Annotated in this window: 51 protein-coding genes and 1 pseudogene; 23 read left to right on the top strand and 29 right to left on the bottom strand. The window is 57.9% G+C overall.

The features are described from left to right. Positions 1-52: 52 nt before the first annotated feature. On the bottom strand, positions 53-688 hold the full coding sequence (leuE, locus tag V6936_RS16780) for a leucine efflux protein LeuE (protein ID WP_003802307.1): 636 nt from the start codon (positions 686-688) through the stop codon (positions 53-55). 146 nt (positions 689-834) lie between these two features. Beyond that, positions 835-2,358, bottom strand: a complete 1,524-nt coding sequence (locus tag V6936_RS16775) for an acetyl-CoA hydrolase/transferase family protein (RefSeq protein ID WP_003802309.1) — start codon at positions 2,356-2,358, stop codon at positions 835-837. Between the two features lie 262 nt (positions 2,359-2,620). Here V6936_RS16775 and V6936_RS16770 point away from each other — a divergent pair, with 262 nt between their 5' ends. Next, positions 2,621-3,526 (top strand): LysR substrate-binding domain-containing protein, encoded by a 906-nt coding sequence (locus V6936_RS16770; protein ID WP_059318312.1) that lies wholly within the window; start codon positions 2,621-2,623, stop codon positions 3,524-3,526. Between the two features lie 254 nt (positions 3,527-3,780). Here V6936_RS16770 and V6936_RS16765 read toward each other — a convergent pair whose 3' ends face one another. The 4 genes from V6936_RS16765 to V6936_RS16750 form a co-directional block, all read right to left on the bottom strand. After that, the gene (locus tag V6936_RS16765; protein ID WP_059318311.1) at positions 3,781-4,017 is read right to left on the bottom strand and encodes a hypothetical protein; all 237 of its coding nucleotides are present in this window, start codon (positions 4,015-4,017) and stop codon (positions 3,781-3,783) included. A gap of 554 nt (positions 4,018-4,571) precedes the next feature. After that, the gene (ahpF, locus tag V6936_RS16760) at positions 4,572-6,164 is read right to left on the bottom strand and encodes an alkyl hydroperoxide reductase subunit F (RefSeq protein ID WP_003802315.1); all 1,593 of its coding nucleotides are present in this window, start codon (positions 6,162-6,164) and stop codon (positions 4,572-4,574) included. A 116-nt stretch (positions 6,165-6,280) separates the two neighbouring features. Then, the gene (ahpC, locus tag V6936_RS16755; protein WP_003802317.1) at positions 6,281-6,844 is read right to left on the bottom strand and encodes an alkyl hydroperoxide reductase subunit C; all 564 of its coding nucleotides are present in this window, start codon (positions 6,842-6,844) and stop codon (positions 6,281-6,283) included. Between the two features lie 191 nt (positions 6,845-7,035). Further along, positions 7,036-8,463: an aminotransferase-like domain-containing protein gene (locus tag V6936_RS16750; RefSeq protein WP_442892627.1), complete on the bottom strand. Its 1,428-nt coding sequence runs from the start codon at positions 8,461-8,463 to the stop codon at positions 7,036-7,038. A gap of 159 nt (positions 8,464-8,622) precedes the next feature. Here V6936_RS16750 and V6936_RS16745 point away from each other — a divergent pair, with 159 nt between their 5' ends. The 4 genes from V6936_RS16745 to V6936_RS16730 all read left to right on the top strand — a co-directional run bounded on the left by V6936_RS16745 (position 8,623) and on the right by V6936_RS16730 (position 12,659). Further along, a complete protein-coding gene (locus V6936_RS16745; protein ID WP_003802320.1) occupies positions 8,623-9,513 on the top strand; it encodes a DMT family transporter in 891 nt (296 codons plus the stop codon). Between the two features lie 186 nt (positions 9,514-9,699). Continuing rightward, positions 9,700-10,437 carry a phosphoadenylyl-sulfate reductase gene (locus V6936_RS16740; protein WP_336580144.1) on the top strand — a complete coding sequence of 246 codons (738 nt, stop codon included), beginning with the start codon at positions 9,700-9,702 and terminating at the stop codon, positions 10,435-10,437. A gap of 9 nt (positions 10,438-10,446) precedes the next feature. Next, the gene (cysD, locus tag V6936_RS16735) at positions 10,447-11,358 is read left to right on the top strand and encodes a sulfate adenylyltransferase subunit CysD (protein WP_059318309.1); all 912 of its coding nucleotides are present in this window, start codon (positions 10,447-10,449) and stop codon (positions 11,356-11,358) included. Beyond that, on the top strand, positions 11,358-12,659 hold the full coding sequence (locus tag V6936_RS16730) for a sulfate adenylyltransferase subunit 1 (RefSeq protein WP_336580143.1): 1,302 nt from the start codon (positions 11,358-11,360) through the stop codon (positions 12,657-12,659). The genes cysD and V6936_RS16730 overlap by 1 nt, the downstream gene beginning before the upstream one ends. 48 nt (positions 12,660-12,707) lie before the next feature. On the opposite strand, the gene V6936_RS16725 is transcribed toward V6936_RS16730, so the two are convergent. The 4 genes from V6936_RS16725 to hglS form a co-directional block, all read right to left on the bottom strand. After that, on the bottom strand, positions 12,708-14,111 hold the full coding sequence (locus V6936_RS16725) for an amino acid permease (RefSeq protein ID WP_336580142.1): 1,404 nt from the start codon (positions 14,109-14,111) through the stop codon (positions 12,708-12,710). A gap of 173 nt (positions 14,112-14,284) precedes the next feature. Further along, positions 14,285-15,814, bottom strand: a complete 1,530-nt coding sequence (gene amaB / locus V6936_RS16720; protein WP_131070852.1) for an L-piperidine-6-carboxylate dehydrogenase — start codon at positions 15,812-15,814, stop codon at positions 14,285-14,287. Positions 15,815-15,970: 156 nt separating this feature from the next. After that, positions 15,971-17,275, bottom strand: coding sequence for an NAD(P)/FAD-dependent oxidoreductase (locus V6936_RS16715; RefSeq protein ID WP_336580141.1), 1,305 nt, complete (start codon positions 17,273-17,275; stop codon positions 15,971-15,973). Beyond that, positions 17,272-18,660, bottom strand: a complete 1,389-nt coding sequence (gene hglS, locus V6936_RS16710; RefSeq protein WP_059318305.1) for a 2-oxoadipate dioxygenase/decarboxylase HglS — start codon at positions 18,658-18,660, stop codon at positions 17,272-17,274. Before hglS ends, V6936_RS16715 begins: the two co-directional genes overlap by 4 nt. Positions 18,661-18,904: 244 nt before the next feature. On the opposite strand from hglS, the gene V6936_RS16705 reads away from it, so the two are divergent. Next, positions 18,905-19,810, top strand: coding sequence for a LysR substrate-binding domain-containing protein (locus V6936_RS16705; RefSeq protein WP_003802334.1), 906 nt, complete (start codon positions 18,905-18,907; stop codon positions 19,808-19,810). Positions 19,811-19,839: 29 nt separating this feature from the next. Here V6936_RS16705 and V6936_RS16700 read toward each other — a convergent pair whose 3' ends face one another. The 4 genes from V6936_RS16700 to V6936_RS16685 all read right to left on the bottom strand — a co-directional run bounded on the left by V6936_RS16700 (position 19,840) and on the right by V6936_RS16685 (position 23,712). After that, positions 19,840-21,027: an acetate/propionate family kinase gene (locus tag V6936_RS16700; protein WP_131070855.1), complete on the bottom strand. Its 1,188-nt coding sequence runs from the start codon at positions 21,025-21,027 to the stop codon at positions 19,840-19,842. Further along, the gene (locus V6936_RS16695; RefSeq protein WP_240209509.1) at positions 21,024-22,019 is read right to left on the bottom strand and encodes a phosphate acetyltransferase; all 996 of its coding nucleotides are present in this window, start codon (positions 22,017-22,019) and stop codon (positions 21,024-21,026) included. The genes V6936_RS16700 and V6936_RS16695 overlap by 4 nt, the downstream gene beginning before the upstream one ends. A 246-nt stretch (positions 22,020-22,265) precedes the next feature. Further along, positions 22,266-22,733, bottom strand: a complete 468-nt coding sequence (locus V6936_RS16690) for a nuclear transport factor 2 family protein (RefSeq protein WP_003802342.1) — start codon at positions 22,731-22,733, stop codon at positions 22,266-22,268. A gap of 61 nt (positions 22,734-22,794) precedes the next feature. After that, positions 22,795-23,712 (bottom strand): LysR family transcriptional regulator, encoded by a 918-nt coding sequence (locus V6936_RS16685; protein WP_131070857.1) that lies wholly within the window; start codon positions 23,710-23,712, stop codon positions 22,795-22,797. A gap of 97 nt (positions 23,713-23,809) precedes the next feature. On the opposite strand from V6936_RS16685, the gene V6936_RS16680 reads away from it, so the two are divergent. From V6936_RS16680 to pyrF, 7 genes are all read left to right on the top strand, one after another. Then, complete coding sequence (locus V6936_RS16680; RefSeq protein WP_336580140.1) at positions 23,810-24,511, top strand: pirin family protein; 702 nt, start codon at positions 23,810-23,812, stop codon at positions 24,509-24,511. A gap of 311 nt (positions 24,512-24,822) precedes the next feature. Further along, positions 24,823-25,968 carry a GGDEF domain-containing protein gene (locus V6936_RS16675; protein WP_240209511.1) on the top strand — a complete coding sequence of 382 codons (1,146 nt, stop codon included), beginning with the start codon at positions 24,823-24,825 and terminating at the stop codon, positions 25,966-25,968. A gap of 120 nt (positions 25,969-26,088) precedes the next feature. Continuing rightward, entirely contained in the window at positions 26,089-27,516 is a 1,428-nt protein-coding gene (gene iaaH, locus V6936_RS16670; protein ID WP_003802350.1) for an indoleacetamide hydrolase, read from the top strand. Positions 27,517-27,837: 321 nt separating this feature from the next. Beyond that, positions 27,838-28,125, top strand: a complete 288-nt coding sequence (locus V6936_RS16665) for a co-chaperone GroES (RefSeq protein WP_003802352.1) — start codon at positions 27,838-27,840, stop codon at positions 28,123-28,125. Between the two features lie 34 nt (positions 28,126-28,159). Further along, a complete protein-coding gene (groL, locus tag V6936_RS16660; protein ID WP_003802354.1) occupies positions 28,160-29,806 on the top strand; it encodes a chaperonin GroEL in 1,647 nt (548 codons plus the stop codon). 154 nt (positions 29,807-29,960) lie between these two features. Further along, complete coding sequence (locus V6936_RS16655) at positions 29,961-30,344, top strand: diacylglycerol kinase (protein WP_003802355.1); 384 nt, start codon at positions 29,961-29,963, stop codon at positions 30,342-30,344. A 5-nt stretch (positions 30,345-30,349) separates the two neighbouring features. Further along, positions 30,350-31,177, top strand: a complete 828-nt coding sequence (pyrF, locus tag V6936_RS16650; protein WP_003802357.1) for an orotidine-5'-phosphate decarboxylase — start codon at positions 30,350-30,352, stop codon at positions 31,175-31,177. A 220-nt stretch (positions 31,178-31,397) separates the two neighbouring features. Here the strand turns inward: pyrF and V6936_RS16645 are convergent, their stop codons facing one another. After that, positions 31,398-32,675 carry a CaiB/BaiF CoA transferase family protein gene (locus V6936_RS16645; RefSeq protein WP_131070860.1) on the bottom strand — a complete coding sequence of 426 codons (1,278 nt, stop codon included), beginning with the start codon at positions 32,673-32,675 and terminating at the stop codon, positions 31,398-31,400. Between the two features lie 10 nt (positions 32,676-32,685). Then, positions 32,686-33,672 carry a Bug family tripartite tricarboxylate transporter substrate binding protein gene (locus V6936_RS16640; RefSeq protein WP_301605959.1) on the bottom strand — a complete coding sequence of 329 codons (987 nt, stop codon included), beginning with the start codon at positions 33,670-33,672 and terminating at the stop codon, positions 32,686-32,688. Between the two features lie 149 nt (positions 33,673-33,821). Here V6936_RS16640 and V6936_RS16635 point away from each other — a divergent pair, with 149 nt between their 5' ends. Next, positions 33,822-34,622, top strand: a complete 801-nt coding sequence (locus V6936_RS16635) for an IclR family transcriptional regulator domain-containing protein (RefSeq protein ID WP_003802362.1) — start codon at positions 33,822-33,824, stop codon at positions 34,620-34,622. An 8-nt stretch (positions 34,623-34,630) separates the two neighbouring features. On the opposite strand, the gene V6936_RS16630 is transcribed toward V6936_RS16635, so the two are convergent. From V6936_RS16630 to ribBA, 6 genes are read right to left on the bottom strand one after another with little or no spacing between them, the layout of a single operon-like run. Beyond that, a complete protein-coding gene (locus tag V6936_RS16630; protein ID WP_003802364.1) occupies positions 34,631-35,137 on the bottom strand; it encodes a CinA family protein in 507 nt (168 codons plus the stop codon). Beyond that, on the bottom strand, positions 35,134-35,655 hold the full coding sequence (locus V6936_RS16625; protein ID WP_003802366.1) for a phosphatidylglycerophosphatase A family protein: 522 nt from the start codon (positions 35,653-35,655) through the stop codon (positions 35,134-35,136). The genes V6936_RS16630 and V6936_RS16625 overlap by 4 nt, the downstream gene beginning before the upstream one ends. Positions 35,656-35,664: 9 nt before the next feature. Then, positions 35,665-36,627: a thiamine-phosphate kinase gene (thiL, locus tag V6936_RS16620; RefSeq protein WP_131070862.1), complete on the bottom strand. Its 963-nt coding sequence runs from the start codon at positions 36,625-36,627 to the stop codon at positions 35,665-35,667. A 13-nt stretch (positions 36,628-36,640) separates the two neighbouring features. After that, the gene (nusB, locus tag V6936_RS16615) at positions 36,641-37,156 is read right to left on the bottom strand and encodes a transcription antitermination factor NusB (RefSeq protein WP_051010438.1); all 516 of its coding nucleotides are present in this window, start codon (positions 37,154-37,156) and stop codon (positions 36,641-36,643) included. Next, positions 37,110-37,628: a 6,7-dimethyl-8-ribityllumazine synthase gene (gene ribH / locus V6936_RS16610; RefSeq protein WP_003802371.1), complete on the bottom strand. Its 519-nt coding sequence runs from the start codon at positions 37,626-37,628 to the stop codon at positions 37,110-37,112. Before ribH ends, nusB begins: the two co-directional genes overlap by 47 nt. 14 nt (positions 37,629-37,642) lie before the next feature. Beyond that, entirely contained in the window at positions 37,643-38,809 is a 1,167-nt protein-coding gene (gene ribBA, locus V6936_RS16605) for a bifunctional 3,4-dihydroxy-2-butanone-4-phosphate synthase/GTP cyclohydrolase II (protein ID WP_003802373.1), read from the bottom strand. Between the two features lie 115 nt (positions 38,810-38,924). Between ribBA and V6936_RS16600 the strand changes: the two genes are divergently transcribed. Continuing rightward, positions 38,925-39,752 carry an IclR family transcriptional regulator gene (locus tag V6936_RS16600; protein WP_003802374.1) on the top strand — a complete coding sequence of 276 codons (828 nt, stop codon included), beginning with the start codon at positions 38,925-38,927 and terminating at the stop codon, positions 39,750-39,752. 120 nt (positions 39,753-39,872) lie between these two features. After that, a complete protein-coding gene (locus V6936_RS16595; protein ID WP_240209519.1) occupies positions 39,873-41,402 on the top strand; it encodes a CYTH and CHAD domain-containing protein in 1,530 nt (509 codons plus the stop codon). Between the two features lie 135 nt (positions 41,403-41,537). Here the strand turns inward: V6936_RS16595 and ftsY are convergent, their stop codons facing one another. Continuing rightward, entirely contained in the window at positions 41,538-42,587 is a 1,050-nt protein-coding gene (ftsY, locus tag V6936_RS16590) for a signal recognition particle-docking protein FtsY (RefSeq protein ID WP_336580155.1), read from the bottom strand. A gap of 448 nt (positions 42,588-43,035) precedes the next feature. On the opposite strand from ftsY, the gene rsmD reads away from it, so the two are divergent. From rsmD to V6936_RS16575, 3 genes are all read left to right on the top strand, one after another. Continuing rightward, positions 43,036-43,665 (top strand): 16S rRNA (guanine(966)-N(2))-methyltransferase RsmD, encoded by a 630-nt coding sequence (rsmD, locus tag V6936_RS16585; RefSeq protein WP_003802377.1) that lies wholly within the window; start codon positions 43,036-43,038, stop codon positions 43,663-43,665. Positions 43,666-43,685: 20 nt separating this feature from the next. Continuing rightward, entirely contained in the window at positions 43,686-44,192 is a 507-nt protein-coding gene (coaD, locus tag V6936_RS16580; RefSeq protein ID WP_003802378.1) for a pantetheine-phosphate adenylyltransferase, read from the top strand. Between the two features lie 85 nt (positions 44,193-44,277). Further along, positions 44,278-44,535, top strand: a complete 258-nt coding sequence (locus tag V6936_RS16575) for a YfhL family 4Fe-4S dicluster ferredoxin (RefSeq protein ID WP_003802379.1) — start codon at positions 44,278-44,280, stop codon at positions 44,533-44,535. Between the two features lie 68 nt (positions 44,536-44,603). Here V6936_RS16575 and V6936_RS16570 read toward each other — a convergent pair whose 3' ends face one another. Then, positions 44,604-45,002 carry an MOSC N-terminal beta barrel domain-containing protein gene (locus tag V6936_RS16570; protein WP_059318299.1) on the bottom strand — a complete coding sequence of 133 codons (399 nt, stop codon included), beginning with the start codon at positions 45,000-45,002 and terminating at the stop codon, positions 44,604-44,606. Continuing rightward, the gene (locus tag V6936_RS16565; protein ID WP_240209520.1) at positions 44,999-47,695 is read right to left on the bottom strand and encodes an AsmA family protein; all 2,697 of its coding nucleotides are present in this window, start codon (positions 47,693-47,695) and stop codon (positions 44,999-45,001) included. The genes V6936_RS16570 and V6936_RS16565 overlap by 4 nt, the downstream gene beginning before the upstream one ends. A 273-nt stretch (positions 47,696-47,968) precedes the next feature. On the opposite strand from V6936_RS16565, the gene V6936_RS16560 reads away from it, so the two are divergent. Beyond that, positions 47,969-49,249: a bifunctional O-acetylhomoserine aminocarboxypropyltransferase/cysteine synthase gene (locus V6936_RS16560; protein WP_003802382.1), complete on the top strand. Its 1,281-nt coding sequence runs from the start codon at positions 47,969-47,971 to the stop codon at positions 49,247-49,249. A gap of 148 nt (positions 49,250-49,397) precedes the next feature. On the opposite strand, the gene V6936_RS16555 is transcribed toward V6936_RS16560, so the two are convergent. Next, positions 49,398-49,814, bottom strand: a complete 417-nt coding sequence (locus tag V6936_RS16555; protein ID WP_003802383.1) for a YidB family protein — start codon at positions 49,812-49,814, stop codon at positions 49,398-49,400. Positions 49,815-50,035: 221 nt separating this feature from the next. Between V6936_RS16555 and V6936_RS16550 the strand changes: the two genes are divergently transcribed. Together V6936_RS16550 and V6936_RS16545 are read left to right on the top strand one after the other, a co-directional pair. After that, entirely contained in the window at positions 50,036-50,956 is a 921-nt protein-coding gene (locus V6936_RS16550) for a delta(1)-pyrroline-2-carboxylate reductase family protein (RefSeq protein ID WP_219235072.1), read from the top strand. Positions 50,957-51,081: 125 nt separating this feature from the next. Further along, on the top strand, positions 51,082-51,822 hold the full coding sequence (locus tag V6936_RS16545; RefSeq protein ID WP_003802386.1) for a flagellar brake protein: 741 nt from the start codon (positions 51,082-51,084) through the stop codon (positions 51,820-51,822). On the opposite strand, the gene V6936_RS16540 is transcribed toward V6936_RS16545, so the two are convergent. Next, a complete protein-coding gene (locus V6936_RS16540; protein ID WP_336580139.1) occupies positions 51,819-52,433 on the bottom strand; it encodes a nucleotidyltransferase family protein in 615 nt (204 codons plus the stop codon). The genes V6936_RS16545 and V6936_RS16540 overlap by 4 nt on opposite strands. Positions 52,434-52,925: 492 nt before the next feature. Between V6936_RS16540 and V6936_RS16535 the strand changes: the two genes are divergently transcribed. Then, the gene (locus V6936_RS16535; RefSeq protein ID WP_336580138.1) at positions 52,926-56,264 is read left to right on the top strand and encodes an autotransporter family protein; all 3,339 of its coding nucleotides are present in this window, start codon (positions 52,926-52,928) and stop codon (positions 56,262-56,264) included. Between the two features lie 222 nt (positions 56,265-56,486). Here V6936_RS16535 and V6936_RS16530 read toward each other — a convergent pair whose 3' ends face one another. Further along, on the bottom strand, positions 56,487-57,089 hold the full coding sequence (locus V6936_RS16530; RefSeq protein WP_407927749.1) for an N-carbamoylsarcosine amidohydrolase: 603 nt from the start codon (positions 57,087-57,089) through the stop codon (positions 56,487-56,489). A gap of 7 nt (positions 57,090-57,096) precedes the next feature. Continuing rightward, positions 57,097-57,671 (bottom strand): annotated as a pseudogene (locus V6936_RS16525) (2,5-dihydroxypyridine 5,6-dioxygenase); the annotation flags it as partial.

The raw sequence follows: 57,671 nt of genomic DNA, 5'->3' as shown, positions 1-57,671 counted from the left end.
TAAATCTGATAAATAAGTGCTGTCAGAACGGCTGCGCTCTGAGACGGCCGGTTCAGTCGCCGATCATGCGGGCGGCAAAGCCCATGAACAGCAGCCCCACCGAGCCATTGCCCATGCGGGACAAACGCTGATGACGTCGAAACATTCCTGCCAGGCGGTCACCGCCAAAAATCAGCAAAGACAAATAGCAAATGCTGATGATCTCCACCACCAGGCCCAGCACCATAAAGGCCAAGCCCGTGTGACCTTTGGAGGGGTCCACAAACTGCACAAAAAAGGACAGGAAAAACAGGATGGCCTTGGGGTTTAACAAGCTCAGCAGCAAGGCTTTGCGGAAACGGGTTTCGTGACGCAGGCGCGTGTCCACGGACTGCACTGGCCCCCCTTGCCGAAAGGCCGACTGCAAGAGCCGCAAACCCAGATACAGCAAATAAGCGGCACCGAGCCACCGTATGCCCGTATACAACATCGGCAGTGTCTTGAGCAGCGAGGCAGCGCCCAAGGCGGTCAGCGTCATTAAAATACCATCGCCCACCACCACGCCCAAGGCCGCTTTATAGCCTTCGCGCACACCGTGACCGGCGCCACTGGCCAACACGTACAAAGAATTGGGGCCAGGCAAAAGCACGATGACCACCGTGCCCACAACAAACGCCCAGAAATTGACTACACCGATTTGCTCAAGCACGCCAGCCTCGCTAAACGCAGCACAATCTGCAATTTTAGCGCTAAAAAAATGCCCCTGGCACGGGTGGAATGCCAGGGGCGATCAGGTCAGCTTGTAAGGTCTGCGTCGCCGGACTGACTCGGCCACGCATTACCCGACCTGATGGACTACACGGCAAGGAGCTCCTGCGTGTGGAACTGCTCCTGTTTCATGGTGCCCTCTTGCTGAAAACGAACATGCCAGGACAACGCTTCTTCCAGGATATGGGGCGTATGGCCGCCACGCTGACTGGCGCGTTCAAGATAATCCAGCAAAGCAGGACGATAGTCTGGGTGAGCACATTTTTCGATGATGACGCGGGCCCGCTCCCGAGGCGCCAAACCGCGCAAATCCGCCAGGCCCCATTCAGACACCAGTACCGCCACGTCATGCTCGCAGTGGTCTACATGCGAGACCATGGGCACGACACTGGAGATGGCGCCGTCTTTGGCCACGGACTTGCTGACAAAAATGGACAAATGCGCATTACGGGCAAAGTCACCGGAGCCGCCAATGCCATTCATCATGTGCGTGCCGCAAACGTGGGTGGAGTTCACATTGCCGTAGATATCAAACTCCAGGGCCGTGTTGATCGCGATAATACCCAGGCGGCGAACCAGCTCTGGGTGATTGCTGATTTCCTGTGGACGCAAGACCAGCTTGTCGCGATAGTTTTCCAATCCCTCCAGAAACTGGGCCATCTTGGGAGCCGACAAGGTCAAGGAAGAGGCAGAGGCAAAGCTCAACTGGCCCGAATCCAGCATGGCAATTGCGCTGTCTTGCAGCACCTCCGAGTACATCTGCATGTCCGTGAAAGGCGAATCCAGCAAACCATAGGTCACGGCGTTGGCAATCGTCCCGATACCGACCTGCAAAGGCAGCAGGGAATGACTCATACGACCCGCATCGACCTCTGCTTTCAGAAATTCGATAATGTGACCGGCGATGGCCTGGGTTTCCTGGTCAGGGGGCAGCACGCTGGAGGGACTGTCCAAAGCGTCGGTCACTACGATACCCACAATACGGGCAGGATCAACCTCAATCGCGGTGGTGCCAATACGTTGGTCCACATCGGTCAACTCAATAGGCTGACGATGGGGGCGGGCCTGGGGTACATAAATATCGTGCAGACCTTCCATTTCCACCGGCATGCTCAGGTTCAGCTCGACAATGATCTGACTGGCCTGCTGGGCGAAACTGGCCGAGTTGCCAACCGAAGTGGTGGGCACAATCGCGCCAGTCTCGGTAATGGCAACGGCCTCAATCACCGCGATATCAATCGCAGGCAGATTGCCCGAACGCATGTGCTCGACGGTCAAGGACAAGTGCTGATCCGTAAACAGGACCTTGCCTTCATTGATGTGACGGCGCAACACTGAATCTACTTGAAACGGCGAACGACGGGCGAGCACACCTGCTTGCGCCATCAAACCATCGCTATCATTCCCCAGCGAGGCGCCGGTTACCACATTCAGTTTTAATGGCTCGGTGCGGGCGCGCTCGGCCAAAGCTCGAGGCATGACCTTACAGTCCCCGGCACGGGTAAAGCCGCTCATCCCGACATTCATCCCGTCCTTGAAGAAGGCGACGGCCTCCTGAGCGGTCATGACTTTGCCTTCCAACCCGGGGAAACGAATGCGATCCTTGAACATCGTGTGCTCCTGTCTCTGTGTCATTGATCTACCTGCTGTTGCTTTCGGAAGGGGCCGGGGCCGAAAGCGCCAGGCGAGATCTTCACGCAACAGAACGACATCACGCTTTAAAAGTGGTGGCGGTAAGAGCCGCAAATAAAAAGCCGAAATCGCCCTGACAACAGGCGTTTATGTTTTTTGAACAAAGCCAGCATAGCATCGCCATAATGAATAAAATAACTGCACAAAAGTCGTAAAATTCATAGAAAAAAGGACATTGAACATGGACATCCGGTCCTTAAGATACTTCATTGAAACCGTTAAACATCAAAGCTTTACACAGGCAGCGCAGAGCCTGAACGTGACGCAGTCAACCATCAGCAAGATGGTGAGACAACTGGAAGATGAGCTGGGGGAACCCTTGTTGATCCGCGATCACCGGCACCTGCAGCTGACCGATTGCGGCAAAGTGGTGCTGGAGCGCGGGCAGGAGGTATTGCAGAGCATGCAGGGACTGCTGCGAGAGGTGCACGAAGTGCAGGCTTTGCAGCGTGGCCGTCTGGTTCTGGGCATTCCGCCCATGATTAATGTGCTGTTTACAGAAGTGCTCAAGACGTTCAAGAATCGGCATCCACGCATCGAGCTTATTTTGCACGAAGAGACCGGCATGGGAATTGAGCGCATGGTTGCCGCGGGCACGGTCGAAATGGGGTTGAGCATTTTGCCCCTGGGACCCGAGTTAAATGTGTCGGCCACACCGGTGGCCAAGCATGCGGTCTGGGCGATTGGCCATAAAGACACGCTGCCCGCTGGACAAAAAACCATCAAATTGCGGGAGCTGGAAAAGCATCCTTTGATTTTTCTGGGCGAAGACTACGCCCTGACCCGCATGCTGCGGCGCGCCTTTGCCCACGCGGGCTTGCAAATCAATATCGCTGCGCAGAGCAATCAATGGGATTGGGTCGCGTCCATGGCGCAAGCGGGCATGGGAGTGGCCTTGTTACCCCAGCCATTCCTGTCCCGGCTGGAACCGGGCGATTGGCTTGCCAAAGAGGTGGTGGAGCCTGGACTGAACTGGGAAGTGGCTCTGCTCTGGAATGGGCGCTATCTGTCGCAGGCGGCCAGGGCTTGGCTGCAAGTTTGCAGCGATGTGCTGGGTGGAAACTGGCCGGAGCTGGAGGGTGATTAATCATTAGAAAGGGGGATCGCCCCCCTCCTCGATTGCCGAGACAGCGCTTTACCTGTCTGCTCGTCATCGACGGTGTACCCGGGTCGCAACACAAACGACGTTGAGCGTGAATGCTCCGCTCCGTACCAGACAGCCAGTCTCAGCAAGCCATGGGGCGGAGCTGGCGCTTACGCAGGGTTTGGAAAGACTCATGCCCTTAGCAGACCGGGTAAGCGCAGCCTTGCGCAGACGCTTACCGTCAGTGTCAATCGACTCTATTCCACATAGTGCTCAATGGGTGAATGATCATCCAGTCTCAACACCCGACCATCTATCAATAAGGACGGCAGCCGGGTGACACCAGCAGCAAGTGCATCCGCAACACATTCCTTCTGCTCCGAGAGATTGAACGCCTGATAGTGATGGGCAGGCGTGGAAAAGATCTGGCTCAGCAACGTATTAATATCCAAGCAAATATTACAGCCATCATGAAAGAGTGTGACCTTGATCATTGAACGTCCTTTATGTGTAAGAGTCTCGATGCATGGGAAAACTCGCCGTCGTACCGGCCTGACCCGCTAAGCCTTAAGCCGGAACACCACGTCCCAGGGATCAGGGCTCAGGCCCACTCCCCGAGTCAAGGCCTCAGAAGGGAACCAAGCAAACCTCGATTATGTCCTGTGACAGAAAAGCATCATAGCAAAAATAAACCAATGGCAAGCTGCCCGTTCGTCCCAAATCGCTATCCGAGACTCCACATCATTCGGGCCGACCCGTGCTCCCGCAGCAAACCATCTGACGAGCGTTCCCACACACGTCCCTGGGCTTGCATGCTGAGAAACCTTACCGCCTCACACAGGGCCAGCCTGGACTTTCAGGCAGGCTTTGCAAGAGGGGCACAATCGCCTCTCCTTCGACCCGCTTTGCACATGTCCACGCCAATACAAGCCATAGCGATGCAAAGCGCCTACCCAAGAGCAGGCGTTGCCAAAAGAACTGCATAAAAAAAGGGCCGCCCCAAACAGGGCGACCCTCTTGCACCAGCCAGTCCAATAATCAGAAAGACTTAAGCCGTTGCGTTTTCTACCACTGGCGCTTCAAGCTCGGCCGAACTGCGGATCAGGTAATCAAAAGCGCTCAAAGCCGCTTTGGCACCCTCACCGGCAGCAATCACGATCTGTTTGTACGGCACTGTTGTCACGTCCCCGGCGGCAAACACGCCCGCCAATGACGTGGCACCGCGTACATCGACCTCGATCTCGCCGTGGCGCGACAAGGCCACATCGCTACCTTTGAGCCATTCCGTGTTGGGCACCAGGCCAATCTGAACAAACACGCCATCCAGCTTCAGGCTCTTGGCTTGCTGAGTCGCACGATCCAGGTAGTTCAAACCGACCACCTTGGTGCCATCACCCAGCACTTCCGTAGTCTGAGCCTGCATGATGATGGTTACGTTAGGCAGGCTGCGCAACTTGTTCTGCAAGACCTGGTCAGCGCGCAAGGCATCGCCAAACTCGATCAGGGTGACATGCTTGACCAGACCGGCCAGGTCAATCGCAGCTTCAACGCCGGAATTACCGCCGCCCACCACTGCCACATCCTTGCCCTTGAACAAAGGACCATCACAGTGCGGGCAGTACGCCACGCCACGGTTACGGTAATCCTGTTCACCAGGCACGTTCAGTTCACGCCAGCGCGCACCTGTCGCCAAAATGACAGACTTGGCCTTGAGTTGAGCGCCGCCATCGACATCCACCACAATCTGCTTGCCTTCACGACGAATGCCCTGGGCACGGTGCAGATTCATGATGTCCACGTCGTACGTTTTAACGTGTTGCTCCAGCGCGGTCGCAAATGCAGGGCCATTGGTTTCGACAACCGAGATGTAGTTCTCGATCGACATGGTATCGAGCACCTGACCGCCAAAACGCTCGGCCAGCACACCCGTGCGGATTCCCTTGCGAGCGGCATACACGGCAGCGGCTGCACCGGCGGGTCCACCACCCACAATCAGCACATCAAATTCGTCCTTGGCATTCAAGGCTTCGGCACGAGCCGAGTTATCACCCGTATCCAGCTTGGCCAGCAATTCCTCGGCACTGGCACGACCCTGGTGGAACATTTCACCATTCAGGAACACGGCCGGAACCGACATGATGTTGCGCTGTTGGACTTCGTCCTGGAACAGGGCGCCATCAATTGCCACGTGCTTGATACGTGGGTTGATCACGGACATGGCGTTCAGAGCCTGAACCACGTCAGGACAGTTCTGGCACGACAGCGAGAAATAGGTTTCAAACACAAAGTCGCCGGGCAGATTACGGATCTGCTCAATCACAGCGGCATCCAGTTTGATCTCGTGACCACCGACTTGCAGCAGGGCCAGGATCAAAGAGGTAAATTCGTGTCCCATCGGAATACCCGCAAAGCTCACGCTAATATCGGTACCGGGACGGTTGATCTGGAAGGAAGGCTTGCGCTCTTGCGCATCCGCATCTTCACGATAGCTGGTCTTGTCGGACAGACCATCAATTTCTTGCAACAGTTCGCGCAGCTCGACGGACTTGGCGCCAGTATCCAGCGACGCAACGATCTCGATCGGTTGCGTGATCTTCTCGAGGTATGCCTTCAATTGAGTTTTGATGTTTGCATCTAACATGTGATACGCCCTTTATCCTGTACTGAACGAAACAACATAGGGTGCCTGAACCGGTCAGGCACCGGGGTGGCGGCGCAGCGCGCCGACCACCACTCAAGACTCGTGTTTAAACGGTCTTAGATCTTGCCAACCAGGTCCAGGGAAGGAGTCAGCGTCTTGGCGCCTTCTTCCCACTTGGCTGGGCAAACTTCACCGGGGTGAGCGGCGATGTACTGAGCAGCTTTCACTTTGCGCAGCAGCTCGGAAGCCACACGGCCGATACCGTTGTCGTGGATTTCCAGAACCTTGATTTCGCCTTCTGGGTTCACCACGAACGTGCCACGCAGAGCAATACCTTCTTCCTCAATCAGCACGCCAAAGTTGCGCGACAGTTGATGAGTGGGGTCACCAATCATGGGGTAGTTCACTTTGCCGATGGCTTCGGAGGTGTCGTGCCATGCTTTGTGAGCAAAGTGGGTGTCGGTGGACACGGAGTAGACCTCTACGCCCATTTTTTGGAATTCGGCGTAATGATCGGCCAGATCTTCCAGTTCGGTTGGGCAAACAAAGGTAAAGTCGGCTGGGTAGAAAACAAAAACAGCCCACTTACCGGCAACGGTTTCGTTGCTGACTTCGATAAATTTGCCGTTGTGAAAAGCGGTTGCTTTAAAAGGTTTGATGACGGTGTTGATCAAAGACATATTTGCTCCGGTGAGTGATTAATCATTGACAGTAAAGCCATTATAGGAAGCCCCTGTCGATTAGTAAAATTGATTAATGCAATAACGCTCATTGCTATTAGCTATCGCACGTCGCATAAAAATTTCTTTCTATGCAGCGCACAGACTTATGCTAACAGAGACAGATGACAGTGCAACTATCAGCACTCAAGCTATAAGGCTTCTGCGTTCGGCACGCTCGTCGCGATCCGCCTTGCCGTGGCCAAACAACTGGCAAAATCGCTCCAAAAAGGGGCATCGTCGCCCAAGGAGACGTTGATGCGCATATAAGTAGATGGTTGCTGCTGCGGAGAAAACAAGGCCCCGGGAACGAGCAAGTGACCGGGGCGCCCCAACGCGCGCACCAGGCTTTCCGTATCCACCCCTGTATTCACCCAGACAAACATGCCCGCCTGCGCGGGAGCATCCGGTGTCAGGCCCAACTGAGCCAATTGTTCAAGCGTGCGCTGCCGGTCAGCGTCGGCATAACGACGCAGCCGGTCCAGATGTTTACGATAGGGCCCGTCTACCAACACCCGGTGGATCACGCGCTCACTCAATTCGGGCGAGGTCAGACCCGCCAGCATCTTCAGATTCACCAGCGACCGCAGCAACTCGGGGGCGGCCGCCATATAGGCCACCCGCAACCCTGCGGCCATGACCTTGGAATACCCTCCTACCAAGGTGACCCGCTTGAGCTGATCGAGCTGAGCCAGACGGCACGCGGGGTGGGCGTGCAACTCGCTATAGGTATCGTCCTCAATGATGTGAAAATCCCAGGTCTGGGCCAAGGTCAAAATACCGTGCGCAACCGCCGGGCTCAGGCTAAAGCCGGTAGGGTTGTGCACGACGGTATTCAAAATAACCAGCCGGGGGCGATGGTCGCGCGCCAATTGTTCCAGTACAGCCAGATCAGGGCCGTCCGCCCGGCGCGGCACACTGAGCACACGCACATCCACGACTGCCAGACGGGCAAAGAGCAAATACCAGGCAGGGTCCTCGACCACCACGGCATCACCAGGTCGCAGCCAATGACGCAATAGCAGGTCCAATGCCTGCGTCACACCACTGCACAATAAAAGCTGCGTGTCGGGATCTGCCGGTATGCCACTGTCTTCGAGCTGCCCCGCGATATGCTGCCGCAAGGGCCGGTAGCCGTGAGAATGGCCATACCCCAGCAAACTGGAACCCGCACTGCGACTGACTTGCCGCAAGGCAGCCAGGATCATGTCGTTATCGAGCCACTGGCGCGGAATGCCCGCGTTGTCGCTATTGCCCATAAAGCTGTTGAGCATCCAGTTGACATCGATTTTGCACGGCTCTTTTTTCTGTACCTGCAAGGACTCCGAGCGCAAGCGCCGTGGACTGCGCACCCGTACAAAAAAGCCAGAACCGGGCCGCGACTCCACCAAACCCAAGGCCATCAACTTCTCGTAGGCCGCCACCACGGTGTGAGGACTGACCCCGGTGGACTGCGCCAGTCGGCGCACCGAGGGTAGACGGCTACCGCCCCGATATCGCAAATGCAAGGCCTGCTGCACCCACGCAACCAATTGATCGCTGAGCGTGACATCCGAACCGCGTACGGGCTCCCAATCCATCCATTCCATCGTGCCGACCTTTCGAAAGAGTGCTGACTGTAACGCCTGCCTGAGCAGTACAGTCTAGTTACCGATCGCCAAACTGTACCGCCACTGTATTGGCTATTTATTTTAAGCTCAATGTTGTGATAAACCTATTTCCTGACCGTGGTGATATTCATGAACCGCAGCACCAGCCTTCCCATGCCCACTGCCGCTCCCGCCTTGCTGACCTACCTCTACGCCTTTATCGGCGTTACCGTCTTTGCCTTTACCTTGCCCATGACGCGGCTGGCAGTGCAAAGCTTTGATCCCTGGCTGATCGGAATGGCACGAGCCAGTATCGCCGGGGTGTTTGCGGCCATCATTTTGCTGGCCACCCGCAGCCGTCGCCCCACTGCGTCGGAATGGCGCGGCATCGCCCTGTCCTGTACCGGTGTGATCGTAGGCTGGCCCGTGTTTTCCTCGATTGCCATGCAGACAGTGCCGTCTTCGCACGGAGCCGTGTTAAGCGGGCTGATTCCTTTGGCGACCGCCATTGTTGCCTCTGCCCGCAGCGGAGACCCCTTGAGCCGCCGCTTCTGGATGTTGAGCCTGCTGGGTGCCGTACTGGTTCTACTCTATGCTTTCTATATTGGTGAAGGCGCCCTGCAAACCGGCGATATCTGGCTGGCCCTGGCCGTCTTCATGTCTGGCGTGGGCTATGCCGAAGGTGGCCGTGTAGCTCGAACCCTGGGTGGCTGGCGCACTATTTGCTGGTGCCTGGCGGCCAGCCTGCCGCTCACCATTCCTGCCACCCTGTGGCTGGCCTTTCCCATGGCAGAGATGCCTTCTTCCCACTCTGTCCTGGCCCTGCTCTATCTGGCCCTGTTTTCATCCTTGCTGGGGTTTTTCCCCTGGTACAAGGCCATGGCCCTGGGTGGGGTCGCTCGTATTGGACAGGTGCAACTGGCCCAGCCTTTTCTGACTGTGCTCATCTCGGCCGTATGGTTGAGCGAACGTGTGGATCTGCTGACCTGGCTCTCGTGCATCGTCATCATCGCCATTATTGCCGCCAGCCGCCGCGCCTGAAAACACCATGACAAGGCGGCTAAATACAGCAGGGGCATATTCACCTAACTAATACTTCGTTCCCAGCGTGGGCTCGCGCAAGCACACTGGCTCATCATCCCATGAACCATGTAAGGCAATAGCGCGGCCCACGTGACTCCGTTTTGAGCCGGGCCGGCACTGGTATTGCCACAAGGACAGTCGATCATGCCCGCCCAAGCCCCTGCCGCGCTTGCCCTGAGCGCCCGGCCCCTGATGCTGTGGAAACAACTGCGCGACGATCTGCAAGTCATCGCGCACGAACATGCTGATGCCGTTTTGGCCAGTTCCCTGGCCGCGGAAGACATGGTGTTGTTTCATGCCATGTCCATCTACACCCCCGAGCTGGAAACCGTCACCCTGGATACCGGTCGTCTGCACGCAGAGACCTTGCAGTTGGGGCGCGACATCCAGCAACACTACGAGCGCCCTATCCTGTTTTTTCACCCTGACCCGGACCGGGTGCAGGAACACGTCGCCACGCATGGCACACACGCTTTTTACGAAAGCGTGGAACTGCGCAAAGAATGCTGCGCGATCCGCAAAGTGGAACCGCTGCGCCGTGCCTTGCAAGGCCGATCGGCCTGGATCACCGGCCAGCGTCGCGAACAGACCGCCAGCCGCACCGAGCTGTCCCGCAAGGAATACGACAGCGTCTTCGGGCTGCAGAAATTCAACCCCTTGATCGAATGGACGCAGGACGATGTCTGGGCCGTGATCCGCGGACTGAGCATCCCTTACAACCCACTGCACGACCAGGGCTACCCCTCCATAGGCTGCGAGCCCTGTACGCGCGCCATTCGTCCCGGTGAAGACGTGCGCGCCGGGCGCTGGTGGTGGGAACAGCGCGACAGCCTGGAATGCGGCCTGCACGCCAGCAATCTGAATACCCGTGTCAACACCTGAAGGAACCCCATGGGCGAACCACTCTCTACCCGTACTCACCTGGACTGGCTGGAAGCCGAAGCCATTTTCATTCTGCGCGAAATCGCAGCTGAAGCTGAAAAACCCGTGCTGCTGTTCTCCGGCGGCAAGGACTCGGCCGTGCTGCTGCAACTGGCCCAGAAAGCCTTTGCGCCCGGCCCACTGCCGTTTCCCTTGTTGCACGTGGACACCGGCCACAACTATCCGGAAGTCATCGAATTTCGAGATCGCCGCGCCGCTGAACTGAACGCCGAACTGATTGTGCGCAGCGTGGAAGAGTCCATCGCGCGTGGCACCGTGGTGCTGCGCAACGAAACCGCCAGCCGCAACGGTGCCCAAGCCGTCACCTTGCTGGAAGCCATTGCCGAATTTGGCTTTGATGCCTGTTTCGGTGGTGCCCGCCGTGACGAAGAAAAAGCGCGCGCCAAAGAGCGCATCGTGTCCTTTCGCGACGAATTCGGCCAATGGGACCCCAAAGCGCAACGCCCCGAGCTGTGGCACCTGTTCAACACCCGCATCCACAAAGGCGAGAACCTGCGCGTTTTCCCGATTTCCAACTGGACCGAGCTGGATGTGTGGCAATACATCCAGCGTGAGGCGATTGATCTGCCATCCATCTACTACACCCACTCCCGTGAGGTGGTGGAGCGCCAGGGCCTGATCGTTCCCATCACCCCGCTGACTCCCTTGCTGGAGGGTGAGACCTCCGCATGGCGCGACGTGCGTTTTCGCACCGTAGGCGATATTTCCTGCACCTGCCCCGTACTCTCTACCGCCGCGTCCGTGCAGGACATTATTGCTGAAACCGCCTTGGCCACCATTACCGAGCGCGGTGCCACCCGCATGGATGACCAGACTTCCGAAGCCTCCATGGAACACCGCAAGAAACAAGGATATTTCTAATGAACACCGTCAATGACGCCTGGCTGCAGGCTGCCGATCAGGGCGTGCTGCGCCTGATTACCGCTGGCTCCGTGGACGACGGCAAATCCACCCTGATTGGCCGTCTGCTGGTTGACAGCCAGGGCGTATTTGCCGACCAGATTGCGGCTATTCAGCGCTCCAAGTACAAGCGTGGCGAGGACGCCGAACCCGATCTGGCCTTGCTGACTGACGGCCTGGAGGCCGAGCGCGAACAAGGTATTACCATTGATGTGGCCTATCGCTACTTTGCCACGCCCAAACGCAAGTTCATCGTGGCCGACACGCCGGGACACGAGCAATACACCCGTAACATGATTACGGGTGCCTCCACCGCCCAGGCGGCCATCATCCTGATTGATGCGCACCGCGCCAAAGACGGAGAGTTACTGACCCAGACCAAGCGCCACAGCACCGTTGCTAAACTGCTGGGCCTGCGTCATATCGTGGTGGCGGTGAACAAGATGGACCTGGTCGATTGGGACCAGGCCGTGTTCGAGCGCATCCATCAAGCCTACCGCCAGTTGGCCACGCAGCTGGGTATCGAACACTTCCATATCATTCCGCTCTCGGCCCTGAAAGGCGAGAACATCACCCAGGCATCGCCGCACACACCTTGGTATCAAGGCTTGCCCCTGCTGCCTTTGCTCGAATCGCTGGATCTGCGCGAGAACATTCAGCGCCCTGCCCGTTTGTTTGTGCAATGGGTGGCGCGTCATGGTGGCAGCAGCGCCGATGGCTTTCGGGGCTATGCTGGTCAGCTCAGCGGTGGCCGCCTGCAGGTGGGTGATAGCGTTCAGGTATGGCCCAGCGCCAAAACCGCACTTATCACCCAGCTCTTTCGCGCGGGCCAGGAGCAGATCCAGGTCAGCGACGGAGACGCCGTCACTGTGGTGCTGGATCGAGAACTGGATATTTCGCGCGGCGATTTATTCACATTGGCCCACGATCCCGTTAGCACCAGCAAACGATTTGATGCACAGCTATGTTGGCTGGACGAGCAGGCTCTCAACACCTCCCGTTCCTACTGGCTCAAACAGGGAACACGGCTGACGCAGGCCAAGGTGCAGGCGGTACATGCCTTGCGCGACGTACACAGCCTGCAAGAGCAGCAGGCAGCCGACACCCTGTCCTTGAATGATATTGGCCGCGTCAGTCTGGTCAGTCGGGACCCGCTGGTGCTGGACGACTATCAGGATCATTCCAGCACGGGCTCTTTCATCTTGATCGACCCCAGCACCAACCAGACCGTCGCTGCCGGACTCGTTCAAAAGGCTGCATGACATCCGCTGTGCGGCAGGACCTGTGCCTGCCGCATTGCGTGCCTGAGGTTACAAGGACCATCCCTGCCGCATCTGCCCAGCCTGGCGGGCACCACGTCGAAGCCTGATAAACGCCGCCAGCACAATGCAGGCGCTGACCCCTAAAGTCATGGCCAACTGGTAACGGTAGGCCTCCACCATCGCCATATACACCAGCACCGCCAGGATCAGGATGATGGACAAATAGGTCAGCCAGGGAAAAAGCCACATCTTGAAGGGCAGGTCTATGCCTTTTTTTTCCGCTTCGCGCCGCGACAATAGCTGGGACACTGCAATCACCAGATAGACCAGCAAGGCGATGGCCCCGGTGGTCGAGAGCAAGAAGGAAAATACCTGGCCGGGCAAGAGGTAGTTCACCAAACACCCTGCAAAGCCGGCCAAGGTCGAGACAAGCACCGCGTTATAAGGGACACCTTTGGGCGAAACCCGGGCAATACAAGCCGGAGCGTCGCCACGGACGGACAGGGAATAGATCATTCGAGAGGCCGTATACAGGCCGGAATTCATGCAGGAGGTCACGGCGATCAAGACCACCACATCCACCAGCAATTTGGCCTGGGGCAGTTGCAACACTTCCAAGGTACGCTGAAATGAACCCACCTGCGTGAGCCTGGGATCGTCATACCCCACAATCAAGACAATCAAGGAAATCGACAGCACATAAAACAAGGAGATTCGGTAGACCACCAGGTTAGTCGCCTTACGTATTTTTTCCTGAGGCTTATCCGTTTCGGCTGCGGCAATCGTCACAATTTCCGCCCCAAAAAATGAAAACATCGTAATCAAAATACCTGCCAGCACCGCCCCCATGCCCTGCGGCGCGAAGTTGCTGAACACGGGAACCATGGGTACCTTGCCCCCCTCGACCCACGGCCAAAAACCGGTCAGGGCGCACAGGCAAGCCACAATAAACACAATGATTACCAACACCTCGATCAAGGCGAACCAGAATTCAAACTCGCCAAAATTCTTGACGCTAAACAGATTGGTCGCCGACAAGGCAACCATAATGACAATCGAAAACACCCACGAGGGTATATCCGGCATCCATTGATGCAGGATGTCGGCACCGGCAATGGCCTCGACCGGAATAATCAACCCCCAGAACCACCAGTACAACCAGCCAATGGAAAAGCCCGCCCACGGCCCGATCGCCCGCGCGGCATAGGTGGAGAATGAACCGCTGTCCGGGTTGGCCACGGCCATCTCGCCCAGCATGCGCATCACTAGCAGCACCAGGGCTCCCGTCAATATGTAAGACAATACCGCCGCGGGTCCGGTTTTCGCGATGGCATTGGCGGAGCCAATAAAAAGTCCAGCGCCGATAATCCCCGCAATCGAAATCATGGACATCTGTCTTGAGTTCAGACCGTGCGCGAGCGCGCCCCGACCTGCCTGATCAGGCATAGTCATTCTTGTCTCCTCGCTTTTTTATTTCATGGCGGCACCAGCCGAGCCCGCCTGAGATGCCCTTGCGATAGGCTTGGCCGATCAGGGGCACCTCTTATCCATGAGCACCACCCTGTGCGGGTCGCAGGCCCTGCCGATCAGCGGTCAGGGCCGTCTTTCTGAGCACTCGAACAGCGTCAGAGGTCGAACTTCACGCCTTGCGCCAACGGCAGTTCCCGTGAATAGTTGATGGTGTTGGTCGCCCGGCGCATGTAAGCGCGCCAGGCATCGGAGCCGGACTCACGGCCCCCGCCGGTTTCCTTGTCACCGCCAAAGGCACCACCAATCTCGGCTCCCGAAGTCCCGATATTGACGTTGGCAATACCACAGTCAGAACCACTGGCCGAGAGAAACGCCTCGGTTTCACGCAAGTCATTACTGAAAATCGCGGACGACAAACCTTGTGGCACATCGTTTTGCAGGGCCAGCGCCTCGGACAGCTCCTCATAGCGCAGCACATACAAAATGGGCGCAAAGGTTTCCTGCCGGACCGTGTCGGTCTGCCTATCCATTTCCACGATGGCAGGCCTGACGTAATACGCTGAGGGAAACTCGTCCTGCAACACTCGCTCCCCACCCGTAACCCGCCCGCCCTGTGCGCGGGCTGCCTCCAAGGCCGCCTGCATCGCCTCAAAAGCGGCCTGATCGACCAGCGGTCCCAGCAGCGTTCCCTCCTGCAAGGGATTACCGATCCGGAGCCGGCCATAGACCTGTTTGAGGCGTTCGACCAGTTGATCACTGATACTGCGATGCACAATCAAACGTCGTGTACTGGTACAGCGTTGCCCTGCCGTACCCACAGCCGCAAAAACAATGCCTCGCACCGCCAGATCCAGATCCGCATTAGGCGTGACGATAACCGCGTTATTGCCACCCAGCTCCAGCAGAACGCGACCGAAACGACGCGCCACACGAGGGCCCACCTCCCGTCCCATGCGTGTGCTACCGGTGGCCGACACCAGCGCCACCCGAGCATCATCCACCAGGATCTCACCCGGCTCGCGCCCACCGATCAGTACCTGGCTCAGGTGCGCGGGCCCGTCTTGAAAACGCGCCATGGCTCGCTCAAAGACTGCCTGACAAGCCAAAGCGGACAACGGTGTTTTCTCCGAGGGTTTCCAAACGACGGCATCCCCACACACCAGTGCCAAAGCGGTATTCCAGGCCCACACCGCCATCGGAAAATTGAAGGCCGTAATCACACCGACCACGCCCAGAGGATGCCAGGTTTCCATCATGCGGTGACCGGGCCGTTCAGAAGCAATGGTCAAACCATAGAGCTGTCGGGACAGTCCCACGGCAAAATCGCAGATATCAATCATTTCCTGGACTTCACCCAGACCCTCACTCGTGATTTTTCCGGCCTCCAGAGAAATCAACTGTCCCAAGGCGTGTTTTTCGGCCCGCAGCTCCTGACCCAGCAGGCGGACCAGTTCCCCTCGTACTGGAGCCGGGACAGTACGCCAGGTCTGCCAGGCCTGATGGGCACGGGCAATGGCCTCTTTGACCTCCTCGCTGCCGTGAGGTCGCAGTTGGGCCAATTGGCTGCCATCAATAGGCGAGCGTACCGACATGCCCTGCTGGAAATCGAGAGCGGTCGTCACGCCCAGTCGGGCCAAAATGGAATGCGCGAGTTCGCTGGTATGCGCCGTGGCTGTGTAAGTCATGCTTGTACCCCCTAAAAAAGTGCGGAAGATCGGCCTGCAAAAGCCCTCCCCTTCCTGAACATAAAGCGTCAGCCTTCGGGACAGGCAGGTCTGCCGCTATCGCCAGCAGGCCACTGCGTAACCCAAGGTTTGTCATCGGCTGAACGATCGACAATCTCAAGATCGGCGCTGTCCCGACAGGCTGCGGGCACCGACAAAATGCGCCAACTGCGCCCCGTATTCATAGCCCGCCTCCTTCAAGGGTTTGCATGAAACCGGTTTGAGCGCAGACACAGGCAGGGGCAAGTCCTGCACCTTGCTCCGCCCCACGATCAAATTCGCCAGTTCGCGCCCAAAGACCGTGCCGGGGGCAATGCCTCGCCCGTTATAGCCGCTAAAGGACCAGACCTGCCGCCCCAGCTGGTGCAGACGCGGCACGGCATCCGACGTCATGCCTATCCACCCATACCACTCATAATCAAACTGCACCTGCTTCAGGGCCGGAAACAGCTGCCGCAAGGCACGTTGTGCCCAGGCCTTGTGCACTGAGCGCCCACGGTCGCGCAATGCCCCCACACTGCCAAAAACCAGGCGTCCGGCCTGATCGAAACGGTAGGAAGACAGAACCGAACGCGTATCCCAGACCCCCTGCTTTCCCGGCAGAATCTGGGCGCGCAGCGCGGCATCCAGGGGTTGCGTGGCCACATTGAAATACGGCAGACGCACCAATTCTGCAGGCAAGGCGGGCCAGACATCACTGGTGTAAGCATTGGTCGCCACAATCACCCACGGCGCCAGCACCCGGCCATCCTCGGTCTGCAGCACCCAGTGCGTGCGGCCGTCCTCAACCCGTCTGACCGCAGTTTGCTCATAGATGCGGGCCCCTGCTTGCATCGCGGCCCGCGCCAGACCCCGAACATAGGCCAAAGGTTGAATCGTGCCAGCACGCCGATCCAGCAAGGCCCCCGCATAGGCGGTGGTTCCCGTTGCCTCAGCCACCTGTATTTGATCGAGCAACTCGACTGGCGCCCCAAGCTGCTGCCATTGGCGCCAACGCTCACGGATATTGCGTAGACCACCCGCCCCTACCGCACAATGCAAGGTACCGGCCTGCACGGCCTGACAATCCATCCGGTGCTGGGCCACCAGCTCATACACCGCCGCCGGTGCCCCACTTAACAAATGCAGCAGGCGATCTCCGTAAGGCGAGCCCACTGTCTTGAGCAGCGTTTCCGGTTCAAGCCACAGGCCCGCATTGACCAGACCCACGTTTCGTCCCGATCCCCCAAAACCGATCTGCGCCCCTTCCAGCACGACGACCCGAACCCCGGCCTGCGCCAGATGCAAGGCAGCAGACAAACCGGTAAAGCCCGCACCCATAATGGCGACATCGGCCTTAACGGAGCCTTGTAAGCGCTCACACGCCGGCGCGGGCGGCGCGGAAGCCTGCCACAGGCCGTGACTGCGCTCGTGCGCATTCATGCTTTTGACTCCGCAAGAAAACGTTGCTGCAACGCCTGCTCGGAGCGCGTCTGAGCAGCCTGGTACAGATCAATCTCATCAAGCACAGGACTGCCCAGGTTGCGTTCAAATTCCGCGCGAGCCGCCTGCGAGACATAGTTTTTTTGCTCCGCATCACCCAGGTTGGACTGAAAAATCCCCGCTGCGCTGACCGGCAGAAAATCTTCGTACGTAATCGGGCTTAGTGCGACCACCCCGCGCTTGACCAGATCAGGCAGGTCCCAGGGCCGGCCAGCGGCCACTTCTTGCTGCCAGACAACCGGGTCCCGTGGCTCAAATCGGAAAAAAGCCAGTCCACGTTCGTACAGTTCATGCTTGTCATCCGGGAACTGAGCAAAGACATGCTGGAGACGCTCGGTGTACGTCTGCGTAGACCTTGCTTGCGACCCGAGTTCTCTGGCCTGCATCAGCAAAGAGTCGTAAAGTGCGCGGCCTGCCCGCGTCAAGGCCACACCACGTTGCTCGATCTCGCCAAAGCGCGCGGTATGGGAACCGGCCCGCGTCTGGCCGACAAACTCAATCTCCTCTTCCAAGGCCTTGAAGCTGGTCTGACGCAGCAGGATGGGGTTGCGCCGTCGCGGCGGGCCTTCGATCAACTCTTTGGCGGGAATGCCCCGTTGAGGCATCGCCTCTTGTACGGCGTCAATGTCCAGAGTTCTGGGCGTAAGGTGATTGATGTGCGGCCCCTTGAAGCACACAATATCGGCCAGCAGACGGTGCGCTGCATGGAACTTGCGATAGGTGTCCTGATCAACAGTGGCTTGGCGATGCCAGCGAAAAACCTCCGTGGCCGCCGTTACAAACTCCTTGGCCTGCGGCTCGGTCAGTCCCCCTGCCGCCTGGGCTTGCGCGGCCAGCTCCAACAGCCCGGGTGGAAAAATCGATCGCTGCGACAAGATGGCGGCCGCCTGTTGGCGCAGGCTCACATCTTCGATCAGTTCCAGCCTGAGCAAAGAGGTAAATACCCGAAAAGGGTTGATCTGCAGTGCGTGCTCATCCACAGGGCGAAACGCGGTGGAATGAACCGGCACCCCCGCCACGGACAGATCGTAATAAGCCACGGGATACATGCCCATGACCGCAAAAATCTGGGCAATCCCTTTGAGCTCCGCTGCTGTTCCGACCCGAATCGCACCATGACGCTCCACCTCCAGGCGGGTCAGCTCCGAGTGCTGCCGCAAGTCGCGCTCCAGCGTCGGCTCCCGCTCGAGCACGGCGGCGTTGATCTCACGCACCAAGCTCAACAAGGCACCGTACTGCGGCACCTCTTGCTGATACATGGCCGACATGGCACGCGAGAACCGGGAACGGATTTCGTCCTTGGATATAAAAACAGAGGTGTCCATAAAACCACCAGCAAGTTGCCTGACCTGACGACACAGCAAGGTCAGTCCATGAGTGAATCACTCCCGCTTACCGGCATGCGCTATTTCACATCGCAGTCCGCGGCAGCCCATAATCCTATAAGCCTGAAATAGTCGGCTATCTTGCACATCATTCTGTGAGCGGGGACAAGAGGGGGCAAACGATAATTCCAACTCAAGTCATTCCTGAATAGAATGACTCAACGTTTTCCCTTAGCTAGCCGGTATGTCCATTCCCAAGCGCTTTCTTCCCCCCATGCACGTCCTGGTGGCCTTTGAGGCTGCTGCACGCCTGGGCAGTTTCACAGCCGCGGCAGGCGAGCTGAGTCTGACCCAAAGCGCGGTCAGCCGGCAGATCCGGCTACTGGAGGAAATACTGGGCGCGGACCTTTTCATCAGAGAACGCCAAACCGTTCGTCTGACCCAGGCTGGCAGTACCTACGCCCAGGAACTAAGCGATGCACTGCGGCGTATTGCCAATGCCACCTTGGGATTCAAAGCCAATCCCCACGGCGGAACACTGAATCTGGCGATTTTGCCAACGTTCGGCACACGCTGGCTTGCCCCCCGATTGCCAGCGTTTCTTGCCACGCACCCGGGCATCACCATCAATCTGCTCACGCGCCTGCAGCCCTTTGACTTTCAAATGGAACATGTGGATGCCGCCATCCATTACGGCCTGCCCGACTGGCCGGGAGCCCATCTGGATTTTCTGATGTCAGAAACGGTGGTGCCGGCCTGTAGCGTCGGCATGCGCGAGCACTATCGGTTTGAGACGGCCGCGGATTTGCTCAAGGCCCCCTTGCTGCATCTGGTTTCGCGGCCAGATGCGTGGGAGCGCTGGTTCGGCGCCAACGGCGTGGAAAACGTGCGTATTCACGGCATGTTGCTTGACCAGTTTGCACTGATTACGCAAGCCGCCATTTCCGGCCTTGGGATTGCGCTGCTGCCCACCTTCCTGTTCAAGCAGGAGCTGGAGCGGGGTGATCTGGTTCTGGCGCTGGACTCGCCCTGCACGAATACGGAAGCCTATTACCTGGCATGTCCAGCGGGACGCGGTGACTATCCCCCCCTGCTCGCGTTTCGGCAGTGGCTGCAGGAAGAAATCGGTCGTGAACGCGCCCCGGCCTGACGCCGGGGCCTCAGGCGGCCCCTGCGATGTTAGGGGCTTGCCCGCACCAGAGCGAGAGACTGCTCGGCAATAACCCGTTCCTCATTGGTAGGAATGACCAGAACCCTGACCGGGCTGTCGTCTGTGGAAATGACGGTTTGCCCCTTCTGGTTACGTATCGGATCAATTTCCACTCCCAGCCATTCCAGGTGCTGCGCAATGCCTGCACGTATGGACGGGCTGTGCTCGCCAATACCTGCTGTAAACACCAAGGTATCGAGCCCCTTCAGGGCCACGCATAAGCCAGCCAGGTTCTCGGCCGTATGGTAACAAAAGTATTGCACGGCCAGTTTGGCTCGCGGATCATCGGACGCCTCCAGTGCCCGCATATCAGCCTGTTCGCCCGACAGGCCTTTCAGACCGGATTGGGTGTAGAGCACGGACTGAATCTCGTCGTGATCCATGCCCTGCTCCAGCATCCACAAGACCACGCCGGCGTCCAGACGTCCCGGCCGTGTGCCCATCGGCAAACCATCGAGTGCGGTAAACCCCATGGTGGTATGCACGCTGCGCCCTTCTTTCAGGGCACAGGCCGAAGCGCCCGAGCCCAGATGAGCCACGACCACCCGCCCATCGGCCAGCTCGGGAAACTCCTGTCGCAGGTGCTGTGAAATATAGTGGTAGGACAGGCCGTGAAACCCGTAGCGGCGCACACCCTGCTCAAAGAAACGTTCCGGCAAGGCGAAATGCTGCAAATAAGGTACATGCCCCTGATGGAACGCCGTGTCCAGACAGGCCACCTGAAAAATTTCCGGATAGTGCTCGAAAATCACTCGCACTGGAGCCAGATTGTTCTGCTGATGCAAGGGAGCCAAGGGTGAAAGACTGTCCAGATAGGCCAGAACCTGCGGCGTCAGGGGCACGCTTTTGTCGTAACGCGCACCGCCATGCACGATACGGTGACCCACCGCAATGGGCCGACCCTCCACATGCTCCAGTAACCAGCGTGCCACCAGCGCTTGGGCTGTGTGCAAATCTCTGGCCTGCTCAGCGGCCAGATCCTGCTTGATCAGGGACTGCCCTTGCGCATTCTTGACCTTGAAAGCGGGCTGGGTACTGCCAATGCCCGAGACCTGGCCGCCAAACTCAAAGTCAAGCTGGTCGCCCGGCTGAACCTGGTACATATGAAACTTCAGGCTGGAGCTGCCCGCATTAACAACCAGAATCTGCTCGCTCATGAATGCTTGGCCTCCAAGGCAACTTTACGCTCCAGATAGCCGGCATAAATACTGGCCACCGCGCACGAGGCCAAACGGGTCTGTGCACTGTCGGCGCGACTGGTCAGAATAATGGGCACACGCGCGCCCATCACAATACCGGCTGCCTGCGCACCGGATAGAAAAGTCAGATTCTTGGCCAGCATATTGCCCGCTTCCAGATCGGGGGCCACCAGAATCTGCGCCTTGCCCGCCACTGGCGACACAATACATTTGATGCGTGCCGCCTCGGGGCTGATGGCATTGTCCAGCGCCAAGGGGCCGTCCAACACTGCCCCGGTAATCTGGCCGCGGTCGGCCATCTTGCACAAGGCGGCGGCTTCCAGCGTGGTCGGGATTTTTTCCGTCACCTGCTCGACGGCAGACAGGATGGCCACCAGCGGTGTACCCAGCCCCAGTCCATGGTGCAGATCAATGGCGTTTTGCACAATGTCCGCCTTGGTACTCAAGTCCGGAAAAATATTGATGGCGCCATCGGTCACGAACAAAGGCTCGGGGTAACGGGGCACGTCCATAATAAAAACATGGCTCAGACGGCGTCCCGTGCGCAAACCCTTGCCCCCGGTACACAGCACGGCCTGAATCAGCTCATCGGTATGCAGGCTGCCCTTCATCAGCAGTTGCGCCCGTCCGGCCAGCACCTCTTGCACCGCCCGCTCGGCCGAGGCATGGCTGTGAGGCGTATCAATCAAGGTGATTCCTTCCAGACTCAAACCATGTTGCGCCGCCACGGCATGCAAACGAGCCTGCGGTCCCACCAATACGATATCGAACAGACCTTGTGCCCGAGCCTGCAAGGCTGCCCCCAAAGACACGTCGTCGCAGGGATGAGCCACCACACAAATCCGCTTGGGCTCTTTGCGAGCTTGCTCGATCAATCGGGAATAGTGACTGGACTGCGCGGTGCAATCCGCCGCCTCTGCGGTCGCACTCAAGCCAGCAGGGTGATTCATGATAGAGGACTCCTTGAAGTTAAAGGAAGGCTAACCCAACACTAAACCATTTATTCGCCCGTCTGTCTTTGACGGCGAACAGGGAAACTTCAATATTTTTACCTCTATTCATTTCAGGCCAGTACGGCTGAGACATCGAGATTACAGATTTAAAAAATCCGGTTTGGCGTTGACCAGACCGGATTTGTATTGCGTGGGGAGGTATCCACGGACCTTGTCCCGTTTCCAAGGACTCAGGACTTGAAATTACAGACCTAATTCACTCAAACCGGGATGATCGTCGGGGCGACGCCCCAAAGGCCAATGGAACTTGCGCTCGGACTGGGCAATAGCCACATCGTTAATACTGGCATGCCGTACCGCCATGTAGCCATGCTCATCAAATTCCCAATTTTCATTTCCATAACTGCGCCACCATTGCCCGTATTCATCCTGCCATTCATACGCAAAGCGCACCGCGATTCTGTTTTCATGCCAGGCCCATATTTCTTTGATCAAACGATATTCACGCTCTTTTTGCCATTTACGTTCTAAAAAAGATTGGACCTGATCGCGTCCCTGCGGAAATTCGCTGCGATTGCGCCAGCGCGTATCCACGGTATAAGCCTGCGAAACCTTGACCGGGTCACGGCTATTCCAGGCATCCTCTGCTGCGCGTACTTTCTGACGGGCGCTGTCCAGATCGAAGGGGGGCAAGGGAGGACGTTTATCCATGGTGATCTCCTAGAAAACAGGGGTGTAGCGGACAGTCTAACGGCAAAACGTAAGCGGTCTTTTACGGACTATCCTCTGCCCAGGGCGCACGCTCAAAACTGGCCACCAGAAAATCGATAAAGGCCTGCACCCGAGCCGGGCGCGAGCGGCCAGGCGGAGTGAGCAAATGCAAAGTCAGGCTGGGCAGATCCCATTGCGGCAAGACCACTTCCAGCAAACCTTGCTCGACCAGGTCACCGAGCAGAAACTGCGGCAGCACGGCCAAGCCCAGCCCCTGCAGCAACGGCGCCATCAAGGCCTGGGCATTATTGACCTGCAAGCGGCAAGGCACCGTTTGCGAGTAGTGCTCGGCCCCTTGCTGAAAGCGCCAGACACTGCCTCGTCGCTCGTAGGCATAGCGCAGACTGCTGTGCCGGGCCAAATCGCTGGGATGCGCCGGCCTGCCATAGTTGGCCAGATAGGCAGGGGCCGCGACCAAACGCAAACGCAGATTGCACAACCGACGCACTAAAAGACTGGAATCGTCCATCGTGGAGATGCGCAAGGCCATGTCAAAGCCCTGCTCGACAATATTGACCTGGGCATCATTAAAGTGCAGATCCAGCAACACCGCGGGGTGCTGCTTCATAAAGGCTGGCAGCAAAGGTGCCAGATGCTCGAGCCCAAAAGACATGGGCGCCGCAATCTTTATCCGCCCTTGCAGGCTTTCCCGCTGATCGCGCGCCAGCGCTTCAGCACCTTGCCCAGCGGCCAACACAGTTTGCGCCTGCTCCAGGCTGGCCAGACCGGTCTCTGTCAGAGATAGACGCCGAGACGTGCGGTGAAACAAAGAAATATTCAGCTGCTTTTCCAGCCGGGCGATGGCCTTGGAGACAGTGGGCTGCGACAGGCCCAACACCTCGGCTGCCTGGGCAAATGAGCCGGTTTCAGCGACAGTGGCAAAAATCGCCCAGGCCTGAAGATCGGGGAGCGTTTTCATGTAATTTTTGGAATAAATACTATGCTATTGATTCTATTTTATTACACCAACAAGCGGCCTAGAATGTTTTTCAATACGCAAAATCAAGGAGCGCATCATGATTGAACATCGGCCTTTTAATGAACTGGGCGGCGCCAACCACGGCTGGCTGGACGCCAAGCACCATTTTTCCTTTGCTAATTATTACGATCCCGCCCGGATGGGCTGGGGGGCGCTGCGTGTCTGGAACGATGACACCATCGCCTCCAATACCGGTTTTCCCCCTCACGATCATGCTGACATGGAAATCATCACATATGTGCGTGAAGGGGCCATCAGCCACCAGGATAGCCTGGGCAACAAAGGGCGCACCGAAGCAGGCGATGTGCAGGTCATGAGTGCCGGCACCGGTATCCGGCATGCCGAGTACAACCTGGAAAGTGTCACAACCCAGATTTTCCAGATCTGGATTCAGCCAGCGCGCCGTGGCCTGCCTCCCGCATGGGGTGCCAAACCTTTTCCCAAAGCGGAGCGCTCGGGTCAGTTTGTGGCCTTGGCCAGCGGTTTTGACAGTGACACGGAAGCCTTGCCCATTCGTGCCCAAGCCCGGGTACTGGGAGCGACCCTGCAAAAAGGTCAGCGCACCAGCGTATCGCTGCCAGCCGGCCATCTGGCCTATCTGGTGCCTGCCAAAGGACGGGTTGTGGTCAACGGACTGGAATTAAATGCCCGTGACGGGGCCGCGATCCGCCAGGAAACGTCCCTGGATATTCAGGCGCTGGACGATGCAGAGCTGGTATTGGTTGAAACAGCACCATAAAAAAAGTGGTCGCAGCCTGCCAAGGGGGGGGTCACGACGGCTCTCCCCTTCTTTGTTGACACGAAGGGCCCCGTTAGCGGCAGGACTGGTTCTGTTTTGGGGTTTAAAGCGGGCTGATTTCCCCGCAGTCTGTTCCTGCAAGCGCCTAATTACCTGCTCAGTCTCGAAAAAGATGCATAAAGCAGATCAAAACGTCCTCTTTTGCACGATTAAAGTGTTTGTTCTCAAGCATCAAACGTTTGTCACACGGCAATATCGTTACAATTGTTGTAACGCCGGTTTTTAACCTTTTTTATTGCACGTCACTTACCGTGTCCTCACCCAATCAGTATTTCGTTCTGATCGTCCCTGCCTGTGCGGCTTTGCTGGGCATCGCCATGATCTACTGCTGGAGCCGCCTGCGCGATCACCGTTATCTGCTTTGGATTGCCAGCGGTTATATCGCCACCGCCATTCCCATGGGCATTCACAGCCTGATGCCCACCGAGCTGCTGGCCCGCTGGACCCTGCCCTTATCTTCCATGTATCTGCTGGGGGTATGGGCAATGGCCCAAGGGGTGGCCTTACGCTTTGGAGGGCGCAGTCATGCCGGCGGGGCCTGCCTGATCATGGCCACGACCTTGGGCCTGCTCTTTTATTTTTCCCGCGTCGATGATCAGCTGTGGCTGCGTTTGCTGATCCTGAATTCGGGCCTGGCCTTGCTGGTTGCCTTGCCGGCCAAAACCATCCTGTATGGACACGCACCCACTCTGCCCCTTCGTACCTTGCTGCGGGCCTCCTACCTGATCGTACTGATCTATGCCTTTATCCGCGTTGCCATTTTGGCGACCGTCATTCCCCATGATGGGCAATTGGAACTGACTCGCTCGGGCTTTTGGCTGCTCATGCTGGCAACCAATATGTTCATCAGCATCTGGCTGGCGCTAGCCATCCTGACCAGCACGGCCATGTCCATTGTTCAGACGCTGGACCATGAACGCAGCCGGGACCCGCTGACGCGTCTGCTCAACCGCCGTGCTTTTTTTGAACAGGTCAAAAAACGCCTGGAACTGTATGGTCACAACGGCTGGGCCGTGCTGACCTGCGATCTGGACCATTTCAAGTCACTCAATGACACCTGGGGACATGCCGCTGGTGACCGGGCCCTGAGGGAATTCGGAGCCTTGCTGGCTCGGACGGTCCGACAAGACGATCTGGCAGCCCGCTTCGGCGGCGAAGAGTTTGTCATGCTGATACGCAGCACCAGCCTGCATACGGCCGTCCTGGTGGCCGAGCGCCTGCGCAGCAGTGTGATGAATCTGCCCATTGCCGCTACCGCCCATACGCTGACAGCCAGCTTCGGAGTCGTGCAGCTCAACAGCAATGGCGACATCAACCAGGCGATTGAACAGGCAGACCGGCTTTTATACGAGGCCAAACATGCTGGCCGCAACAAGGTCATTTGGCGAGCAAGCTAAGCCCAGTCCTGTGCTTGCTGATACCCTTAACGTCTCTTTTTACTCAAGACAGCCCTTATAGAGGCTGATTGATTTCACGATCACAGGCAGGGGCCCGTACCGGCCCCAAGGAGAGACTCCATGGCATTGACCGAACTTAGCGCCAGCGAACTGCTGGCAGGGCTGGAAAAGCAGCAATTTAGCGCCCGCGAAATTGCAGAAGAGCTGCTGCAGCAATCCCAGAAAATGGCCCATCTGGGCGGTCTGGCGCACCTGGACCCGGCGCTGTTTTATCAGCAGGCCGATCAATCCGACGCACGCCGCGCCCGTGGCCAGGCTCTCGCCCTGGACGGCGTACCACTGGTGTTGAAAGACAACCTGAACACCACCGACATGCCCACCACCTCCAGCACGGGCGCGCTACAAGGCCGTTTTCCTCTCCAGGATGCGCAGATTGTCAGCCAATTGCGTCAGGCTGGTGCCGTCCTGCCGGCCAAAGCCGTGATGCATGAGCTGGCCTTTGGCATTACCACCAACAATGCCACCACAGGTCCGAGCCGCAACCCGTATGATCCCAACCGCATTCCCGGTGGTTCGTCTGGCGGTACGGCTACCGCCGTTGCTGCCCGTCAGTTTCCCGCTGGCCTGGGCACCGATACCGGCGCTTCGGTCCGTTTGCCTGCCTCCCTGTGTGGCTTGTACGGCTTTCGTCCCACGGTAGGCCGATACTCGGGCCAGGGCATTGTGCCCCTGTCTCCCACCCGCGATACGGCAGGCCCCATGACGCGCAGCCTGGCGGACATCAGTTTGCTGGACTCCGTTCTGTGCCAGAAAGCCCCCTCCCTCATTGCAACGCCGTCCTTGAAAGAACTGCGTCTGGGCGTGCCGCGTGATAGTTTCTGGAAAAATCTGGATGCGGGCGTGGCTAAGGTCACCCTGGCATTCCTGGATGATCTGCAAAAAGCCGGGGTGACCTTGGTAGAGGTCGACCTGTCGCCACTATTGGCCCGGAATGCCCGTGTAGGCATGCCGATTGTGCTGTACGAGACCTTGCAGACCTTGCCTTTATACCTGGCTGAAAACAAGTACGGCATTGGGCTTGACGAGCTGATTGCGGGCATCAACAGCCCCGACGTGAAGGAAATCTTTGATGCCATAACGGGCGACTACACCATCAGCCAAGAGGCTTATGAAGAAGCTCTGAACCTTGACCGCCCCCTGATGCAGCAAGCTTACACCGACCTTCTGCGCAGCTCCGACATCAGCGGCCTGATCTTCCCGACGACTCCTCTGACAGCCTGCCCGATCGGCGACGATGAAACCACCCTGCTCAACGGCAAGGCGGTGCCTACCTTCAATACCTATATTTCCCGCACGGATCTGGGCTCCAACCTGGGCGCACCGGGCATCTCTTTGCCTGTCGGCCTGTCGGCAGGTTTGCCGGTAGGCATATTGGTCGAGGCCGATATTGGCGCGGACGATCACTTGCTGGCCCTGTGCCGGGCTATCGATCCGTTGTTGCCAGCGACACCCGCGCCAGATTTGAGCGCAGGCGCAAGCACGGTCTGAACCTGTGGGGAGCGACGCCTGTAGCCTGGCAGGACGTTGAAGCAAATTGAAAGAGGCCCCGCCCGATCTGCCCTGACATGAATAAACGCGTATGCTGAAGGGGGACGAACCGCAAAGCAGGATGCTGACGCTTGCCGTCGCCAGGCCTTTGTGTCCCCTGAAGCTCCACGCCCCAGGACAAATATGTAACAACACGACCCGGGTGCTCTTGAAATTAGAAAAGTCGTCCCTATAATTAGCACTCGAAGGGGCAGAGTGCTAAAACGCCTCGCCCCCAAAATCGGACCAACAACTAAAGTCATCTTAAACAGGAGTTTCTCCATGGCACTGCGTCCTTTGAACGATCGCGTGATCGTCAAGCGTCTGGACAACGAACGCACCACCGCTTCCGGTATCGTTATCCCCGAGAGCGCGACTGAAAAGCCCGATCAAGGCGAAATCCTGGCCGTTGGCCCCGGCAAGAAAACCGAGGACGGCAAGGTTCTGGCGCTGGACCTGAAGGTCGGCGACAAAGTTCTGTTTGGCAAGTACTCCGGCCAATCCGTCAAGATCGACGGCGAAGAGCTGCTGGTGATCCGCGAAGAAGAAATCTTCGCCGTGATCGAATAAGTACCGCCAACGAAAATTCAATAGGATTCAAACCATGACTGCAAAACAAGTTTACTTCGGCGACGACGCACGCACCCGCATCGTACGCGGCGTCAATGTTCTGGCTAACGCTGTTAAGACCACCATGGGCCCCAAAGGCCGCAACGTTGTTCTGGACCGCTCCTTTGGCGCTCCTACCGTGACGAAAGACGGTGTGTCCGTTGCCAAGGAAATCGAACTGAAAGACAAGTTCGAGAACATCGGTGCTCAACTGGTTAAAGAAGTTGCTTCCAAAACCTCCGACAATGCCGGTGACGGTACCACGACCGCTACGGTTCTGGCCCAGGCCATCGTTGAAGAAGGCCTGAAGTTTGTTGCCGCCGGCATCAACCCAATGGACCTGAAGCGCGGTATCGACAAGGCTGTCAGCGTGGTGGTTGACGAACTGCGTCAACTGTCCCGTCCTTGCACCACCAGCAAGGAAATCGCTCAGGTCGGCTCCATCTCCGCCAACAGCGACCACTCCATTGGTGAAATCATCGCCAATGCCATGGACAAAGTGGGCAAGGAAGGCGTGATTACCGTTGAAGACGGCAAATCCCTGGAAAACGAGCTGGACGTGGTCGAAGGCATGCAGTTTGACCGCGGCTACCTGTCCCCTTACTTCATCAACAACGCTGACAAGCAAGTTGCTGTTCTGGACGATCCGTTTGTTCTGATTTTCGACAAGAAAATCTCCAACATTCGTGACCTGCTGCCCGTACTGGAGCAAGTTGCCAAGACCAGCCGTCCTTTGCTGATCGTTGCTGAAGACGTGGAAGGCGAAGCTCTGGCAACTCTGGTTGTGAACAACATCCGCGGCATCCTGAAGACAACCGCTGTCAAGGCTCCTGGCTTTGGCGATCGTCGCAAGGCCATGCTGGAAGACATCGCTATCCTGACTGGCGGTACCGTGATCTCTGAAGAAACCGGTATGTCCCTGGAAAAAGCGACGCTGGACGACCTGGGTCAGGCCAAGCGCATTGAAGTGGCCAAAGAAAACACCACGATCATCGACGGCGCTGGCAACGGCACCGACATCGAAGCACGCGTGAAACAGATCCGCGTCCAGATCGAAGAGTCCACCTCCGACTACGACCGTGAAAAACTGCAAGAGCGCGTGGCCAAGCTGGCTGGCGGTGTTGCCGTGATTCGCGTGGGCGCTGCCACCGAAGTCGAAATGAAAGAGAAGAAAGCCCGCGTTGAAGACGCCCTGCACGCAACTCGCGCAGCCGTCGAAGAAGGTATCGTTCCTGGTGGTGGCGTTGCACTGATCCGTGCTCGCGCTGCTGTTGCCGAACTGAAGGGCGACAACACCGATCAGGACGCCGGCATCAAGCTGATCCTGCGTGCTATCGAAGCTCCTTTGCGCACCATTGTGACCAACGCCGGCGAAGAAGCCAGCGTGGTTGTGAACCAAGTGGCCAGCGGCACCGGCACCTACGGCTACAACGCCGCTACCGGCGAGTACGGTGACCTGGTCGAGCAAGGCGTCCTGGACCCCACCAAGGTAACTCGCACTGCCCTGCAAAACGCAGCGTCGATCGCCAGCCTGTTGCTGACTACCGAAGTGGCTGTTACTGAAATCGTGGAAGACAAGCCTGCTGCAGCCATGCCTGACATGGGTGGCATGGGCGGTATGGGTGGCATGGGCGGCTTCTAAGCCATCTATCCGTACCCCGGTCCGGGCAGAAATTGATCACTTCTGCCCTGATCGCTACGCTTTTAGTTCAAAAACCGGATGGATTTTTCCATCCGGTTTTTTTTCGTTCAAGCAAACCCCTATAATCAGGGCACTTCAATCTGCAGCTTCCTTCATGTCAGACTCTCCGTTCAAAAGCAAAGGTGGTTTGGGCCGCCTATTCAATGCCTTGCGCTACTCCGGCCAAGGTCTGGCTGCCGCCCTGCGCCATGAGGCCGCCTTTCGTCAGGAACTGGCGCTGGCCGTCATCCTGACGCCGCTGGCATTCTGGCTGGGAGAAAGTCCCGTGCAGATTCTGGTCCTGCTGGCCACACTGGTCTTTGTGCTGGTGGTCGAACTGTTGAACTCGGCTCTGGAGGCGCTGGCCGACTCCATTACCCTGGAGCATCACCCCTTGATCGGACGGGCCAAGGACCTGGCCAGCGCCGCCGTCCTGCTATCCCTTATTTTTGCTGGCGCCGTCTGGCTCAGCTTTTTATATAGCCGTTTACTTTCCTGATTCCCATGACATTCATAGAAAAACTGAACCGTGCCTGGACGGACAACCAATCCATGTTGATGGTGGGTCTGGACCCGGACCCTGCCCGTCTGCCTTTGGAGCTGGCCGGCAAACCCGGAGCGATTTACGAATTTTGCAAGGCGATTGTGGATGTTACCGCCGACTACACCTGTGGCATCAAACCGCAGATCGCCTACTTTGCCGCCCAGGGCGCCGAGGATCAGTTGCAAGACCTGTGCGACTACATCCGCAACCGCTACCCCCATCTGCCCATCGTGCTCGATGCCAAGCGCGGAGACGTAGGCTCAACGGCAGAGCAGTATGCTCGCGAAGCCTTTGAGCGCTATCGCGCAGACGCCGTCACAGTCAGTCCTTATATGGGTTTTGATTCCGTCGAGCCTTATCTGGAACACCAGGACAAGGGCGTAATCGTGCTGTGCCGTACCTCCAACCCCGGTGGTTCTGACCTGCAATTCATGGAAATGGCTGACGGCACTCCCTTGTATCTGCATGTAGCCAGCCTGGTCGCAGAGAAGTGGAACACGAATGGTCAATGTGCTCTGGTGGTTGGCGCCACCTTCCCTGAAGAAATTGGCAAAGTACGTGCCAGGATTGGTGATATGCCATTGCTGGTACCTGGCATCGGCGCGCAAGGAGGGGATGTAGTCGCCACCGTGGCCGCTGGCATGGACTCACAAGGCAACGGCATGATGATCAATTCCTCGCGTGCCGTCCTTTACGCCAGCCGCAGTGATGACTGGCGGGACGCCGCACAGGCCGCCGCCATTGCCACACGCAATGCCATTAACGATGCCCGCAATAAACAACGCTGAACCCTGTATCTCGCCACTTGTTAAAGCGCCAGACGGCCGGTGCCACAGCCCAGGCACCGGACCGCAGCGACAATCGCGAAAATAAGGACAGAAATGATGGAGACTGTGGTGGCGACCGAGTCAAAGACAGGAATCGCGCCAGCCACCCTCTATCAATAAAAAAAGCCCTGTTCATCGAGATACCATCTCGATGAACAGGGCTTTTCACCAGGCGCTCGATTCAGCCAAGCGAAGGCTGCTGTTTTTCACGCCACTGTTTCAGCTCAGGACTCTGAGCGCCCAGCAGACTCTCCAACGCCTGATCGGTATGCTCCCCCAGCTGGGGCGGAGCCATGCGATAAGAGACCGGGCTATCCGAAAAACGCATGGGGCTGGCTGTCATGCTGACTTTTCCCGCCTGACTATGGTCCAGCTCAATACGCATCTTGCGGGCCTGCACCTGCGGGTGCGAGAACACCCCATGCAGGTCATTGATCGGCCCGGCTGGCACGCCAATCTTGTCCAGAGCTTCCAGCCAATAAGCACTAGGATGCTTCTGCATTGCGGCGCTCAGGATTTGCTCCAGCTCATCACGGTGCTTGACCCGCTGACTGTTAATGTTGAAACGCGAATCCTCAACAATCTCCGGGTGACCAATCGCTTCGCAGTAAGCCGCGAACTGACGGTTATTACCGATGGCCACAATGATGTGACCATCTTCTGTCGGAAACACCTGATACGGCACCAGATTCTGGTGGGCGTTGCCTGCCCGCCTGGGTGCCTGCCCGCTGACTAGATAGTTCATATTCTGGTTTGCCAGCATGGCAACCTGACAATCAAGCAGGGCTATATCAATATGCTGCCCCAGGCCGCTGCGCGTGCGCTCGAACAAGGCAGCCAGAATGCTGCTGGTGGCATACATGCCCGTCATCAGGTCCGCCACGGCAACCCCCGCCTTCTGGGGGCCACCACCGGGCTTGTCATCACGCTCGCCCGTCAGGCTCATCATGCCACCCATGGCCTGGATCATGAAGTCATAACCCGGACGCTCGGCATACGGACCTGTCTGGCCAAACCCGGTAATCGAGCAATAAATCAGGCGAGGGTTGATTGCTTTCAAGCTGGCGTAGTCCAGCCCGTATTTAGCAAGGCCACCCACCTTGAAGTTCTCCACCAAAATGTCGCATTCCCGTGCCATGGCACGCACCACGTCTGCCCCTTCCTGGCTGGCAATGTCCAGACTGATCGACTGCTTGTTACGGTTGGCCGACAAGTAATAGGCCGCCTCAGCCGTATCTTCCCGATCGGGGGTCTGCAAAAAGGGAGGGCCCCAGGCGCGCGTGTCATCACCTGTTTCAGGACGCTCGATCTTATATACATTGGCCCCCAGGTCCGCCAGGTTCTGCGTACACCAGGGACCGGCCAGAATCCGGGTCAGGTCCAGAACCCGGATTCCCTCCAAGGGGGCGGGACGCCTAGCATCACAGGGCTGCTGATCGCTCACGTTACAGTGCTCCATTTAACAACCATTAGTCCAGCATGATATTGGCTTGCTTGATCAGACTGCCCAGCTTCTCGTTCTCCTGTTGCAGAAACGCGGCGTACTCGGCAGGAGTGGACGACTTGATCTCCACGCCTTGGCGGCGAAACGTTTCCACAAACTCGGCATTCTGGCTGACGGCTTTCATGGACTGGCTCAAACGCTCCACAATTTGGGCCGGGGTGCCGCTGCTGACATGAAAACCAAACCAGGCCGTCACGTTATAGCCCTGGTCCAGACCCAGTTCCGCAAACGTGGGGACCTCTGGCAACAACGAGGAACGCTCGGGCCCGGACACGGCCAAGGGACGCACCGTATTGGCGTTGATATGCGTGATCGCCGTTCCCATGCTGTCGAACATGAAAGAGATGTGACCACCGAGCAGATCTGTCATCGCAGGCGCACTGCCTCGGTAGGGAGCGTGAATCACATCAATATCCGCCATCGTGGTGAAAGCCGCTGCCGACAGGTGCGAGGAGGAACCGTTGCCAAAGGAAGCGTAGGTCAATTCTTCAGGATGGGCGCGAGCATACTGAATAAGCTCTTGACCGGACTTGAAGGGGCTTTGCTGAGCGTTCACCACCAACACGTTCTGACCTTCCGCCACCAAGGACACCGCCGTTAAATCCTGCTCAGGCTTGTAAGGCAATTTCTTATAGAGATGGTTATTGACGACGGCCTGACCCACTGCCGCGAGCAGCACGGTGTAGCCGTCGGGCGCGGATTTGGCAACAAAGTCCGTGGCAATAATTCCACTTGCGCCAGGCTTGTTTTCCACGATGATGATCTGACCCAGGTCCTCGGACATTTGCTGTGCGACACCGCGCGCAATCACATCAGTGACCCCACCCGGCGTAAAAGGCACAACCAAACGAATGGGCTTGTCGGGGTACGCCGCCTGAGCACTCAGCGCTGTGAGCAAAACACCTACTCCGGCTAGAAACGGAACCCATTTATGGGTCAGAACATTCTTCATGTATCACTCCAAACTTATTTTGTTCGATAATCGAACTTGATTATTAAATTGCTAAGTCTTGTTTTTTTTACAATTTATCATCGATAATTCTCGACAATCCCAACAAGTTCGTTAATCGAACAAAACAAATTTGGCCCCTTCATCTCGCCATGACAAAAACCAAAGAGAGCGCCCCCGCCACCATCAACTACAAAGGCGATCCAGACTATATGCAGTCACTGGCCCGTGGCCTGCAGGTTATTACCGCTTTCTCTGACCGCAGGCGACCCTTGCGCGCCGCTGAAATTGCCTTGAAGACCGGCTTGGCACGGGCCGTGGTACAGCGCTGTCTCTATACCTTGCAGGCGCTGGGCTATGCCGAACAGGATGGGCCGTTCTGGAAGCTGCGCCCCGCCATTTTGCAACTGGGCCATGCCTATTTTTCGTCAACCTCAATCGTCAGTCTGGCCCAGCCCATACTGGACGATTTGAGTGACAGGGTCGGGGAAACCTGCGCCTTGGCGTTGCTGGACGGGGACGAAATTCTGTATCTGGCGCGCGCCCAGCGGCAACGCGTGCTGACGGTCTCTCTGGGCCTGGGAAGTCGTCTGCCCGCGCATTGCACCTCGATCGGACGCATGATGCTGTCCCAGCTGCCACAAAGCAGGTTGGAGGCATATCTGGAACTGGCGCCGTTCAAAATCATGACGCAATACACCGCCCATACGCGCGAAGCCTTGCTACGCGAATTAAAGCAGGTTCAGGAGAAAGACTATTCCCTGATCAAGGAGGAGCTTGAACTGGGTTTGACGGCCATAGGCGTTCCCGTACGCAGCGCCAGCGGACGCGTCGTAGCGGGAATGAGCATCAGCATCAAGGACTGGCAGGACTCGGAAGAAAAGCTGATCGAACGCTGCCTGCCAGAACTTCGTTCGAGCGCCCGGCAGCTGGGTTTGATGCTGCCGGCCTGACGCAGAAATCAGGCGGGATTGAGCATGGTCAGCGCACTGGTCAGCGCATATTCCACGGCCTGCTGACGGATTTGCGCCCGGTCGCCGTTAAAGATGCGGGCAGAAGCACGGGTCACAATCCCATCGCCACGGCGCTGGGCAAAGCCAAAGCACACCAGTCCGACCGGTTTGCCGGGGGTCGCGCCATCCGGGCCGGCAATGCCGGTTGTCGAAATCGCCAGTTCTGCATCCGCGCTGGCTTCGAGCGCACCGGCTGCCATTTCCATGGCGGTCTCTTCGCTGACAGCCCCGAAACGATCGAGGGTTTCCTGGTTGACGCCCAGCTCCTGCACCTTGGCCTTGTTGCTGTAGGTCACCAGGCCGCGTTCAAACCAGGCGCTGGAACCGGGCAAGTCTGTCAGGGCTGCGGCCAGCAGGCCGCCCGTGCAGGATTCGGCACAGGCCACCATCCAGCCACGATCGTTAAGGGCTCGCCCCAAGGCCAGGGCGGCGTTGCCGTGCTCGTGTTCGCTCATGAGAAAACTCCAAAACGTACCAGAACCGCCATCACCAACAAGGTGTACGCTGCGGCCAGCAAATCATCCCACATCACGCCAAAGCCGTTATGCAAACGGCGATCAAAATAGCGGATAGGCGCAGGCTTGAGAATATCAAAGAAACGAAATAACGCGAATGCAATTGCCTGCGCCAGCCAGGTCTGCGGGATCAGCCACAACACCAGCCAGAACGCCACCATCTCATCCCAATTCATGCCACTGTGGTCAGACACGCCCAGATCGTAGCCGGTACGGTGACAGGCCCAGCAGCCCAGAAAAAAGGAAACGGACAGAAAAAGGGCCATATGGGTATCAGTCAGCACGTGCAGACCCAGAACCCACAAAACCCAGGCCAGCACTGTGCCCCAGGTGCCCGGCCCCGGGCGCAATACCCCCGTGCCACCGCCAAAGGCGATCAGACGCCAGGGTTTTTTCACGACCCAATCCAGGGTGGGACGTTGAATAGGATTCAATGAAGGGTCCGGAAAGGTGCTCATGACACAGCCTCAGCCACCAAAATGATCAAAACCGCCCTGGGCAGGAGCAGGATGCAAGCCCTGTTGATCACGCACATACACCCCGCTGCCACGCTGCATGGTGCCCACGCGGCTTAGCGGCACACCCTCGCGCTGGGCCAGTGCCATGACGGACTCTCTTTGCTCGGGCGCTGCCGTAAAACAAAGTTGAAACACATCACCCCCCACCAGTGCCGCTTCGCGTTGCAAGGAGGCAGGCAGTCCCAGCAAGGCGCGGTCCAGCGGCAAGGCATCCCAATCCAGATGAGCGGCGCATTGGCTGGCTGTGGCGATATGCCCCAGATCCTGAACCAGACCGTCGGAAACATCAATGGCGGCGTGAGCCACGCCTGCCAGAGCATGCCCCAGACGATAGGGCGGCCAGGGCTGCTCCAAGGCTGCGCGGCTGGCAGCCAGACGCGCAGGGTCTGCCGCCAAACGTCCTTGCAGCAGACGCAAGGCAATGTCTGCTGCCCCCAAGGTACCCGTCAGCCAGATATCGTCACCTGGCCGGGCCGCGCTGCGCCGCAACGCCTGCCCCGCTGGGACTTCGCCCAGTACCGTAATGCTGATCACGACCCCTTGCCGGCTGCGCGTGGTATCGCCACCTATCAAAGGGCATTGCGCCTGATCGGCCAGTTGGAATAAACCAGCGGAAAAGGCCTCTAACCATGGGGGACGGACGTCAGGCATGGACAAGGCCAGCAGGCACGCCCGTGGCTTAGCTCCCATGGCACCCAGATCCGACAGATTCACCGCCAGCGCTTTGTGGCCGAGCAAGAAAGGGTCGACGTCGGCAAAGAAATGCTGACCTTCGATCAGAAGGTCCACGCTGCTGGCCAGTTGCCAGCCCGGCGTCGGTGTAAAGAGGGCGCAGTCATCGCCCACTCCCAAATAGCCTTCGGGAGCGGGACGATTGAAATACTGCTGGATAAGACCGAACTCGTTCAGCACGGCGCGCCCTGCTTTAGCGGCGGGCCTGCTTGGCGACTTCAGGGGCGCGTACGTCGGCAGCCAGTTTGTCCAGCACGCCGTTCACGAATTTGAAGCCATCGGTACCGCCAAAGGATTTGGCCAGTTCAACCGCTTCATTAATGGCAACACGGTAAGGCACTTCAACGTGATGCACCAGTTCGTAGCTGCCAATCAGCAAGATGCCGTGTTCAATGGGAGAGAGCTCTTCCAAAGGACGGTCCACGTACGGCAAAAAGCGCTCGCGCAGCACGGGGGCCTCGCGCATGACGCCAAACAGCAGGGTTTTGAACCAGGCTGCATCGGCTTCGCCAAACTCCTCGTCACCGCGGATATGGGCGTCGATGGAGGTGGCTTCCTGCAGGCCATCAGCGCCTCGCAACAGCCAGGAGTAGATGCCCTGCAGGGCAAATTCGCGCGAACGGCGGCGCGCGGATCGTCCGTTGGCCTTGGCGGCCGGGACTTTATTTGTCGTCGTCAAGATCTTCGTCCTCGTAATCTTCGTCCTCATCGTCGTCCAGCTCAGGCTCGAGGACGGCGATAAGATTGCCCAGTTCGACCGCTGTACGGGCGCACTCGCGACCTTTTTCAGCAGCGCGAACTTCGGCTTGTTCATCTGTGTTGGTGGTCAGTACCCCGTTGGCAACCGGGATGCCGGTGGCCAGGGAGACCTGGGTAATGGCCGACGCACTTTCGTTGCTGACCACTTCAAAGTGGTAGGTGTCGCCACGAATAACCGCGCCCAGCGCGATCAGGGCATCAAACTCGCCGGTTTCAGCCATCTGGCCCAGCGTGATGCCCAGTTCCAGCGCGCCCGGAACGGACAGAACCGTTACATCACGCTCGTCCACGCCCAAGGCTTCCAGCTCTTTCAGGCAGGCTTCCAACTCGGTCAGGCCGATGGATTCGTTGAAACGCGCACGCACAATACCGATGTGCAGACCTTCCCCATTCAGGTCAGGGGTAACAATGTAAGGATTCATGTTGGAAGCTCCGCTTAGGATTGAGAATCTGGTTCGCTATGGTAACCCGTCACGGTCAATGCAAACCCGGCCATGCTTGGCATTTTACGTGGTCGCGACATTAAACGGGCCTTGCCAACATTGAGGTCACGCAAAATCTGTGCACCAATCCCGTAGGTGCGCAGATCGTTGCGGCTGGAGCGCCCTCGTGGCGCCTGGGCCGGACTGTTCTCGCCCCAGGCCTGGATCTGCTCAAAACCATGTTCCTCGGAACTTTGGCAGTTCATTAACAGCACCACCCCGCTGTCCGATTGGGCAACCGTACGCAGCGCCACGGGCAAGGTCCAGCTATGCCCCACATCCCCTTCGATCAGCACATCCAGAACCGTAGTCGGTTCATGCACGCGCACCAAGGTTTCCACCTCTGGCGTAATCTGGCCGTGTACCAGGGCCAGATGCAGGCCCCCGGAGGACAGGTCGCGATATGCGTGACACTCGAACTCGCCATACGGTGTCTTGACGGGCTTTTTGTGCAGGCGCTCGATCATGGATTCGTGCTCGCTGCGATATTGGATCAAGTCCGCAATCGTCCCCACCTTGATGCCGTGTTCACGAGCAAAGACCAGCAGGTCCGGCAGGCGGGCCATGGTTCCGTCCGGATTGAGCACTTCGCAAATGACAGCAGCCGGGGTCAGACCCGCCATGGCCGTCAGGTCGCAGCCCGCCTCGGTATGCCCGGCGCGCACGAGCACGCCACCCTTGGCCGCCTTCAGGGGAAAGATATGACCGGGCTGCACCAGATCCGCAGGACGCGCATCACGCGCCACGGCGGCCTGGACGGTGCGGGCGCGGTCAGCGGCGGAAATACCGGTTTCCACGCCTTCCGCCGCCTCGATGGAGACGGTGAAATTGGTGCCAAAGCGCGTGCCGTTGCGCGTTGCCATCAAGGGCAGGTCCAGTTGGCGGCAACGCTCTTCAGTCAGGGTCAGGCAAACCAGACCACGGCCATGCGTCACCATGAAGTTGATCGCCTCGGCATTGACGAACTCGGCGGCCATCACCAGATCGCCTTCGTTCTCGCGGTCCTCTTCATCAACCAGAATGACCATGCGACCTGCGCGCAGTTCCTCAACAATCTCTGGAACGGGAGCGATTGGACTGGTACCCAGGTGACCAGCGTCGGACTGAATTTCTTGATTCATCGTGCTCTTTGCTCAGACAGATAATAATTAAGGCCATTTTACGACACCCGGGCCCCCGCGGGCAGCTTGATTAGTCGGTACACTTAAAGACCGTGTCAATCCGCTCCAAACCTCTATGACCGAACCCATTTTGCCTGCTCTGGACGAAAAACGTCGTCGCATCCAATCCATTGAAACAGGCTTTGGCCTGTTGAAAGTGCTGGTGGACAGTGGTCAACCCATGATGTTGCGCGATCTGGCCACTCGGGCAGGCATGAGCTCGGCCAAGGCCCACCCTTATCTGGTCAGCTTTACCAATGTAGGACTGGTACAACAGGCGCCGGCTACCGGACTGTACGAGCTGGGGCCTTTTGCCTTGCAGATGGGGCTGGTCAGCCTGCAAAGTCAGAACCCGCTCAAGATCGCCCTGCCTGTGGTGCAGGCCTGGGCTTCACGCATCGGCCATACCTTGGGCGTAGCGGTGCTGGGTTCGCATGGCCCCACCATGGTTCACATCAGCGAGGCCAGCTACCCCGTGCATGTGAACATGCGTTGTGGAACCGTGATGTCCATGTTGCACACGGCCACCGGCCATGTCTTTGCCGCCTGGTTGCCCCCGGAAGTGGCCCGCCACTATATCGAGCGCGAGGCGGGCGACAGCGCCGTTGTCACCAGTATCAGCCCTTTGCGCCCCGCCCCCAAAGCACTGACAGCCATGTTGGAAAAAATCCGTGAGCAAGGGGTGGCTCAGGCGTTGGGCAACCCCCTGCCGGGTATTGATGCCTTGTCCGTTCCCGTGTTCGATCACTCCGGTCATATTGTGCTGGCTCTGACCAGCCTGGGCCCGAGCACCTTGTTTGATGCCAGCCTGGACAGTCCTATCCTGGCTCAGTTGCGACAGTGTGCCAGCAGCATCTCTCATCAGCTCGGTTGGCGTGACCCTTTGGACAGACCCTCTTTGTAAGCGCAGACACGCCTGCAAACATTTATACGGGGTGTCCGCACTTCAAGTTTGTTGGCTTTACATGCAAAATAAGCGTTTTATCCGCCCACCTCTTGTGGGTGACACCTCGAGTGCGATGCTGTGCTAGAACAAGAACTGAAATTTTTTGTACCCGAGAGTGCCCGTCCCGGTTTATTAGCCGCTTTTGACGCGGTACGAACGGGTAGCATTACCTTGAACGCCATCTACTTTGATACCCCCGAGCGCGAACTGGCGCTATCGGGTATCGCTCTGCGACTGCGCAAGGAAGGTGAGCAATGGGTTCAAACCGTCAAGCTGCCCGGTCCCGATACCCTGTCCCGAATTGAGATCAATCATCCTCGACCAGGTCCCGAACTGGACCTGAGCCTGTATCAGAACACCCCGGCACAGGCCGCCCTGGCCCGGCACACCGGGCAGATTCAGGCCCGCTACCAGACGCGGATACAACGTGAGCTGGCCCGAATCAGGCAAGGACAGTCTGAACTGGAGCTGGCCTACGATGTGGGCCATATCGAATCCCAGGGCCTCAAGCTCTTGGTCAACGAACTGGAAATCGAGCTCATCAGCGGTGAAAGCCTTGCCATATTCGAGCTCGGGCAGCGCTGGCTGTACAAGCACGGCCTGATCCTGGAAATGCGCAGCAAGTCTGAACGAGGCGATGCACTGGCCAGTCTGGTGGATCGGCGCCGAGCCAAATCCGAGAGCCTGGACTTGTCTCCCTCACAAGTGGCCGCTGCCTTGACGCGCAAGGCGTACGACCTGCCCAAACCCCATGTTGTCGACGCCAAGGACCTGGAGCAGTTCTACTGTCTGAGCGCCACCATGAGCCTGGAGCAGGTCATTCGTAATGCGGCCCTGCTGGCAGGCGTGGATGGCATCCGCCCGGACGTCGCCCGCCAGGCTGATTATCTGGCCTTGATGCGTGTGGGCCTGCGCCGTCTGCGCTCCTGCCGCAAGCTGTTCAAGATGTGGCTGTCGGCCAGTGAAGGCTATGCCAACACCCGGTTGACCCATTATTTCGGCTTGTTTGGCAAGGCACGCGATCATGATCTGGTGCATCTGGAGATCACTCCCTTGTTACTGAAAGCAGGCATGCCAGGCCCCGCTCCGCAGCCCCAACCTGCCCACCTGGAACACGACCCCGTTCAACTGGCCAGTGCCGCCGAATTCCAGTCTTTGCTGCTGAGTAATCTGCAAAGTCTGATCTGCGGCCCCACGCTGGAACTCAATGGCGTGCCGGAGCCGCAAAACCTGATCGAGGCACGCATCAGCCGCTGGTTTCAGACGATTCAGTTGCGCAGCCAGCGCTTTGCACAGATCAGCCAGGACAAACAGCATCGCCTGCGTAACCGAATCAAAAGCCTGCGTTATTGCCTGGAGTTTTTACCCAGCGCGGCCGACAAGCAAGGGTTGCACAAGGTCTTGCGCGAGTGTCAGGCCCTGATCGGAGCCGTAACGGATGTCGATGTTGCGCTGGACTGGTATGCACAACATGCTGCCAATCCCGAGCAGGCGCAGTTCGCACGTCAGTGGCTGACCCATGCTCGCCAGGGTCGTGCGGCCCATGCCCAGCATGCCCTCAATGCCTTGGATCAGCATCAGCCGCACACTGAGCTGCTGCGACGCTAAGGGCCCCGTGAGGGAAGAAACAATCCTGCAGCAGTAGCGTGCTGGGTAGCTACACGGTGAGCACGGGCGAATAGCGCAAAAAAAACCGGCGATTCCCTTAAAAGGATATCGCCGGTTTTTTTATCAGGCGTGGACTTAGGCGTTCATACCCAGCAAGGCCGAAGCAAACTCGCGCGCCACAAACGCTTGCAGATCCTGCATACCCTCGCCCACCCCGATCCAGTACACGGGAATGGGTCGAACGCCCTGAGCACAGGCGGCAACCGCCGCCAGCGTCCCGCCTTTGGCCGTGCCGTCCAGCTTGGTGACCACCAGGCCCGTCAGACCCAAGGCGGCATCAAAGGCACGAATCTGGGAGATCGCATTCTGTCCGGTATTGCCGTCCACAACCAGGAGTATTTCGTGTGGCGCCTGGCCGTCCGCCTTGCCGATGACGCGCTTGATCTTTTTGAGCTCTTCCATCAGGTGCAGTTGAGTCGGCAAGCGGCCCGCGGTATCCACCATGACCACCCCCATATCTCGGGCACGGCCCGCGTGTACCGCATCAAACGCCACGGCGGCGGGATCTCCCCCGTCCTGGGCAATCACACTGACGTTATTGCGCGCCCCCCATTCAATCAGTTGCTCACGCGCCGCCGCACGAAAGGTATCGCCCGCCGCCAGCAGGACTTTTGCGCCCTGCTCCTGAAAGGTGTGCGCCAGCTTGCCAATGGACGTGGTTTTACCCGCACCGTTAACACCGGCAATCATGACCACCAGGGGTTTGCCCGAACCGAGTGGAAAGGACTTCTCCAAGGGCTTCAAATGATCGGTCAGGATGTCACACAGAATTTGCTTGACCTGGGCTGCATCGCTGATTTTTTCCTTGCGTACACGCGCACGCAAGGCGGTAATCAGCTTTTCCGTTGCCTCCACGCCGGCATCGGCCATCAATAAGGCATCTTCCAGCTCCTCAAACAAGGTTTCATCAACCTTGGCACCGACAAACAGACTGCTCAGACTTTGACCGGTGCGCGACAAGCCCTGTTTCAACCGGGACATCCAGGAGGTTTTCACCACAGGGGCGGCGGCTTCTGGTTCTGGGGTCGGAGCTGGTTCAGGCTGTGGCGCGGGGGCCGGTGCGGGAACAGGAGCAATCTCTGGCTCTGGTTCTGGCTTTGGCTCCGGTTCAGGGATCGGTTGCACCTCGGGCTCAGGAGTCCGATCTGGCTCCGGCACAGGTTGCACCTCCGGCTCAGGGGTACGAACGGGTTCAGGTACAGGCTGTACTTGCGGTTCGTAGACACGCGCAGGCTCGGGTGTCGGAACACTGGCAGGGGTCGGTTGTGGCACCTCTGGCTGCGTGGGCGTAGACTGCGAGGCAGCGCGATGTTCAGCCTGACTGGCTGCCTGGCGATCCAAAGCCACAGCAGGCGGGACTGCCGGCGTTTGAACTGGCGTGCTTTGCTCCTGCGCTACCGCAGGGGATGCGTCTGCCGCGTCAGCCTCGGGCTGGGCAGGAGAAAGCGGCTCGGTCAGCTCCGTTTGAGTGACTTGTGGCTCTGGCTTGGCCTTCTTTCTTTTAAAAAAACTGAACATACGATTTACACTAGAAAATTCTGTTGAATGACCACATTATCCGATCAAAGCGCTAATGAGAAAACATGCTGTCCGTATTGTAGGTGGGGATTATCGCCGCACACCCATTTCAGTGGTCGACGCCCCCGGTTTGCGGCCCACTCCGGATCGTGTGCGCGAGACGCTATTTAACTGGCTCAACCACTTCTGGGGCGGACAATTCAGCGACAAAAACGTGCTGGACCTGTTCGCCGGCAGTGGCGCCCTGGGGTTTGAAGCCGCCTCGCGCGGTGTCGCCTTTGTGCAAATGGTGGAGCGTCACGGGCCGGCTGTGGCCAATTTACGCGCTTTGCGCACCAAGCTGAAAGCCGAACACGTCCGCATTCATGCCGGTGACGCCCTCCATATTCTGGAGCGCAGTCAGATGCGCTACGATCTGGTCTTTGTGGACCCGCCCTTTGCACGCGACTGGATGGAACGTATCTGGCCCTTGCTGCCCAATGTGCTGGCGCCGGACGCACTGGTTTACATTGAGTCCGAAACCCCTATACAAGCCCCGGCTCAATACGGGATACTACGACAGGATAAGGCAGGGCAGGTACATTATCATTTGCTGCGATTTGCTGCGATGCAAAAAACAGTCAATAATGCCGAATTTTCCGGGACGCCTGCGCCGCTCTCCCCGGACTCCGACCTGCCAACTTGAACCCCTTACGCGGATGCACCATGATCACAGCTGTTTACCCCGGCACCTTCGACCCCCTGACCCGAGGCCATGAAGACTTGGTCAGGCGAGCCGCCAACCTTTTCGATCACGTCGTGGTCGGTGTGGCCTCCAGCCAGAACAAACGCCCCTTCTTCACGGTAGAAGAGCGTGTGGAAATTGCCTCCGAAGTGCTCAGCCACTACCCGAACGTGGAAGTAAAAAGCTTTTCGGGCCTGCTCAAGGATTTTGTGCGTGAACAAAATGGTCGCGTCATCGTACGTGGACTGCGCGCCGTCTCCGACTTTGAATACGAATTTCAAATGGCGGGCATGAACCGCCACCTGCTGCCCGAAGTCGAGACCATGTTCATGACCCCTTCGGACCAATACCAGTTCATCTCCGGTACCATTGTGCGCGAAATTGCCATCTTGGGCGGCGACGTAGGTAAATTTGTGTTCCCGTCCGTAGAGCGTTGGCTGCAAACCAAAGCCAAAGAACGCAATCAGCAAGCGGTTTCGGCGACCTGAACTCGCCCTGCACAGCGGTCCGTACTACACTGTAGGGTGACCGACGGGTCAATTCCAAAGACCACGCTTATCAGGACACTGCGCTATGGCACTGCACATTACAGAAGAATGCATCAACTGCGACGTATGTGAGCCGCAGTGCCCCAATCTGGCCATTTACATGGGCGAGGAGATCTACGAGATCAATCCCAACCTATGTACCGAGTGTGTCGGCCACTTTGATGAACCGCAGTGCGTGGTGGTGTGTCCGGTCGAATGCATTGAGGTTCACCCTCAGCACCAGGAAAGCCAGGAAACCCTGCTCGCCCGCTACCATCGACTGCAAGCCGAGTCCACTTCCTGATGGAACAGCCATAAAAAAACCCTGCTTCTGGCAGGGTTTTTTTGACTGAACGCCGCCACAGGGGGCATTTACGGGGAGGTAGCCAGACGCTTTAACAAACGTACTGGCTGGCCGATATAACGACTGAACCACTGCGCCGGCAAATCGCCCTCGTCGATCAATTGCACTGGCTGGCCGTTTTCCTGCCACATGGAAAACGAGTCAGGATCGTCTTCAATGACGTCTACCGCTATATCCAGACGCAACATGCCGGGAGCACGCAGCACCAACTGCCCAAAGCGCAGCTCCATGCTCAGTTCAGCGAGGACAGACAAGGCCTGCGCGCCCAGAACCTGCCCCTGTTCATCGCCCAGAACCCAACGCTCCTGGCATGCCAGCGCCTTGCTATCGCTGAGCGCTGGCCCCCCTTGCAAAAGACAGACCGTGTCCAGTGGCTGGCCCGCATTCAGGCTGGTGTCCTGACTCATTGCTTGAACCATTGCTTCATGGCCTCACCCAGAGTTGGGGGCACTTTGGCTGCCAACTCGTCCTGAATGGCCTGTTTGACCTCAGCCTTCACCTCTGTCGTGGTTTCTGCCTTGGCCTGCGAGGCCTGTTGACTCAACAAGTCCAGCAACCCGTCCTGCAAGGCTTTTTTAATCGTGTCACTGGCGATGTCCTTCCACTGAATCTGGTAGGACAATGCAGCCCAAGGCCCGGAGATGTGAATGGGGATCGACACATTACGCAGATCCTGCAAAGACTTGCGTTCATCAGCGGACAGACTGTTAGGGTTGAGGCGTGCCTGCAACGTCACCTCTGCCTGCTGAGTAACCAAGTCCAGCTTGGACCCCTTGGCGGCCGTGACATTCAAGAGGGGGGTCAAGGCCCGGAAATTGCGGAACGTGGCCTGCCCTTTCTTGATATCCAAGCTGCCTTGCAGGCGTTTTAACACCGTACGACGCAAGAGATCGGACTCGGGCAGCAACAAGGGAATCTGGCCGCTGAAGGCATTACGCACCGCCTCGTTGATATCCCGTACGCTTTGATCCAGATCGACACTACGCCAGCTGCCGTCGAGCAGATCCAGGCTCAGGCCCCCTTCCAGTGCATTCAGGCGCTCTTGCTGCGTGGCCCCCTGGGTCTTCAGATTCAGATCGACATTGCCTTTGCCGGCCAGATAATCATTGCCGAAAGCGTCCAGCAGCAGCGAGCCCAGTTGCATTTGCTGCAACTTCAGACCCAACTCCAGGCGTTTGCCCGGCTCTACCTTGGCCTTGGCCTGGAGCTGTCCTTCGTAGGCTTGCGCGGTGAACTGCGACAGATTAATCAGTTGTCCCTGATTCTTGACTTGAGCCTTGACCTGATCCATGACCATGCCCAGGCTGCGAAGCTTCTCAATTTCAACACGCAGGTCGAAACTCATGGCATCCAGCCAGGCATAGGAAGCGGGTTGCGCATCCTCCTGTTCGGCCGCTACTGGCGGTTGGGCGGGGTCCGCGGGCTGTTCCTGCCCGGCTTCCTGCTCCTCGGCCTGTCCGGTCGCTGGCTCTGACTCATCAACCGCCTCCGCGGGGGGGACCACCTCTGGGGCGGTTAGCCAGAAAATCGAGCGCAGCTCATCCAGATCGAGCTTGTCTGCCTTTAGCACAGCGGCCAGCAAGGGGCCTTTGCCTTTATCCTGAACACTGATATCCAGCTTGCCTTGAGCCTGCTCGATGTTGCTGCTTAGCTGCGCCTGGTATTGCTGCTTGCCTTTGTTCAGATCCGCCTGTCCGCTCAACGGCATCTCGAAACGGCTGCCCGCATCGGCCTCGTCCTCGACGCGAATGCTGGCCTGAATTTCGGGCAGACGCAGCCATTCATTCGACGGCTGCCATTGCATGGGCGAACTGGCCTTTAGTTGAGCGACACGACTGCCTTGCTTGACCGCTCCATCGAGCTTGGCCTGCTCAAACAAAAGCGCCTGGCTGTTGCCGGACAAGCCCTGCAGCGTCAAGCCCAGGCCCCAGACCTTGGGACCGCTTACTTTCAGGCTGGCCACCACGGGTGCGCCTTCGGCCTGGGCAGGCGAGACCTGAATGCGGGGAACGTCCAAGGCCAGATCCAGGTTCTGATCCTCGTTTTTGCCGCGGATACGCAAGGCCAGTTTCTCGAACGACACCAGATCACTGTCGCTGTCGATCTGCATCTTGGGCGTGTTCAAGGACGCATTCAGATCGCTGACCGGATACGAGCCCAACCATTGGCCTTGCAGTTGAGTATCCAGATTGGTGGCGTTGAACTGACGCTGCCCAGCCTTGTACGCCACATTGCCTTTGAGTGTCAGGCTTTGCGCCCGCAACTCGTCCAGATCGCCTACAAAGCTCAGGTTCAGCTTCTGCGCTGCGTATGATTGCGAGGCGGGGTCCAAACTGAGCTGGCCCTGCCCCTCCAGCGACCCTTCGGCCACTGGATAGTCGCCCGACAGCCGGCTTTTGAAGGCCACATCAAAAGGCTGGCCGAACGTCATGCGCCCCGTATTTACTTCCAGCTGCAGCAAGCGACCAATCACATTGCTGCGCTTGCTGAAATAGTGAATTTCGCCCCCTTTCAAGCTCAGACCCGCAATGTCGATCTGAAAATCCGTCTCGCTGCCCGAACGCTTGGCAATCAGCTCGGGCACTGGCGAGGACTCGGGGGACGGCTCAACGGATTTGTCCTGTGGAGCCTCGGCCGCCTGCGCAGCAGGCAACAAGGACACCCCAGCACGGGCAACGGGCAGTTGAGGACCGACGGGCGGCGCTTGCAACAGGTCATCAAAGTTGAATGCACCCTGCTCATCACGCACAATCCAGGCCTTAAAGCCCGTAACAGCGACGTGGTCCACAACCAGACGGTTGTTGATCAAAGGCCAGAGGGCGACCGCAAACCGGGCACTTTCAAAGGACGCGAAGGGATCTTCCGAATTACGGTCGGACAGGGACAGGCCCTGCACGGACAGGCCAATGCGGGGAAATAAAGAAAGTTCGATGTCACCGTCAATCTTGAGCGTACGCTGATACTTTTGCTGGACGATGTCGGCCAGCTTCTGTTTGTACGAATTGGGATTGAAGGTCAGCAGGAAAATTGCCCCGCCAACCACTGTGACAATAGCCAAAACGACGAGGCTGAATAAGCCCCGCTTAAACCATACTTTCATGTAAGCCTCTAGGACCTCGGGGAAGGATGCAACATGCCATCTGCCCGGATACGAAATGCTACCCTATGTCGGGGCATTGCGAAGTAACGAAAATAAGAAATATCCACCTGCTCTTTAAAAAGCGGTGTCGTCTGTCAGCAATCCCTTATTATTACCTTAAGAAATAAAGGCATAGTATTAATGTCTTCGCCCTTAGATGCATTTGCGCACATACAAGGGTTATGCTTGCTCTGTCTTATATAAGCCACTTGATAATCAATTCCAGAATAAGCCATGAAACTAGAGACTCTTGCCATTCATGCTGGCTACCAGCCAGACCCGACCACAAAAGCTGTTGCTGTCCCGATTTATCAGACCACTTCCTACGCTTTCGACAATACGCAACACGGCGCGGATCTGTTTGACCTGAAGGTTCCCGGCAATATCTACACCCGCATCATGAACCCGACCAATGCCGTGCTCGAAGAGCGTGTAGCGGCACTGGAAGGCGGGATTGCAGGTTTGGCAGTCGCCTCTGGCATGGCAGCCATCACGTATGCTATCCAAACGATTGCCGAGGCCGGCGACAACATTGTGTCCGTCAGTAAACTGTATGGTGGCACCTACAACCTGTTCGCACACTCCTTCCCGCGTCAGGGCATTACGGTCAAGTTTGCCCCGCCCAATGACATCGAAGCGCTGGAAGCCCTGATTGATGATCGCACCCGTGCCGTTTTCTGCGAAACCATCGGCAACCCGGCCGGCAATATCATCGATATCCGCGCCCTGGCCGATGCTGCGCACCGCCATGGCGTGCCACTGATTGTAGACAACACCGTCGCGTCTCCTGCACTGTGCCGCCCTATCGAACACGGCGCTGACATTGTGGTGCATTCGCTGACCAAATACATGGGTGGTCACGGCACCACCATCGCTGGCATGGTGGTGGATTCGGGCAAGTTTCCCTGGGCCGAACATAAAGACCGCTTTGCCATTCTCAATACCCCCGACCCTTCCTACCATGGCGTGGTCTACACCGAGGCCTTCGGTCCGGCTGCCTTCATTGGCCGTTGCCGCGTGGCTCCGCTGCGCAACACTGGCGCAGCCCTGGCTCCCTTGAGCGCCTTCCAGATTCTGCAAGGCATCGAAACGCTGCCTTTGCGGATGGAACGCCACACGGAAAATGCCCTGAAAGTGGCCGAGTACCTGAACAAGCACCCTCAAGTGTCCTGGGTCAAGTATGCAGGTCTGCCCGACCATCCCGACCACGAGCTAGCCAAGCGCTACATGGGCGGCAAACCCGCTGCCATTCTGTCCTTTGGCATCAAGGGCGGCATTGAAGCGGGCACTCGCTTTATCGACGCGCTGAATCTGGTGCTGCGCCTGGTCAATATTGGCGATGCCAAATCCCTGGCCTGCCACCCGGCCAGCACCACACACCGTCAGCTCAATGCGCAAGAACTGGCGGCAGTGGGAGTCAGCGAAGATATGGTGCGTCTGTCCATTGGTCTGGAGCACATCGACGACATTCTGGCCGATCTGGAACAAGCGCTGGCTGCTGCAGCACGCGGCTAAGACAAAAAAAATCGGTACTGGCCGTCGCGCTCATACCGATCTGTCTGGCTCACATCAAAAAGCCTGGAATCGGTACGACACCCATTCCAGGCTTTTTCATTTTTTTCCTTCCACGGCCCGCGGCGGGCCGCGCTCACGGCATCAATTCTCAGGGTTTGCGAAACAACTGCGTCAAGCCACCCAGCAAACTGCTGGCATCGGTAATATGGGATGGGTCAAACTGGCCATTGGGACTGGCCTGATTGATCAGGGAAGGCAACATGATTCTCAGGTTCTCCAACACGCTTTGCTGGGTCAAGCCCGACAAGTTCACCAACTGCGTAATCGCGGGCTGCCCCATCACTCCCAACAGGTCTTGCTGAGCAATGTCCTGGTTGCTGCCCTGCGAAATCCAGGATGACACCACTTCCCCAAAACCACCGGCGCGAAAACGCTCAATCAGACCACTCAGGCCCCCCGGATAGCTGCTGATTACTTGAATCAGGGCAGGCAAGAGCGCGCCCTGCTCCTTGGATTTGGCATCTGCCGACGACAAGGCCGACACAACAGAATTAAGCAAACTCATTATTTTTCTCCCCAATGCACGGCACCATGCGGGCCGGTGCTGATATCAGGCCTCATTATGCCGTGCTCACCCTGCAGGCGGGGCGGATTAATTGTCAAGGTGGGTCAATGGCCGCGTAACGCCCCAAGCCTATTGCCCTGGGCAACGCCTACGCTACACTGGTTTACCGATAGCCTGGCACGGTGTCTTGGCCAACAGACCGACTCAATGGAGATTCTGGAATGATGCAAGCTTCCTATACCATCCTGTCCGCTCAAGAAACTGCTCGCGCTTTGCCCTATCCAGAGCTGGTCGCCCAGCTTGGCATCGCCGTAGCCCAATCTGCCGCCGGCACTATCGTCGCCCCCGCCCGCCAGGTGCTTGACTATCCTCAAACCGGGCGAATGCTGTCCATGCCCGCGGTTTCGCACGATATAGGCGTGCACAAACTGGCCAATGTCATGCCGGACAATCCGCAGCAGGGCCGGGGCACCATCCAGGGTCTGGTCACTGTGTACGATGCCCACAATGGTCTGCCCCTCTTGATTCTGGATGCGCCCACCCTGTCCGAGCGTCGCACCGCCGCTGTGTCCATGCTGGGCATCCAGGCGCTCTGGCCCCAAGGGCCCGAACACATCACCCTGCTGGGTTACGGCCAACAGGCACGGGCTCATTGCGAGGCCATCATGACGCTTTACCCCAAAGCCGAGGTCACCCTGACAGGCCGCAGTCTGGAGCGTGCCCGCGCCGTCACCGCCTCTTTGCAGACCCGTTTCGGAGCAAGGGTCCAGGCAGCGGCAAGCGTGCCGGAAAAGACCGATGTGCTGATCAGTCTGACCTCCAGCCTGACACCGGTCTATCACGAACCAGCCCGACTTGAGCGCCTGTTGATCGGCGTAGGGGCCTTTACACCTGAAATGGCCGAGTTCGAAGCCCACACCGTCCTGGCCAGCCGCCTGTATGTAGACGATCTGACAGGCGCCCGAAAAGAAGCGGGAGACCTGCTTCAGGCTGACGTAAATTGGGATCAGGTTCAGGGCATACACCAGGTTTTGCGCAGCCCGGCGCCCAAAGACAAACCCGTGTTCTTCAAATCCGTCGGCTCCGCTGCCTGGGATTTGGCGGCCGCTCGTTGTGCCTTGCATCAGCGCCAGCAGATCTGAAACCCCAGGCCTCAATACTTAAGGGGCAAATCAACGGACCGGGCACACTAAATCGCGTCCAGAGTGTTACTCTGGCGCGTACAATCCCTTACAGTCACTTACCGATCTCTTTTTGCCGCTCTGCCATGACCTCTTCGCTCCCCCCTCTTGAAGACGATCCATTTCAAATCCAATCGAAGTTTGAAATCCTGCGTGTTTTACGGGCTATTGAAAAAGGCGGCCTGCTGTTGCACATGGAAGCCAACCACGGCAATGACCGGATTGTGACCACCATTTTGGATATCGATCTGGACAATAATGTGGTGGTAATCGACACCGCTAACAAAGAAGAAAAAACCCGAAATCTGCTGCAGTCCGAACACACCAGCTTTGAGACCTCTGTCGACAAGATCAAAGTAACCTTCCAGGGGCCCAAGCCCGAAGTGGTGACCTATGAAGGACAACCGGCCTTGGCCATCCCGATCCCCGAATCCATTCGCCGTTTGCAGCGACGCGAATTTTTCCGCGTGAGCGTACCGGTCAGCGAACCGGCCATGGTGATCCTGCGTCTGAATAACGAGGCAAAGAGTTTCATGCTGCACGATATCAGCGGCGGGGGCTTGTCGTTGGTCGACGAATCCCAAAGTCTGGCAGAGGTCATTGGTGCACATAAAACAGAGTCCCTGCTGGAGCTTCCTCAGGCAGGCTCTTTTGTCGTGGCGCTACAAGTGACACGAACCGAAACGCAACAACTGCCCAATGGCAAACAGATTCAACGCCTGGGCTGTACGTTTATTGACTTGTCTGCCTCCACGCAAATGGCCATCCAACACTATATTGGTCGCCTGGAGCGCCAGCAGATCGCCAAACAGCGCGGACACGGTTAATTCGAGTCAGGGGACATTCCCAGATCACTGGGGATGTCCACATCACGCAAGATCCCCTCATCCACCAAGGGCAGGAACAGGGTCTGATCCCTGTTGGCTTGCAACAAGCCACGCGCGCCTTGCTCATCGGGCAGTGTCAAAAGCGCCTGCTGCCAGGCCAGACCAAAGCCAATCGGATTGCCCGTCTGCCCGTTCACAACCGGACGTACTATCCCAGCGCCATCCTGCACGGCCTGAGCGACCGCCGCTACTGTACTGGGCCGTACCCAAGGCATATCCGCCAACAAGACGACATAGCCATAAGAAGGCCGACTCGCCTGTATCCCGGCTTTCAAACTGACCCCCATGCCGCGCGTCGCGTCTGGCGCCAGTACAAAAACGAGCGGTAAATCGCCCAGCTCACGCCGCAGAAGCGGCTCATGAACATCGCAGACCAGTAGCACTTCATCCAGCACGGACAGCGCAGTCTCACAGACACGGCGCACCACCGTTTTGCCATCATCCATCCGGGCCAGCAGTTTCAGGCACTGACCTGAGGGATCGAACCGACGACCCACACCGGCGGCCAGAATAATGCCCGTCACCCCCGAGACCCGCTGCTGTCCAACCATTCAATCTCCTTTACACTTCTGCGTTAGCCTACTGCGGCTCATTGTCTTTCACGATCAGCCTGAACAATACAAGTGATCGAGGCCAACAAGGCTCCCACAAACCGGGCTTCCAGTACATCGTTAAAAAAAACGGCAAATCCCTTGGTACTGTATCAAGGCCACAAGATCAAAGCATCGGACCCAGCAGGGAGATGGACTCAAAGAAACACCAAGAAGGATTAAGCCCGCAGGACGTCCTCCAAGAGCAGGTCGAGAACTGACTCTGAGAGAGCCAGCCGGGTAAGGCAAGCTCCCATTCAAACCTTAAGCACCCCAGCCCAGGCCCCGTTTAAAAGTACTGCCCGCCTATTTAAAACAATAAGTGTCCATTTAAAACAATCTGCTATATTTTCCCCACACTGGCTCAACGTCATCTTCTCGTGCAAGGCTCTCCTTGCCAACCTGAATGCCTCAGGCTCAACAAACTGCTTCCTCCACTTCAGGGGCTCCTCCGTGCAGACACTATTTCGCGCCTTGAATACCCGACCCGCCATGACACCCAACAGGCTATGGGCAGCACTGACACTGGCTATTGCCCCCCTGTCCGCTCACGCTCTGGAAGACAGAACCGTGGAGAACGCTGCCGGGCGCAGCGTATTCATCGCCCGGTTTTTCGACATTGGCGACGGCTCCTTTGACAATGACAACACCTCATTCTGGAGCTGGGAAGGCCATCAGGCCTACAAAAACGAGATCGTCGACGGCCTGGGCTATTGGGCGGAAATAATTCAGCCTCAGGGCAACAAGCCCGCCACCATCGTGAACATCGGCACGGTCGACATGCCGGGCAACGCCTACGGTGGCTCCCCCGTGGCCCAAGGGGGGCACAGCGCTTTGACGCAAATGCAACAAAACATCTTTGGTCTGTCACCCTCAACCGGCACCCTGCCCTTGGGCGGCCACGGCTTTTTTGGACTGGGCCAGGATGACTACGCACTCAATCCCGCTCTGACCCAAACGCCTCTTAGCGGCAAAGACAGCGTCCTGCTGACGGCCATACACGAAATTGCCCACGGTCTGGGCGTGTTAAGCAGCGTTGAAGACAAAGGCAATCTAGACGAATTCAAGCCTTATTTTGAAAGTGATTTGAGCAGCTGGACGCAACTGCTCCGGGACGACAACGGCAATCCGGCACGCGCAAACCAAAAAATTGTCTGCAGTGCTTGCAACAACACCTACGACCCCGATGCGTTTGATCTACGCCAGGACAAAGGCTATCTGACCGGGACTCACATCGAACAGGTGCTGGCCGGTGGCCTGCGCGGTGTCCCTGTCAAGATACTCGGTGAGGAGGGAGGCGTAGACGATAACTTCATGAGCCATATCGAACTTCGCAACAGCGTCATGAGCCACCAGAGCTACCGCAACTATTCGGGCTTCATGGAGGCTGAACTGGCCGTCATGCAGGATCTGGGGTACACCATCGACCGGGCCAATTTCTTTGGGCGCTCCATCTACGGCGATGGCCTTGATCTGGTCAACACACAGGGCTTCTTTGAGCGCAATGCGGCGGGCACACAGTACCTGACTGGCCGCTACAACCTGTCGACGCTGGGTCTGGGCCTGCACATTTATGGCAGCAACAACCAGATCCGGCAAGCGGCAGACCTGCTGAGCGCAGGATCGGGTGGCGCAGGCATACGGGTTGATGGCGAAAACAACACCGTCATTATTGAGCCCGGCGTCAAAATCCACGCCAATGGCCTGAATGGACAAGGCATTCAGTTTGCCTACGGTCGCGGACACACACTGGTTCATCGCGGCGATATCCAGGCCAGCGGACCGCAAGGCGTCGGTCTGCGTTTTGATTTCGGCACCAATTCACTGGGCAACCATACCGAGCGACGGGGCTCCTACCTACGCAGCAGCGAGGGGGCCGATCTACCCCTGCTCCCTGAACTGAACGGCCCTCTGGTCCAACAAGCCGATATCAGCGGGAGGGTAGCCGGCCAAGAGGCCGCCATTCTGATTTCTGACAATGCCTACGTGGGACGGATCAACCTGATGCAGGGCGCCCAACTGGAAGGCGATATTATTTCGCGTTATGCGCAACGCGACGATACTCAGCAACTGCGCCTGACCACTGTGTCGTTTGGCCAGGCAGCGGACCGCGAAGGCCGCAGTATCAATCAGCCCGATGCGAGCTTTAACTTCAGCTACGCAGGCAATATCACTGGTAAAGACAATCTGACCCTGTCCTTTGACGGCGGAACCAGCCAGTTGGACGGAAACTTGCACGTGCACAGTGCCACCATTCACGAAGGCGCTACCTTCAAGGGCAATGCGAGCTTTGATCTGGCCAGCGGCAACACGCTGTTGAACGCCGGCACTCTGGCGCCTGGACACTCAACCGGACGCATCAGCGTCAAGGGAGACTTCCAGCAAACCGCAACAGGTCAACTGGAAACCGAGTTCGACAGCAACGGTGCCCACGACATACTGGCCATCAGCGGCAAGGCAGAGCTTGCCGGCACCTTGAGCCTGCAGCCCCTGGCCGACTGGTATCAAAACTCGTGGGCAGTTGACACTGCGTCGCTGGTGGAGGCGAACAGCTACAGCGGCAAGTTCGACACCCTTCAGATCCACGCGGTATCCCCCACCTTGTCCTTTAATGCCGACGCCCTGGGCAATGAGCGCTACCGCTTGTCAGCTCACCGAGCCAACTACGCCTACAGTCAGTACGGCCATAACGACAACCAGCAACAAGCCGGGCAAGCTTTGTTCAAGCTGGCCTTAGCCGGTCCCGCATCCGCCCAGCCCCTGTTCAGGGAGCTGGACTTCTCGGCGAGGAACGGCTCCCTGATCCGCGATGCCCTGGACCAGGTTTCGCCAGCCAGCTACAGTGCAGCGATGGCCGCCTCCCTGACACACGAGCGCGAAATCATGCAAACCGCCCGCCAGGGTTTTAGCCAAAGCATGGCGCGCCCCGGCAAAGACTGGCAAGGTTACGCCTTGATATCGGGTTCAAGCGCCGATCAGAGCACACGGGGCTCATTGCTTGGCTACGATGCCAACAGCTATGGCCTGATCCTCGGGGCCGGACGCAGGCTGGAGTCAGCACCTGATCTCGCCGTGGGTGCTCAACTGGATATTTCGGATCTGTCGGTCAAACCCGATGCTCCTTATGGCGGCAAGAGTAAAGCCACTGCGTTCGGGCTTGCGGCGCATCTGCAGTATCGTCCTGCTGCCCGCCACGGTCTTTTTGCGTTCAGCGGGCTGCGTCTGGGCCTGGAGCACGCTGATATGCGTCGGCACATCAGCCTGGGCAACTACCAGGCAAGCCACTCGTCTGACTGGACGGGCCGTCAATTGTCGCTGGATGCGGGCACAGGCTACCTGTGGCCGATCAGTCCGTCTTTGTCGGTCGGCCCTGTGGTCAGCATGAACTATGCCTGGGCATCGCGGCCTTCTGTCGACGAATCGGGCAATGCAGCCACACGCCTTCAGCTGGAGAGCAAACGTGTTGACGCCTTGCGCTCCAGCCTTGGTCTGAGCGCTCTATGGAACCAAGATCTGGATGATGGCAGCAAACTGGCTGTAAATGTCGACCTCGGCTGGAACCACGAATGGTTGGACCGCGACCTGACTCAGGCTGCGCATTTTGCGATTGCCTCCTCGGACACCGCGTTTAATACCCGTAATCATGTGCTCCCTCGCGACACGATGAGCGTGCAAGCCGGGCTGAGCTGGCAGCGTGATGAGCGTCTGTCGATTGGCACAGGCATCCGCTCACAGTTCGGGGGTGGATATTCATCACTGCAGGGACAGGTCAACCTGCGCTGGGCGTTTTAAGTGTTGAGCCTGACAGGAGCTCGCGAGGGCCTGTGTCGTGAGAGACAACGAAGGAACGCACGTGCACGTGCAATGTGGGGGGAAACGAGCGGCGCACGCAGACGCGAGAGAGAAGAAAGGCAGGGGTATGTGGTGCCAGACGTATAAAGACATCGGGGGCACGAAAAACCTTGGGAGCCGGGGAAGGCGCTGACGCGCCTACCCGGTTCTAAACAAGGCGTTTTACAGCCCCATCAATTTCATGGCCTCTTCACGCGTCGCCACCGTGGCGTACTTCTGACGCATATCGAACAGGTTGGCCTCATGCGGGCCAATTGCACGGTCACCCACGCAGTCCGACACCACCAGGGGGCGGAAACCCAGTTGCATTGCATCGACCACGCTGGAGCGCACGCAACCACTGGTCACCGCGCCCGCCACCAGCAGTGTTTGCACGCCACGCTGGGTCAGCCACGCCGCCAGGGGCGTACCAAAAAACGCCGACGGCACGTTCTTGCGAACAATAAATTCACCCGGTGCAGGAGCCAGCTCCGGCACGATGTGGCTGTTGTGCGCATCTTCGGTCAGACCCAGCATGCCGGGGACTTTGATGCTGAAGATATTGTGATCAGCGCCATCGTCGGCATACACGATACGTGTGTGCGCCACCGGCCAGCCCTGCTCACGCGCCGTTGCCAGCAACTTCTGTGTGTTCGCGATCGCCTCAGGAATATTGCCGCCACCAAACACCGCCGGGTCAGCAAAACCATTCACCAGATCAATAATCAACAAGCCGTAAGGAGCTTGAGGCTCCAGCGTCGATCCAAACCCTTGTTGAGCGTACACCGCTCCTTCATTCGTACTCACCAACACCTCCATCCAGTACTTTGCCATCACGCACCACCGCCCGGCCATCCAGGCTGACCGTGCAATGGCGCAAAGGAATATCAATGTGGCAGGCCGTCGTGCGATTGCCGCCCGCCTCGTTGTTTGGGCCCAGAGAGAACAAGAAGTTGCCCTCAAACGCGCGGGCATCCATACCAATGGTGTTCTCACGCGAGTACAGGCCCAGCGTAGACCAGTGACAACGCGGTTGCAGACCCCAGCCAATGTGGGAGATCGCGTAACCTTCGGGATCGTTGAAGGACTTCATATACTCGTCCAGCAGCTCGGCTTCGACCCCCCCTTCAATCTTGGTGGCGTAGCCGTTTTCCACGGTCAGAATGATCTGTTCGGTCGAGTACTTCTTCTGTGGCAACAGGATGTCGCCCTTGTCGATCACGATGGTGCCGTTGGTACCTCGCTCATTGGGCCAGGTCAGCACAAAGCCGCTGGGCCAGTGATCCCACCGACCCGGCTCGTCCACAAAACCGTATTCACGAATCGCCGGGAACTCACCGAGCGGGCAGCGCAGATTGGTACCGGCAG

Source organism: Alcaligenes sp. CHO6, from assembly GCF_037120595.1.
GTDB lineage: Bacteria > Pseudomonadota > Gammaproteobacteria > Burkholderiales > Burkholderiaceae_B > Alcaligenes > Alcaligenes ammonioxydans.
Note: the sequence above shows the minus strand (reverse complement) of the source record. Positions and strands in the feature narration are given on the sequence as shown.

Coding starts and splice junctions, on each gene's coding strand:
- V6936_RS16690 (WP_003802342.1), bottom strand. CDS start 22,733: ATGGATAAACGTCCTCCCTTGCCCCCCTTCGATCTGGACAGCGCCCGT.
- V6936_RS16555 (WP_003802383.1), bottom strand. CDS start 49,814: ATGAGTTTGCTTAATTCTGTTGTGTCGGCCTTGTCGTCGGCAGATGCC.
- V6936_RS16775 (WP_003802309.1), bottom strand. CDS start 2,358: ATGTTCAAGGATCGCATTCGTTTCCCCGGGTTGGAAGGCAAAGTCATG.
- pyrF (WP_003802357.1), top strand. CDS start 30,350: ATGACATTCATAGAAAAACTGAACCGTGCCTGGACGGACAACCAATCC.
- V6936_RS16680 (WP_336580140.1), top strand. CDS start 23,810: ATGATTGAACATCGGCCTTTTAATGAACTGGGCGGCGCCAACCACGGC.
- V6936_RS16655 (WP_003802355.1), top strand. CDS start 29,961: ATGTCAGACTCTCCGTTCAAAAGCAAAGGTGGTTTGGGCCGCCTATTC.
- V6936_RS16635 (WP_003802362.1), top strand. CDS start 33,822: ATGACAAAAACCAAAGAGAGCGCCCCCGCCACCATCAACTACAAAGGC.
- cysD (WP_059318309.1), top strand. CDS start 10,447: ATGGGCGAACCACTCTCTACCCGTACTCACCTGGACTGGCTGGAAGCC.
- V6936_RS16695 (WP_240209509.1), bottom strand. CDS start 22,019: ATGAATCACCCTGCTGGCTTGAGTGCGACCGCAGAGGCGGCGGATTGC.
- V6936_RS16750 (WP_442892627.1), bottom strand. CDS start 8,463: ATGGATTGGGAGCCCGTACGCGGTTCGGATGTCACGCTCAGCGATCAA.
- V6936_RS16575 (WP_003802379.1), top strand. CDS start 44,278: ATGGCACTGCACATTACAGAAGAATGCATCAACTGCGACGTATGTGAG.
- V6936_RS16545 (WP_003802386.1), top strand. CDS start 51,082: ATGACCTCTTCGCTCCCCCCTCTTGAAGACGATCCATTTCAAATCCAA.
- ribBA (WP_003802373.1), bottom strand. CDS start 38,809: ATGAATCAAGAAATTCAGTCCGACGCTGGTCACCTGGGTACCAGTCCA.
- V6936_RS16705 (WP_003802334.1), top strand. CDS start 18,905: ATGTCCATTCCCAAGCGCTTTCTTCCCCCCATGCACGTCCTGGTGGCC.
- V6936_RS16540 (WP_336580139.1), bottom strand. CDS start 52,433: ATGGTTGGACAGCAGCGGGTCTCGGGGGTGACGGGCATTATTCTGGCC.
- V6936_RS16765 (WP_059318311.1), bottom strand. CDS start 4,017: ATGATCAAGGTCACACTCTTTCATGATGGCTGTAATATTTGCTTGGAT.
- V6936_RS16630 (WP_003802364.1), bottom strand. CDS start 35,137: ATGAGCGAACACGAGCACGGCAACGCCGCCCTGGCCTTGGGGCGAGCC.
- V6936_RS16745 (WP_003802320.1), top strand. CDS start 8,623: ATGAACCGCAGCACCAGCCTTCCCATGCCCACTGCCGCTCCCGCCTTG.
- V6936_RS16715 (WP_336580141.1), bottom strand. CDS start 17,275: ATGAATGCGCACGAGCGCAGTCACGGCCTGTGGCAGGCTTCCGCGCCG.
- V6936_RS16560 (WP_003802382.1), top strand. CDS start 47,969: ATGAAACTAGAGACTCTTGCCATTCATGCTGGCTACCAGCCAGACCCG.
- V6936_RS16645 (WP_131070860.1), bottom strand. CDS start 32,675: ATGGAGCACTGTAACGTGAGCGATCAGCAGCCCTGTGATGCTAGGCGT.
- hglS (WP_059318305.1), bottom strand. CDS start 18,660: ATGGACACCTCTGTTTTTATATCCAAGGACGAAATCCGTTCCCGGTTC.
- V6936_RS16550 (WP_219235072.1), top strand. CDS start 50,036: ATGATGCAAGCTTCCTATACCATCCTGTCCGCTCAAGAAACTGCTCGC.
- V6936_RS16700 (WP_131070855.1), bottom strand. CDS start 21,027: ATGAGCGAGCAGATTCTGGTTGTTAATGCGGGCAGCTCCAGCCTGAAG.
- V6936_RS16740 (WP_336580144.1), top strand. CDS start 9,700: ATGCCCGCCCAAGCCCCTGCCGCGCTTGCCCTGAGCGCCCGGCCCCTG.
- groL (WP_003802354.1), top strand. CDS start 28,160: ATGACTGCAAAACAAGTTTACTTCGGCGACGACGCACGCACCCGCATC.
- V6936_RS16770 (WP_059318312.1), top strand. CDS start 2,621: ATGGACATCCGGTCCTTAAGATACTTCATTGAAACCGTTAAACATCAA.
- ahpC (WP_003802317.1), bottom strand. CDS start 6,844: ATGTCTTTGATCAACACCGTCATCAAACCTTTTAAAGCAACCGCTTTT.
- V6936_RS16665 (WP_003802352.1), top strand. CDS start 27,838: ATGGCACTGCGTCCTTTGAACGATCGCGTGATCGTCAAGCGTCTGGAC.
- ribH (WP_003802371.1), bottom strand. CDS start 37,628: ATGAATCCTTACATTGTTACCCCTGACCTGAATGGGGAAGGTCTGCAC.
- amaB (WP_131070852.1), bottom strand. CDS start 15,814: ATGACTTACACAGCCACGGCGCATACCAGCGAACTCGCGCATTCCATT.
- iaaH (WP_003802350.1), top strand. CDS start 26,089: ATGGCATTGACCGAACTTAGCGCCAGCGAACTGCTGGCAGGGCTGGAA.
- V6936_RS16685 (WP_131070857.1), bottom strand. CDS start 23,712: ATGAAAACGCTCCCCGATCTTCAGGCCTGGGCGATTTTTGCCACTGTC.
- V6936_RS16640 (WP_301605959.1), bottom strand. CDS start 33,672: ATGAAGAATGTTCTGACCCATAAATGGGTTCCGTTTCTAGCCGGAGTA.
- V6936_RS16600 (WP_003802374.1), top strand. CDS start 38,925: ATGACCGAACCCATTTTGCCTGCTCTGGACGAAAAACGTCGTCGCATC.
- V6936_RS16625 (WP_003802366.1), bottom strand. CDS start 35,655: ATGAGCACCTTTCCGGACCCTTCATTGAATCCTATTCAACGTCCCACC.
- V6936_RS16730 (WP_336580143.1), top strand. CDS start 11,358: ATGAACACCGTCAATGACGCCTGGCTGCAGGCTGCCGATCAGGGCGTG.
- coaD (WP_003802378.1), top strand. CDS start 43,686: ATGATCACAGCTGTTTACCCCGGCACCTTCGACCCCCTGACCCGAGGC.
- V6936_RS16565 (WP_240209520.1), bottom strand. CDS start 47,695: ATGAAAGTATGGTTTAAGCGGGGCTTATTCAGCCTCGTCGTTTTGGCT.
- V6936_RS16725 (WP_336580142.1), bottom strand. CDS start 14,111: ATGACTATGCCTGATCAGGCAGGTCGGGGCGCGCTCGCGCACGGTCTG.
- V6936_RS16570 (WP_059318299.1), bottom strand. CDS start 45,002: ATGAGTCAGGACACCAGCCTGAATGCGGGCCAGCCACTGGACACGGTC.
- rsmD (WP_003802377.1), top strand. CDS start 43,036: ATGAGAAAACATGCTGTCCGTATTGTAGGTGGGGATTATCGCCGCACA.
- nusB (WP_051010438.1), bottom strand. CDS start 37,156: ATGAGGACGAAGATTACGAGGACGAAGATCTTGACGACGACAAATAAA.
- ahpF (WP_003802315.1), bottom strand. CDS start 6,164: ATGTTAGATGCAAACATCAAAACTCAATTGAAGGCATACCTCGAGAAG.